This window comes from Pseudomonas fluorescens (assembly GCF_902497745.1).
GTDB lineage: Bacteria > Pseudomonadota > Gammaproteobacteria > Pseudomonadales > Pseudomonadaceae > Aquipseudomonas > Aquipseudomonas fluorescens_BM.
In genome coordinates this window covers 130,881-188,551 of sequence record NZ_CABVHJ010000008.1, presented here as the reverse complement: position 1 = coordinate 188,551, position 57,671 = coordinate 130,881, and the positions used below count along the sequence as shown (strand labels likewise).

Sequence of the window (57,671 nt, the reverse complement as noted above, 5' to 3'; positions counted from 1 at the left end):
CAGCACCCACGCGATCCGCCGGGTGATCAAACTGCAACAAGGCCTCGGCCCCATGGGCTTCAGCGCCGACGGCCGCTTCGGTGTAGTGCTCAACACCGTGGAAAACCGCGCCAGCATCATCGACGCCGCCACCAACAGCGCCATCCATGATCTGGACGTCAGCGCCGAACCCTACCAAGTGGTGTTTACCCAGGCCTACGCCTACATCCGTGGACTCGCTTCACCGAAAGTCACCATGATCAACCTGTCCTCCCTCGGCGAAGGTCGCCAGCCGATCAGCCAGGGTTTCGAAGCCGGCCCGCAAGCGCCGCGTCTGGCCGGTGATTTGCCGCTGGCCTCAAGCCTGGCGGTGTCGCGTGACGACAACGCGATGTTCGTGGTCAACCCGGTGGACAACACCACCTACTTCTACGCCGAAGGCATGAACGCGCCGATGTCTGGCTACCCCAACCGTGGCCAGATCGCCCGCGCCGCCATGGTCATCGACCGCAGCCTGCGCGAAGTCTCGCCGGGCCTCTACAGCGCGCGGGTGAAGTTGCCGGCGGCGGGGCGCTTCGATGTGGCATTCCTGCTTAACCAGCCGAACATCATTCACTGCTTTACCGCGCAGATTGATCCTGACGGCAAACCGCAAAAACACCTCGGCCAGCCGAAAGTCGAGTTCCTCCTCGACAAGACTGCTGTGGCGCTCAACGACCCCTACGTCGTGCGCTTCCGCATCGTGCAAGGCAAAGACAAAACACAGCGCAGCGGCGTCAAGGACGTGCAACTGCGCTACTACCTCGCGCCCACCTCGCACCCCCGCGAAGTGGCGGCGCTGGAAGTCGCCGACGGCGTGTACGAGGCGCCAATCACCCTCGACCGCAGCGGCGCCTGGTACCTGCATGTGCGCGCGGCCTCGCTGGGCGCCGGTTTCGATGACAAGACCTTTGCCAGTGTTCGGGTCACCCCCGGCCAGGCCCGTTGAAGAGGAGTTTCGACATGAACCGATTTGCATCCAGTGGCCTGCTGACCCTGTGCCTGTTGAGCTTTGGCATTCAACAAGTCCACGCTCATTCGGCCGACGAACACGCCGGACACAAAGCCCCGGCCAGCAGCACTCAAGAACACGCCCAGGTGAAATTCGCCAACGTGCCGCTGCTTGATCAAAACGGTAAAACCGTGCGCCTCGAACAAGACCTGGTGCAGGGCAAAATCGTCGTCATGAGCTTTATCTACACCAGTTGCACCACGGTGTGCCCGGTGGTTTCGTCGATCATGGGCAAGGTGCAGAAGCAGCTTGGCGCGCGGGTCGGCGAAGAAGTGCAGTTGGTCTCAATCAGCATCGACCCACAGCGCGACGACCCGAAACGCCTGCAGGATTATGCGCGCACCTTCCAGCGCGGGCCGGGCTGGAGCTGGTTGACCGGCTCGCCGCAGTCGATCAATGAAACCCTCAAGGGTCTCGGCAGCTTCAGCGGCGACCTGAAGAGTCATCAACCGCTGATCCTCGTCGGCGACGGCGACAGCCGCCACTGGATGCGCTACTACGGCTTCACTGATCCGGCGCTGCTGGCCAAGGAAGTGGAAAAACTCAGCGGCCTGCGCACCCACGCCAAACACACCGCCATCGCCATGGAGCAACAGCCATGAGACTGCTCGACTGGATCTCCCTGACCGTGTGCTTCTGGATTCTCGGTAACGTCGCGTTCGCTCACGAAGGCCACGTCTCTGAGCCGCCAGCCGCTGTGGCTGCCGCGCCGGCTAAAGGCACCCACGATGCGAAAACCTGGTTCACCGACACGCCGTTGCAGGATCAGAACGGCGAAACCCTGCGCTTCTACAGCGACGCACTGCAAAACCGCATAGTGCTGCTCAACGTGATTTTCACCAGCTGCAACGATGCCTGCCCACTGATCACCCAAAAGCTCAAAGAGGTGCGCGAACTGTTGGGTGACAAGGCGCCGGACATCACCTTTATTTCCCTTACCAGTGACCCGCTGCGCGACACGCCAGCGGTGCTCAAGGCTTACACCTTGAAGCAGGGTTCCGATGACCCTCATTGGCTTTTTCTTACCGGCGACAAGGCGCAGATGGATCTGGTACTGAGCCGCATCGGCCAGATCGTGCCGACGCCCGAACAGCACTCCACGCAGTTGATCGTGGGCGATGTCGCCAATAAACGCTGGAGCAAAATTCGTCCCGACGCCCCGGCCGCCGCCATTGCCCAGCGCTTGCAGTTGCTGACAATGCCCGTGGCTGGCCGTTGAGTCCGCGCCATGAACCTGCGCGGCGTAATCGTCCTGATCCTGCTCGCTGGCGTCAGCCTTGGCGCGAGCGCTGCGCCGCTGACTGCAGAGGAAGCGGCAGGCAAACGCCTGTACCGCCAAGGCCTGTCAGCCAGCGGCGAAGCGATCATGGCGCGGGTTGGCGCGGCGGATATGTTGCTGCCGGCAACCAGTCTGCCGTGCGCCAATTGCCACGGCACCGATGGCCTCGGGCGACCCGAAGGCGGAGTGCGTCCGCCGCCGCTGAACTGGTCGCGGCTGACCAGCACCTACGGCCAGCGACAGGTCAATGGGCGCAGCTATCCGGCCTACAGCGAAAGCACGCTGGCCACGGCCGTCGAGCAGGGTCGCGACCCCGGCCACAATCGTCTCGACCCGAGCATGCCGCGCTTTCTGCTGTCGATGAAGGATCAGCGCAACCTCACCGCCTATCTCAAACGCCTCGCCGATGAACGTGACCCCGGCCTCGATGCCGAGACCTTGCACCTGGGCACCTTGCTGCCCAGCCATGGGCCGCTAGCGGAGGAGGGCATGACCGTCGCCGCTGTGCTCAAGGGTAGCGTCGCGCGGATCAATCAGGCCGGTGGCATTCACGGCCGACAGTTGCGGTTGACGGTGATCGATCCCGGCCCGGATCGCGCCAGTGCCGCGCAAGCCTTGCAGCGCTTGATCGAACAGGAGCAGGTTTTCGCCCTGATCGCGCCGCTGGCGCCGGCCCTCGACAGTGAACTGGCGAGTCGACTGGAACAGTCTGGCGTACCGCTGATCGGCGCCTTGTCATTGCTCGGATCGATGCAGGCCAGCCCGCAGATTTTCGAACCGTTGCCCGGCCTGCGTGAGCAACTGATCTCCTTGGCCGACTACGCCACGGCAAGTTTGCGCGTGCTGCAAGGGCCGACACTGATCGCCTATCCCGATGACCCTGCACAAACGCTCGCCGCGCAAAACCTCGGCCGGTACTTGCAGGATCACGGCTGGCAGAACGTCCATCTGCAAGCCTACGACCCAGCAGCGGATGCACTGCCGCTGGGCTCGCGATCAGTGTTTTATCTGGGCAATGGCGGCGGTTTCAGTCGTCTGGCGACGCGCCTGCAAAGCGCCGGGCAAGTGCCTTATCTGTTCGCCGCCTCAAGCCAGGTGGCCGGTGATCTGCTGCAAGTCCCGGACGGCTTCACCCGACGGGTGTTTCTCGCCTATCCGTTCGTGCCCAGCGACTGGACCCAGACCGGGCGCATGGCTCTGACCTTGTTGCGCGAAGGTCAAGGTCTCGGCGCTCAGCACGCGGTGTTACAGGTCGGCGCCTACGCCTCGATGCTGCTGCTCAGCGAAGGCATGAAACAGGCCGGTCGTGACGCCAGCCGGGAAAAACTGGTTACAGCGCTGGAAGGTCTGCACGACTTCGACACCGGCCTGACCCCGCGCCTGAGTTTCGGCCCCGGTCGGCGCCTGGGCTTGAGCGGCGCGCATGTGGTCACCGTGGATTTGCCCGATCAGCGTTTCTATCTGGTCGCCCCATATAAACCGATTGTTGCCAGCCCCTGAACGGAGGGCCCGATCATGAAACTCACAACGCTGATCTTGCTGCTGACTTGCTGGCTCCCGCTGGCGTGGGCCAATAACGAGCCGGCCGTGGCGCGGGTCAATGGCGAGGAGATTTCCGGGTTTCGCTTCGAGCGTTTCTTCGCCGAATACCTGGAAGATCAGGGCCGTGCGGTCTCGAGTATTCGCAGCCCCAAGGCCTACAAGGAACTGCGGCAGGCGGCGTTGCAAGTGTTGATCGACAAAGAACTGCTGTGGCAGGAATCGCAGAAACGTGGCCGACAGATCGACGACCAGGTAGTGCGTCAGCAGATCGAGCAAACCCGCATGGCCATCGGCGGCGCGGATAAATTCGTCCGGCGCTTGCAGGACGCCGGTTTCGATGAGGCATCCTTCACCGAGTACACCCGCCGCGAGATGGCGGCGCAACAGATGTTCGCCGAACTGATCCGCGCCAATACCTTGCAACCGCGCCACCTGCTGATCCGTGTGCCCGCGCAAGCGGATGCAGTCACAGTGGCACAAGCGCGTCTACGCTTGTTGCAAATGCGCGCCTCGATTGTCAGCGGCGCGAGTTTTGCCAGCGATCCGGTGCGTTCACCGTTTGGCTGGCATGTGATTTATTTGCCGAACCACTTGGAGGCCGCCGATGTCCCAGATTTGCAGGGGCTGGATACAGTCAGGGCACAGCTCGCCCGACAGCAACAGACCCAGGCTCGTCGTCAGGTGCTCGCGCAATTACGGGTGCAGAACAGGATCGAACGAATTGACGACGACTGAAGGTTCCCCCCCAATAGTGGGGAATGGCTTCGATGCCCATTCAGGTGCTTCCCCGTTTCTGGGGAACGGGGTACCGGGACGAGCGGGCATTGTCATTAAATTCAAGGACATGAAGACGTAAAATTACCGGCACTCAGCCTGGCATGAAGTGTGCGTTACCCATGGTAAGGCGCACTCTCAGGGCGGGGTCATCGGACCTGCTGTTTCAAGGAGTCGACCTTGGTTAACAAAGTACTGGTTGTCGAAGACGAACAGCTGCTTGCACAGAACCTTCAGGATTATCTGTCGGCGCAGGGGCTGGACGTCCGGATTGCACATGACGGAGCGACGGCAATCGGCCTGGCCGAAACCTTTGCCCCCGACGTGCTGGTGTTCGATTACCGCTTGCCTGATATGGAAGGCTTTGAGGTGCTCGACGCGGTCCGCCAGAACAGGACGTGCCATTTTGTGCTGATAACGGGTCACCCGACCGCTGAAGTCTGTGAGCGGGCGCGGCAACTGGGGGTCAGCCACATCCTGTTCAAACCGTTTCCTTTGGCGGAACTGGCCCGAGCTGTCTGCGACCTTCTGGGCTTCAAGCGCGAAGCGAAACCCGGTGCAAACCCTTCCGAGGGTTTCGTCGAACGACGCCAGAGCAGGACCGAGAGCTTCCCGTTGCAGTTGTACGATGGCAGTTGGGTGTTGGCGGATCGGCGACGGCAGTCGCGACCCATGGCGCCGGACGACGATCAAATGCTCACCGGGGAGTAATGGCGCGAACAGACGTTCCGGCACTTGCCGCCAAGGTTTGCCGCGCCGACAGGGCTCTAAGCCCCGGTTGGAGAGCAAGCCATGGAACGTCTGTCCGTTGTCGTCGAACCGCTGCTGGCCGAATGCGCCCCCGAGCGCTTTTCCAGTGAATACTTTTCCAGCGAGCAGTTGTCCCAGGCCCGGGCGCGGGCCGCCACCTCTGGCGAACGCGTGCTTGAAGCCCTCGGCGTACTCTGTGAACTGGCGCCGATGCCGTTCATTCACACCCTCGGCGCCACCCTGCATTACCCGGTGCTCGACACCGACAGCCTGTTTGCCGCGACGCCGGTTTTCGACCGGGTCACCCTCGCTCAATGCCTGAAACGTGAATTCATCCTGCTGCGCCACAACGACGAAGTGATCGGCGTATTTGCCGACCCCTTCGACCCGTCGCGCTTGGCCTGGATCGACGATTGCCTGCACGGCGCGCCGCTGCATCTGGTGCACGCCGATGACCTCAAGGCCTATCTGGCCCGTCACGAAGAAAGCTTCCACGCGGTCGAATCGCTGAACGCCCAAGGCGACACCCACAACGAAATCGATACCCTGCAAAGCCTGTCGCTGACCAGCATCAGCGAAGACGCCAGCAGCGTGGTGAAACTGGTCAACTCGACCCTCTATGACGCGCTGAAAATGCACGCCAGCGACATCCACCTCGGCACCACCGGCCACGGTCTGGTGATCAAGTACCGCATTGACGGCGTGCTCAACAACATCAGCAAAGTCCAGGGCAATGAGTTCGCCGAGCAGGTGATCTCGCGGGTCAAGGTCATGGCTGAACTGGACATCGGCGAAAAACGCGTGCCGCAGGACGGTCGCTTCAAGATCGGTATCAGCGGCCGCCAGATCGATTTTCGCGTGTCGATCATGCCGAGCATCTTCGGCGAAGACGCGGTGCTGCGGGTGCTCGACAAACAGGATCTGGCCGACAAGGTCTGCGGCGTGCAATTGCAGGCGCTGGGTTTTGAAGACGAAACCCTGCGCCAGTTGCGCCGCCTCGCCGCCGAACCTTATGGAATGGTCCTTGTGACCGGCCCGACCGGCAGCGGCAAGACCACCACGCTGTACGCGATGATCACCGAGATCAACCATGGCGTGGACAAGATCATCACCATCGAAGACCCGGTCGAATATCAATTGCCGGGGGTACTGCAAATCCCGGTCAACGAGAAAAAAGGCCTGACCTTCGCCCGGGGGCTGCGCTCGATCTTGCGCCACGACCCGGACAAGATCATGGTCGGCGAAATCCGTGACCCGGACACCGCGCAGATCGCCGTGCAATCGGCACTCACCGGACACTTGGTGTTCACCACCATCCACGCCAACAACGTTTTCGACGTGATTGGCCGCTTCACGCAAATGGAAATCGACCCCTACAGCCTGGTCTCGGCGCTCAACGCGATTCTCGCCCAGCGGCTGATCCGGCTGGTGTGTGCCAGTTGCAGCGCGCCGGTCAATCCAAGCGATGAAGAGCTGCGCGCCTCAGGCCTCGATCCACAGAAAGTCGACCATTACCACTTCGTCCACGGCAAAGGCTGCGGCCATTGCCGGGGCAGCGGCTATCGCGGGCGCACGGCGATTGCCGAGCTGCTGCACCTCGATGACGAACTGCGCCAGATGATCGTCGAGCGCCAACCGATCAAACAAATCAAAGCCCTGGCCTGCGCCCGTGGTTTGCGCCTGCTGCGCGAATCGGCGCTGGAGCTGGTGGAACAAGGTCGCACCACGCTGGAGGAGATCAATCGTGTCACTTTTATCGCGTGAGCGTTTTGTCGCCGTGCTCGGCGCCAGCGGTGTTGGCCTCGGTCAACGGCGCGGCAGCGACACCCTGTGGCTGGGCAGCGTCGGGTACATCGACGAAGGCTTCCAGAGCTACGCGGTGGCGCTGGACACCCTCGATCGCCTGCTCGGTGAACACGCCCGCGCCGGTGCCGAATTGAGTGTGGTCATCTCCGGCCACTTCAGCCGCTTCTGCCTGGTGCCGTGGAGCGCGCAGATCAGCAGCCCTGAGGAACTGCGTGGCTTTGCCCAACTGTGTTTTGAAGACCTGTTTGGCGCGCCGACCCAGCCGTGGAGTCTGGTGCTGTCTGCTGAGCCGGCCGGTTACGACCGCATCGCCAGTGCCTTGCCGCAAGAGTTGCTTGAGCGCTTGCGGGTGCTGGTCAGCGGTCGCGGTTTGCGCCTGCGCTCGGTGCAGCCGTACCTGATGGCGGCGTTCAACCGCTTCGACAAAAGCCTCGATGCCGGCGACTTCCTGTTTGTCGTCGCCGAGCCGCAACGCAGCGTGTTGTTGCTCGCAAGGGAAGGGCGCTGGGCCGGTGTGCGCTCAGTGGGCGGCAGCGACAGCGATGCCGCGTTGAATGCCCTGATCGGTCGCGAACGCCAGCTGCAAGCCTCGACCAGCGAACGCGCGTTCAACGTTTATCTGCATGCGCCGGCGCGCCTCGATGCGCATCCGGACGTGGCGGGCGTGCAACTGCGCACCCTTGAAGACGACGCGATGAACGTGCGTGACGGCTTGTACGTCATGTCCCGGGCGGTGGCCTGACATGCGCGCGCTCAATCTCGACTTTCAGCCGCGTCCGCGTTCCGGCCCGTTGGGCTGGAGCCTGCTCGGCGGCGGTGTGCTGCTGGCGCTGCTGTGCTTCGGCGTGCAACAGCACCTCGACGCGCACACCGAACAGCAACAAGGCCACCTGCAAACCACCCAGCGTCAGCTCACCGGCGACAGCGCTGCCAAGTCCACTCTGAGCCCGGCGGAAACCCGCGAGCAAGCGGCAAATCTCGCCGAGATGCGCAAGGTCTCGCAGCAACTGCGCCGGCCTTGGGAACGCCTGTTCGCCATGCTCGAAGCGATGCCGCGCGATGACGTCGCGCTGCTGACCTTGACCTCGGATGCACGCAAAGGCCAGGTACGCATCAGCGCCGAAGCACGAGATCTGCAAGCGATGCTCGACTTCCACAAACGTCTGGAAGCCAGCGACGAGCTGTCCGACGTGTCGCTGCTGAGCCACGAAATCGTCGTCAAATCGCCGGAGCAACCGGTGCAATTCAACCTGTCGGCGACTTGGGAGATTGGCGATGCGAATCCCTAGACTGATCGTCCACGAATACCTGCAAGGCCTCGGCATTCCGGGCCTCGCCGGGCTGGCATTGCTGCTGGTCGCCGTGGCTTGGGCACTGGGTGGCTTGCTGCCGGGCTGGCAATCGTTGCAGCACATCAGCCTGCAGACTCGGGAAGCGAGCGCGTATCTGGCCAAGGTTGAAGACGGCAGCATCGCGCCGCCGGTGGTGCCACAGCGTCAGCTCGACGACTTCCGCAACAAACTGCCGGCGCAACCGCAAGCCACCGTCGCCATCGACCGCATCTACGCCCTCGCAGCGCAAGAACACATCACCCTGGCGCGCGGCGAATACGCCCTCGGCGTCGACCCGAAAACCCATCTGGCGCGTTATCAGATCCTCTTGCCAGTGCGCGGCAGCTACCCGCAACTGCGCCGCTTTCTGCATGCCTTGCTTGGTCAGTTGCCGGCGGTGGTGGTGGAAGACCTCGAGTTGCAACGCAAGAAGATTGGCGACACCGACCTCAATGGCCGGATCCGTATGACCCTTTACCTGTCGAGGTCGTGATGAATACCAAGCGCGTGACAGGTTGGTTGGCATTCTTCGGCGTAGCTACTGCGCTGGCGTGGTTGCCGGAATATTTCTCGCCAAGCGAAGACGCCGATTCCAACGAAGTCGCCGTCGCCACGCCGGGGAAAACCCGGGGCGCGCTGCCGGCCAGCACCGCCAAGGCCAAGGATGCGTCGATCAAGGACTTGAGCCCGGCCGGCGACTTGTTCGCGGCCAAATCCTGGAAGGCCGCGCCGACCCTGGCCACGGTCACCGAAATTGCCATCAATCCAGCAACAGTGGTGCAAGCCCCGAGCCTGCCACCGGTGCCTTTTCAGTTCGTCGGCAGGCTGCATGACCGCAGCGATCTGCAAGTGTTTTTGCAGAACGGCGAAAAGATCTACGTCGTGCGCAACGGGGATGTGATCGACGACACCTGGAAGATCACCGGCATTTCCGATCTGGAATTGAGCCTGGTCTACCTGCCTTTGCATTTGTCGCAGACCCTGTCTGTGGGGAGTACGCAATGAACCGTTCCCGTTTGCTGATGAGCCTGGGCCTGTGTGCCGGGCTGGCCGCGTGCAGTTCTGCACAAGTGGCCAACAAGGAAGCCACCGACCTGATTGAACAGGGTCAGTACGAGGCGGGGCTGGCCCGGGTCGAGGAAGGCCTGCGCGAAAACCCACGGGACACCGAGCTGCACTTGCTGCTCAACAGCGGTCGGGCCAAGGCCATCACCGCGTTGCTGACGACCGGCGACACTGACCGCTCGCGCCGCGACTTCGCTTCGGCGCGGGTGGCCTACAACCGCGTGCTGACCATCGAACCGAACAACCGCCGCGCTCAGGATGCCCTGAAGCAGATGGACTACCTGCGCAGCATGGACGAGAAACTGGAACTGGCCCGTGGCGACCTGCGTCGCGGCGACATCTACGGCGCTGATCGCCAGGTCAAACAGATCCTCGAACTCGACCCCAACAACGAAGGCGCGCTGGCGCTGCAAGGCAACATTCGTCTGGTGCAGAGCCGCAACGTGATTGCCTATCCGCAACTGCGCACCAAGCTCGATCGCCCGGTAACCCTGGAATTTCGCGACGCCAACCTCAAGACCATTTTTGAAGTGCTGTCGCAGGTCGCCGGGCTCAATTTCATCTTCGACAAAGACCTGCGCCCAGACATGAAAGCGACGATCTTCGTGCGTGACGTGCGCATTGAAGACGCCGTGACCCTGCTGCTGCAACAGAACCAGTTGCACCAGAAAGTGGTGAACGAAAACACCTTGCTGATCTACCCGGATTCGCCGCAGAAAGTGAAGGATTACCAGGAACTGGTGATGCGCACCTTCTACCTGACCAGCATCGACGCCAACACCGCGCTGAACATGGTCAAAACCATGCTCAAGACCCGTGACGTGTTCGTCGACGAACGCCTCAACACCCTGACCATGCGCGACACCGAAGACGCCGTGCGCATGGCCGAGAAACTCCTGCAGTCGCAAGACCAGTCCAACCCGGAAGTGGTGCTCGAAGTGGAAGTGATGGAAGTCGCCACCCAGCGCATTCTCGACCTTGGGCTGCAATGGCCGAACACCTTCGGCGTGGTAAACAGCGACGGTTCGGCGGTGACCCTGCTTGATCAACTGAAAGGCATCAATTCCAGCCGGATTTCGATCTCGCCGTCGCCGCAAGCCAAGATCAACGCGCAGGACAATGACATCAACACCCTCGCCAGCCCGGTGATTCGTGTGAGCAACCGTGAGCAGGCGCGCATCCACATCGGTCAGCGCGTGCCGATCATCAGCGCGACTTCGGTGCCGTCGACGCAAGGCCCGGTGATCACTGAGAGCGTCACTTACCTGGATGTCGGTCTGAAACTCGAAGTGCAACCGACCGTGCACCTGAACAACGAAGTGGCGATCAAGATCGCCTTGGAAGTGAGTAATGCGACGCCGCTGGAGCCGACCCGTCAGGGCACGATCCCGGTACAGGTCGACACCCGCAACGCGCAAACCTCGCTGCGCCTGCACGACGGCGAAACGCAGATCCTCGCCGGGCTGATGCGCAATGACCACGGCGCCACCGGCAACAAGATTCCGGGCCTTGGCGATATTCCAGGCCTTGGCCGGCTATTCGGCAGCAACAAAGACACCGTCGGCAAATCCGAACTGGTGCTGTCGATCACCCCGCGGATCGTGCGCAACCTGCCGTACCAGAGCCCGTCGGACATGGAATTCTCCACCGGCACTGAAACCAGCATGCACATTCAGGCCCCGGATCGTTCGCAGAGCTATGTGATGCCATCGCCTGCCGCGCAGCCGCGTGCCGTCGGTGAGTCGGCCGTGGCCACCACCCGTGTCACCGTCGAGAAGCCTTGATCATGAACGCCTCCCAACGCGGTTTCAGCCTGATCGAAGTCGTGGTGACGCTGGCCCTGATCGGCCTGTTGGCGAGCATGGCCGCGCCACTGACCGAGACCCTGGTGCGGCGTGGCAAAGAGCAGGAGTTGCGCAACGCGCTGTACCAGATTCGCGATGGCATCGACGCCTACAAGCGTGCCTTCGATGCCGGTTACATCGAGAAGTCGCTGAACAGCAGCGGCTACCCGCCGAACCTGCAAGTACTGGTCGAAGGCGTGCGCGATGTGCGCAGCGCCAAGGGCGCCAAGTTCTACTTTTTACGCCGCATCCCGCGCGATCCGCTGGTGCCGGCCAAACGTGATGACGAAGGGGGTTGGGGCGTACGCGCCTACAACAGTTCGGCTCAAAACCCGCGCGATGGCGAGGACGTGTTCGACGTCTATTCCCACGCCCGGGGCAAGGGCCTCAACGGCATCGCCTACCGCGAGTGGTGAACCTCATGCGCCGGGAAAAAGGTTTTACCTTGCTGGAGCTGATGGTGGTGATGGCGATCATCGCCACGCTGATGACCATCGCGCTGCCGCGCTACTTCAACAGCCTTGAAGCGTCGAAGGAAACCACCCTGCGCCAGAGCCTGTCGGCGATGCGCGAGGCGCTGGATCACTTCTACGGCGACACCGGGCGTTATCCGGATTCCATCGAGCAACTGATCGAACAACGTTACCTGCGCAACGCACCACTCGATCCGATCACCGAACGCAAAGACCAGTGGGTGCTGATCGCGCCACCGGACGGCGTCGCCGGCGGTGTGGCGGATATCAAAAGCGGTGCTACCGGGAGGGCGCGTGATGGCAGCCAGTATTCCGAGTGGTAACCGCGCGCAGCAGGGTGGCTTCACCTACCTCGGCGTGCTGTTCCTGATCGTAGTGATGGGCATGGGCCTGGCCAGTGCTGGCGAGTTGTGGTCGACCGCTTCGCGCCGCGACCGTGAACGCCAGTTGCTCTGGGTCGGCACCCAATACGCACAGGCGCTGCGCAGCTATTACCGCAGTTCGCCAGGGCTGGCGCAGTACCCGAAAGAACTGGCGGACCTGCTTGAAGATCAGCGTTTTCCCGAGGCCAAGCATCACCTGCGTCAGCTCTATCCGGACCCGATCGGTCAGGGTGAATGGGCATTGCAACGTGGTTTCGATGGACGCATCACCGGCCTCAACAGTCCTTCGACCGAGCTGCCGTTGAAGCAGGCCGACTTCCCGACGCAGTGGTCGGATTTCGAAGGCATGCAGCGTTATTCGGACTGGCAGTTCGTAGCCGAAAAAGCCTTCCTCGACGGCACCAATGGCCCGGCGAAAGGCCAGTCGAATCTGCCACAGGCGTTGCAGCCATGATTCGCCAATGGTGGTGCGCGCTGGTCTTCACCCTAGCGGCGCTCTGCGCCCAGGCCGGTGAAGAAGACGAAATGATGGGTTTCATCGTCGATGACACGATCTCGCACATCGGTCACGACTTTTACTACTCGTTCAGTGAACGCCTGCGCGACACCAGCCGGATGGATTTCAACCTGGTGGTGCGCGAGCGGCCCGACGCGCGCTGGGGCAGCCTGGTGACCGTGGAATATCAGCAACGCCTGGTTTATCGGCGCTTCCTGCCGCCGAACACCGTGGAACTGAAAGAGGAGGCCTACGCGGCCGCCGACTGGGTTCGACGCCAGGTTGTCCAGCGCAAGCTGGAGGCTCTGTTGCAGGACACCACCGACCTTGAGAAGGACGAACTATGAACAGCACAACGTTCTCACGGCGCAGCGGATTGTGGATCTCGGGGTTGTTGATCGGGCTCGCCAGCGCCGCTGCCGTCCAGGCCACTGAACTGGTCTACACGCCGGTCAACCCGTCGTTCGGCGGCAACCCGCTCAACGGCACCTGGTTGCTCAACAACGCGCAGGCGCAAAACGATCACGACGATCCGGACCTGAAAAGCCGTTCGAGCGTGGCCGGCACCTCGGCGCTGGAGCGCTTCACCAGTCAATTGCAATCGCGGCTGCTAGGGCAGTTGCTGGACAACATCTCCACTGGCAACACGGGGAGCCTGTCCACCGACTCTTTTATCGTCAACGTCATCGACGACTCTGGGGCACTGAGCATTGAAGTGACCGATCGAGCGACCGGTGAGGTTTCGGAAATTCAGGTGAACGGCCTCAACCCATGACGGGCTGACGGTTCCGGGGAGAACGGACATGAAAAAGATCATTGCGTTAGGGCTGCTGTTGGCGACATTACAAGGGTGCAGTCTGCGCGAGCCGATGTCGGCCGAGCAGGACACCGAAACTCCGACCCTGACTCCCAGGGCCTCGACTTATTACGACTTGCTGAAGATGCCCCGGCCCAAGGGGCGGTTGATGGCGGTGGTCTACGGCTTCCGTGATCAGACCGGGCAGTACAAGCCGACGCCGGCGAGTTCGTTTTCCACCAGCGTGACCCAGGGCGCGGCGTCGATGTTGATGGACGCGATGCAGGCCAGTGGCTGGTTTGTGGTGCTTGAGCGGGAAGGGCTGCAGAACCTGTTGACCGAGCGCAAGATCATTCGCGCGTCGCAGAAGAAGCCGAATACGCCGGTGAATATTCAGGGTGAGCTGCCACCGTTGCAGGCGGCGAACATGATGCTCGAGGGCGGGATCATCGCGTATGACACCAATGTGCGTAGCGGTGGGGAAGGGGCGCGGTATCTGGGGATTGATTTGCAGCGTGAGTATCGGGTGGATCAGGTGACTGTGAATTTGCGTGCGGTGGATGTGCGCAGTGGGCAGGTGTTGGCGAATGTGATGACCAGCAAGACGATTTATTCGGTGGCGCGTAGTGCGGGGATTTTCAAGTTTATCGAGTTCAAGAAGTTGCTTGAGGCTGAGGTTGGGTACACGACCAATGAACCGGCGCAGCTTTGTGTGTTGTCGGCGATTGAGGCGGCGGTGGGGCATATGGTGGCGCAGGGGATTGAGCGGCGGTTGTGGCAGGTGGCGGGGGACGCTTCTGTGCCTTCGCAGGATGATGTGTTGAATCGGTATTTGAGCCAGAACAAGGTGGATCCGGAGGCGGAGTGAACGTGGCGGCCTTCGGGCCGACCAGGTTCTTGCAGATGTACTCGGTTTCAACTGTGGGAGCGAGCCTGCTCGCGAAGGCTTTTTGTCAGGCGCTGGGGTTCTTTCTGACTGAGTACATATCCATTCCTGCGGCAACGGCCACCTAGGGTTTCGCCCTGACGGCGACTCACTTTTTTTACAAACGCCTAAAAAAAGTAAGCAAAAAAACGCTTGCTCCTACGTACGGCCCGCTCGCTAAAGCTCGGGGTTCCTTCGCTCCGTGATCGATCCGGGCGCAGCGCCTACGGTTTGCTTCGCTGCACCTCCTCTCGCTGTGTTTGGCTGCGCCAAACGGTCGCTGCGCTCCCACGCCCGGATCAATCCCTCCACTCAGCCTTCCGACCTCGCCCGTGGATCAAGATCAAGAGCAGGCGAGCTGACACTCGGCCTATTGAGTGGTGAGGAGCACAGCGTGGTCGGCTTTGGATTTGTGGTGGATTCGCCCCTCATCGGAACGCCGCCCGCCCAGCCCTCTCCCGAGGGAGAGGGAGCCGATTTTTGGGCCTTTCAAAATCTGAGTTCAACGCGGTATCGCACGTCGGCGTACCTCTACCAAACCATTCGGTCAGTCCCCTCTCCCTCTGGGAGAGGGCTAGGGTGAGGGGCTCTTGCTTCAACGCTTCAAAACCTGAGTTCGACGCGGTATTTCACGTCGGCATACATCTCCCAAACACCACGGTCAGTCCCCTCTCCCTACGGGCGGTCCGACGTTTCGGGAGGGCTAGGGTGAGGGGCTCTTGCTTCAACGCTTCAAAACCTGAATTCAGCTCGGTATTTCACGTCGGCGTATCTCACCCAAACACCTCGGTCAGTCCCCTCTCCCTCCGGGAGAGGGTTAGGGTGAGGGCTGCGATCTGAAGTGTGTTTAAAGAAGTGTCTGAATCGGCGGAACCTTCCCACAATGTTTTCAGGTTGTCCGTCGGACGTCCGGTCTCTAGCCTGTGTTCGTCGCTGCCAATTCAGCGACCGGGCATGGAAACCCGAAGACACGAGAGAGCAGATACGCCTTTCATAACGTATGCTTGCGCACTTTCATTGTGTGCACTCTGTTATGGCGGTTGTGCGCGGGAGACATTCGTGTCTGCCGGGTTGCTCTCTCCCGGATTTCCAGCCTGCGTACAGCTGCCACCCATTTTTCCTGGAAGTCGAATGGGCCAGCTGCAACTATCAATGAGAGAGAATCACCATGAAAAAACCAACACCCAATCCCCCAGAACCAGACACCAACACCACATCCCCCTACGCCTCAGTCGACAGCAAAAAACTCCACGAAGCCGCCGACCGTGCCCTCGATTTCTACCTCAACCCCACACCCCACATCATGTCCAGCGCCAACGAGCCGGAACCCATGTACCTCGCCAATCCCAGGTACAACACCGAATCCCTGCTCGCCAACGCCAGCGAAACCCTCGGCTCGGCCAGCGAAATGCTCATCAACTTCGCCGCCTCCCTGGAAACCTCTCAGCGCAAAACCGCACTGGGCATCGCTCAAGTAGTCATGCTGGGCGAACTGGCGGTGAATCAAGCCCTCGATCACGTCGAGTTGAAGGATGGTTAATTCCCCGAAGATCCAAAACGATAAGGAAGTGGAAAAGCGCCGTCCGACCTTGGAAGCGTTGGCGGATGTGGATGCTGATCGCGTCATCGATGATCAAACAGTGCGGGACTGGGCTGACTCTTTGATTCGCTCGGAATCAACATCAAAGAGTTCCCCATAGCTCAGGAAAAATAGAAAACAAAAAACGCGACCCTCGAAAAGGTCGCGTTTTTTTTCGTTAGCAAATAATTACGTTTGATCTGCGTTATGGATATTCCTGACGCGCATGCAAAACGCTCAGAATATTTATCCGACCCACCACTTGATAAATGATCAGGTAATTGGGGTGTACGACCATCTCGCGAGTACCGGGTGCTCGACCCATTCGATAGAGGTGTGGATGTTGAGCAAGGGTAACCGTAGCGCCTTCGATAGCTTGGGAAAGTCTGTCAGCCGCTACTAAGTTCCTGTCACTGATGTAATCAAGGATTTTAAGGAGTTCAGCCCGAGCTTCGGGCTGCCACTCAACCTGCATCGTATTTTTTACGCTTTGCTTCCATCAGGGCACGCATCTCGGCCATAACCTGATCATTTGGAATGCTCGGTCTTGTATCACTCATCGAAGCCTGCACTTTGGCGATTAACCAACGGTCATAGCTCGCGGCCTGCTCTTCGGGGTCAAGATCTGAAACAACTGGGCACAGTGGGTCGATTAAAGATGGGTCGATCATGGCACCTCCGGGTTTAATGCCTCGAAGTCTATTCGGTAAAGCATTTGCTGTCGTCGCTGGCTGGATGAATAGCACGTTGGTCAAGCTCCATGAGGATCAATTTGTCCCAAAGAATCCTAGACGCCCTGCTTCCGACGGCCAACCGCCAGAAGTGGTAGGAAAACACCACGAATTTGGTAAAAGCTTTCTTTTTTCTGTAGGACTCGGCTGGTCTGGCAAGCCTCGTGTGTGGTTACGTCGGCCCACAAAAAAACCGCGACCCCCTCACCAGAGAATCGCGGCCCATCAACACCCAACCCCTACTGCTGCAAAACCGTCGCTTGGTTAGCCGACCCGAACTGCTGAATATTCGCCGTCTGCGTGACCCCGCTCTGATCGACATTGGCAATGTTCCCCGTGCCCCCCTGGGTCACATACGCCACGTTCATCGTATCCGCCTGTTTCACGGTGATCATGTTGTCACTGCCATACAACTGCGCGGTATAAGCCTGGTTGCCCGACCCAGACTGATCAAACTCAGCGCTGTTGCCCGTGCCATTCGAGGAACCCTGAACCAGGTTGCCCGTCCCGCGCTGATCCGAGATCAGAATGTTGTCGCTACCATTCTGATCAAAATACAGCTCGTTATACGACTCCGCCTGACTGACCGTGGTCTTGTTGCCAGTTCCGGTCTGGTGCGTGGTCATCACCTGCCCGACACCATCCTGCGTGAAGCTGGCGATGTTGCCATTGCCCGCCTGAGTAACCGTCGCGCGCTGGCCGCTGCCGAACTGGCCGCCGGATTGCGGGCCTTTCCAGTTGCTGGCGTAGACCTTGTTGTCATTGCCCACCGAAGTGGCGTTGAGCACGTGGCTGTCGCCGTTCTGGTAGGTGAAGTGCACGTTGCCGTTGCCGACCTGATACAGCGCCAGTGTCGAGTTGACCGATTCGAACTGGTCGGCGTAGATCGCGTTGCTGTTGCCGACCTGGGTGACGGCGGCGGTGTTGTTTTCGCCGAAGCTTTGGTCGACCACGGTTTCGTTGCTGTCGCCGTACTGGTTGACGGTGGCTTGGCTGGCGAGTTGCGCGTCCTGCCAGATTTCGGTGCCGTTGAGGTTGCCGAACTGGTTGATGGTGATGTTGCCGCCGGTGCCGTTGCGTTGGTCGCCGTAGGCGTAGTTGCCTTCGCCGGCCTGGTTGATGCCGATCTGGCCGCCGTTGTGCAGCACTTGTTCGGCGGTGCCGTAGTTGGCTGTGCCGTATTGGGTAATCACCGAACTGTTGCCGCTGCCTTCATAGAGTTGTTCGATGTTGGCTTCGTTGCTGTCGCCGAACTGGAAGGTTTTGCCTTCGCTGCCGTTCTGCGAGTCCTGATAAATGAACGAGAAGTTGCCGGTGCCTTGCTGCTGTTGCAACGCGCTGTTCGGTGAGCCGAAGCCCAGCGACTGGCTGGCGTGGGCGGTGTTGAAGGCGCCGACTTGTTGCTGGGTGATGGTGGCGTTGTCTTCGTAAAGCTGTTCGGCGTAAGCGGCGTTGTAGTCGCCGACCGCGTCCTGGGTGATCACGCTGGTGGCGTGGTCTTGCACGGCGGCGGCGTCGTTGCCTTGGCCCAGTTGGGTCTGGGTGGTGGTGCTGAATGGGGCCTGGGTCTGCTTCACATCCGCGATGTTGGCGGTACCGACCTGGCTTTGGTTGGACAGGCTGTCGTCGGCCATCGCCTGGGCACTGATCATGACCAGGATGGCGGCGGTGAGGGGCGTCAGTTTGAACATGATGAACTCTCCGATGATTGGCAGTGCTTAGCGATATTGCTTGACCGAAACGCTCATGCCGTTGCCCGACTGGGTCACGGCGCTTTGCAGCCCCGCGCCGGCCTGCTCGATGCTGGCGTCGTTGTTGTTGCCGTTTTGCGAAATCTGCGCGCGGTTGTGGCTGCCGTTCTGGGTGATGGAGGCGGCGTTGCCGGAACCGTTCTGGTTGATCAGCGCCATCAGGTCGCTGCCCTGTTGCAGGATGTACGCCTCCTGATTGCTGCCCGACTGCACGATCTGCCCGAGCAGCGACTGACCGTTCTGTTGCAGCAGGGCGACGTTGGCCTGGCCGAGCTGGTCGATCAGGGCTTGCTGACCCACCGGTGGGGGCAGTTCGCCGAGGTCGCTGCTGGTCGGGGCCAGGTCGTCGTTGTCCATCAGGTCGTCGGCGCGCACGCCTGCATTGCTGCATAGCAGAAGCAGGCAAAGCAGGGCGGCGGTCGGCGTGTTCATGGCGAAAATCCTGTGTGGCGTTATCCGGTTGCGAAGCACGCCCCAGCCACCCGCAGGTTGCTGGGGCGCAGGCCTACAGCGTGGTCACCGAGACCGTGCGCACGGTGCCCTGGAACGAGCGGATCGTCGCGGTCGGGTTGGCCGATGGCACCACCAGCGTGTTGTTCAGCGTCAGCCGCCAGCGTCCGGTCAACGGCACCGTGGTGGTGCCAAGGGTGACCAGCCCGGAAGGGGTGGTGACCTGCACGGTGATGGTGTTGCCGGTGGTCACTGACGAGGTGCCGGTGAAGTCCCAGTTGAAGCGCCCGCCGGAGCGTGCCTGCACCGTTGACGCGGTGACGGCGAACGTTTCCGCTGCTGGCCGTGGCGACACTTGCACCGTGACCGTGGCCGGCGTCGACAGGGCACCGAAGGCGTCCCGGGCGATGTAGGTGAAGGTCGTGGTGAATGCCGTGGTCACGGTGGCCGGTGGGGTGTAGGTGATCACCGTGCCGTCAGTGCTGACCGTGCCGCGTCCGGCGGCGGGTTGGGTCAGACTGTTGACGGCCAGCGGCACGTTGCCTTCCGGATCGGTATCGTTGGCCAGCACGTTGATTGGAATCGCTACGCCCAGTGTGGCGACGCTGTCGGCGACGGCGGTCGGTGCCTGGTTCGCTGCGACGGTAATCGTCACGGTCGCCGGGTTGGCCGAGGCCAGGCCTTTGGCGTCCTGCGCTTTGTAGGTGAAGGTGGTGGTCAGTGGCGCGTTGACTACCGCTGGCGGGGTGTAGACCACTGAAGTGGTGCCGTTGAGGGCGACGGTGCCTTGGCCGGCGGCCGGTTGAGTCAACGCGGTGATGCCCAGCGGGTTGTTGCCATCAGGATCGCTGTCGTTGGTCAACAGACTGAGGGTGATCGGCACGCCGAAGCTGGTGCTGCCGCTGTCGGCGTTGGTGATTGGCGCTTGGTTTTCACCCGTGTCCGGCGCGCTGCCGACTACGACGACCGCTTCGGTGTCACCACCGCCAGCGGCAGATTTCACCGTCACGGTAGCGGGTGGCTGAGTCAGGTCGGCGACGGTGATGCGCTGCAGAGTGCCGGTTTTCGACAGACGCCCGTAGCCTTGGGCAACCATGTCGGGGATCGCCACTTCATCGCTCGAGGTAGCCTCGATCAGCAGGCTGTGGTTGGCCCAGTTGTAGCGCGCGGTCTGCACTTTCACCACGTCGGTGAGCTTGGCCGACACGGCCGTCGGACGCGTAGTGCCGGCGGGGTTGGTGGCGGTCACGACGACTACCGGAGGTACCGCGCCTGTGCCCAGTCGGTGGCCGAAGAACAGACCATTGTTGTCACCCAACAGACTGGTCTGGCACGGCGTTGGCGGTGGGCCGGGCAGCAGCGCCACGGTTTCACGGAAGCACAGGGTCGAGCTGTTACTGGCCTTGGCAAACACTTCGGCACGCACGCCGGCGGCGGTGCGGCGATAGGTGGCGCGGTCGATTTCCACCTGCGTCTGCTGACGGTTGTCGAGTACTTTGCCGGACAGGCTGAACACGTTCGACTGGATCGTCCCGGCCGGCCCGGTGATGCGCAGGAAGTTGGTGTTGAACGGGCTGCCGGTCACCGCTTCGTTGAGGTTCGGGTCGCCGACGAAAGTTTCCGTGGCGCCGGTGTCGGGGTTCACTTCGGTGTAAGGGCCGTTGACGCTGCGCAGGAACGGTCCGATGGCGCCATTGACGGCACCGGTGAAGTCGCCCGGCGCGCCAATGCCGATGTCGCGAGTGATATTGATCGCTCGCCGGCCAGGCGCGGTGACGTTGACCGTTTCCACGCCGTAGGGGTGAGTGATGGTATAGGTGCCGGCAACGGGAACGTTCACCCGGATGCGAATCCGCGCAAAGCTTTGCTGATCACCATCGGCCGGATTTTCCGAGGCGAATGCTGCTTCGATCCCGGCGACATAGGCGTCCACACCATAACCGGCAGCGTTGTCGGCGATTGTGGTTTCCGCTAAAAACCAGAAGGCTTCCGGCGGCCAGTTATCGGGAAAAATCATCGGCTGGGCGTCGTCGTAGATACCCGGCTCGGCCAAGAGAATGCACATGTAGGCCGGCGGCGTGGTCGCGGCAACGCGCGAACTGGCAGCACGCGACTGGCACAGTTCCATCGACAGCAGATTGTTGTCCTGATACCACATCGGGAATTTCCCGGTGGCGAAGGTGTAGGGGCCGGGGTCGACGGCGGCGAGTTGCGCATAGGCACTGCCGGTCAGCGAGAGAGCGAGCCCGAGCGCGTTGAGCGCAAAGCGTGGCCACTTGTTCATGATGCCTCCTGATGCGGATCTGGGCATGTGAGCGTTCATTGCACGATGACCACTTCTTCGGTATCGCTGCCGCCGTTGGACGACGTCACCCGAACCTTGGCCGGTGGGATCGGCGAGATCCCGGTGGCCAGGGTTTTCACCGCGCCGTCGCCGCCCAGCGCACCAATGGCGGCGCCGCTGCCGGAGGTGGCGGTGAGTACCGGCGGCGAGGTTTCGTCACTGGTCGAGGCGACCACGGTGAGTTGTCCGGAGTTCAGGCTGTATTGCGCGCTCTGGATCACCACCAGATCGGTGAGGATCATGGGCAGGGTGGTCGGCGTGCTGCTGGCGATGGCCAGGTGGTTGTCGGCGGTCACCTGCAAGGTGGTTGGCAAGGTCGGGTTTACCGAGGACTGCGCGTACCAGCTGCCGGTGCTGTTGGCTTCGGTCATGTTCAGCACCGGGGTGCTGCTGGTGACGGCCGCCGTACCCGGAGCTGGCGGGGCAAGGACGAACACGTCTTGCTGCGCCACCGGTGCGCTGTCGCCGGCCTTGCGTGAGTAAGTGCTGCGCTGGGTGATCATTGGCGTTGGCCGGACCACCGTCGACAACTTGCCGGAGACGGCGAACACGTTCGTCCGCAGATCGAGGCCGTTAGGGCCTTCTATGCGCACGTAGTTGGTGTTGAACGGGCTGCCGGTGACTGCCTCGTTGAGGTTCGGGTCGCCGACGAATTGTTCGGCGGCACCGGTCAGCGGGTTGGTCTCGGTGTACGGGCCGTTGACGCTGCGCAGGAACGGCCCGATGTCACCCTTGAGTGCGCCGTCATAGGTTTTCGGCGTGCCGATACCGATGTCGCGGGTCATGTTGATCGCGCGCCGCCCGGGGGTGTCGATGTTGAACACATCGACACCATACGGGTGGGTGATGACGTAGGTGCCGGCGGTCGGTACATCGACGCGAATACGGATTCGGGCGAAGCTGACTTGATCGCCTTCAACCGGTTCTTCAGCGGCGAATGCGGCTTCGATGGCGCTGACGTAGCCCAGATCAATCCCCCGTGCGGCGTCGACGAGGGCCGTTTCTCCGGTGAACCAGAACGCTTCATCGGGAAAGTTTGTCGGGAAGACAATCGGCTGAGCGTCATCGAACACGCCGGGGGTCGGCAGCAGCGAGCACATGTACGACGGCGCGCCGGGGGCGCTGGGTACTCGGGAGCTGAGCGCTTTGGACAGGCACAGATCCAGGGTGCGACCGTGGGAGTCCTGATACCAACTGGCGAAACCACCGTTGGCCGGTGTGTACGGACCCGGATCAACAGCAAACAAAGCGGCCTGGGCAATGCCCTGGGCCAAGGCGCTCACGACCAGGATGGTCGCGGTTTTGGACAGTAAAGGGTGCATGAGTTAATCCCTCTATCAAAGTACCTGCCCCTTGGGGATGGGTCAGTTGCACAGGGCCTGTACACCTTCCATGCCAAGGTGCGATGGATGGGCGTGAGAGGGCCGGGATAGAGGGGTTTGCAGGTGTGAAGTTGGGTTTTTTGGCCAGCGGGGAAAGGGCGTCATTCCCCAGGATTGGGGACGGTGGGGATGACATTGAACGTCTGTCAGATGAAGAACCTGTTGGAGCGAGCCTGCTCGCGAAAGCGGACTTTCTGTGACGAAAATGTCGACTGACCTGCCGCCTTCGCGAGCAAGCTCGCTCCCACAAGTTTCTTCGGTGAAAACAAAATATGTAGGTGACCGAGATCCCTGTAGGAGCTGCCGCAGGCTGCGATCTTTTGATCTTGATTTAATAAGACAGGATCAAAAGATCGCAGCCTCGTTTCACTCGACAGCTCCTACAGGGATTTGTGGTGGTTTGGGAGGTGTAGATCGGGTCGATATCCCCGCAACCGGGCAAACCCCCACCCGTGGGCTATAACCCTATAGGGATGTATCGGGAAGTCGCCGCCATGAACATGCAGTCGAAATCGCTTCCGGTCGAGGAGGGCAATCTGCGCTTGGGCTCGCGCAAGCAGTCGTTCAACCTGCTGCGCTGGTTTTCGCTGATCAGCATGGCGGTGATTGGTACCGTGGCCATCGCGCTTGGCGCGGTGTCGACGCGGTTCGTGATCGATGAAAGCGTGCAGCGCGATGCCTTGCTCACCGCGCAGTTCATACAGGCCATCGCCTCGGCCGAGGTGCGTCACGTTTCCATTCCCAATATCCGCACGATGGGCGAATTGCTCGACCCACGTCAGGACACGCACTTTCCCGACGTCAGTCCGCAAGCCCGGGCCGATGCTCGGGGCGAGTTTCTCGATCACATCGAACACCTGCCAGACGTGATTCTCGCCAACATCTACGCGCCGGACCGCCAGGTGATCTGGTCAACCAATCCCGCGCTCATTGGCACCAACATTCATGCCGATGAAGACCTCGATCGCGCCTTCAACGAAAAAATCCCGGTGTCCGCCAGTTATCACGACGTCGACAAGGCCCGTGAAGAACAGAAGTTCATCACGCCGCCGGACTACATCTTCATCGAGAACTATATTCCGCTGTTCGACGCCGAGGGCAAGAACGTCACGGCGATGGTCGAGATCTACAAGGAGCCCAAGGATCTGATCGCGCGCATGGAGCGCGGATTGGTTCTGATCTGGCTGGCCACCGCGCTCGGCGGCGGGCTGATTTATCTGGGCCTGTACTGGATCGTACGGCGCGCGGCGATTCTGCTCGCCGCCCAGCAAAAACAACTGATCGCCAACGAAACCTTTGTCGCCTTGGGCGAGATGTCTTCCGCCGTGGCGCACAGTTTGCGCAATCCGTTGGCGACCATTCGTTCCAGCGCTGAACTGGCGCTGGAGTTCGATGCCGGCCCGGCAGAAAAGAACATCAACGACATCATCGGTCAGGTCGACCGCATGTCGAAATGGGTGCGCGAGCTGCTGCAATCGCTGCGCCCGCTCAACGATGACCCGGAACCGGTGAATCTGGTGGCCGCGCTGCACGAAAGCCTCGTCGCCTTCGAACAGCAGATCGCCAGAGCTGGCGTGCAGGTGGTGTTTCATCCGCAGCACACACCGATGGTGCTCAGCCAGCCGGTGCAACTGACACAGATCCTCAACAGCCTGCTGGCCAATGCGCTGGAGGCGATGGACAAGGGCGGCACGCTGACCGTCAGCCTGGAACCGAGCGAAGACCGTGGCGTGTGCGTGGTGCTCAGCGACACCGGTAAAGGCATGAACGAAGAGCAACGGACCATGGCGTTCCGGCCGTTTTTCACCACCAAGTCTGGCGGTCTCGGGGTCGGTCTGGTGCTGGTCAAGCGCATCATGGAGCGCTTCGGTGGCGGCGTGACTCTCGACAGCCGCGAAGGCGAGGGCACCACCGTTCGTCTGGCGTTTCAGCTAGTGCCGTAAATCGGCAAAATTTCTCTGAACTTCCCCCATCAGTGGGTGTCAAGCCCCGGTCACCGGGGAGTGGGGAAACCCACAGCATCCTCAACTCCCTGTAACAACTGGAAATAATTTCTTGGCTCACTAGTTGCAAAACACCATCACCCCTTCCTTGATGAGGCGGCTGGTGATGGACAGAGCAACGCGTGACCCAAGCAACACTTTCCTGCTGACGCCTCTGAGCGTCTTTCTGATGTTGACCCTCGGCAGCATGGCCGGCGTCCGCGCCAGCCCCATCGATGACGAGCGACAGCCAGAAACCTCCGACCCGTCGGCGTACTACGACGAACCGGCCGACCGCGCCGGCGCGCTCAACGCGATCTTGACCATGCCTGAGGCCAACGAAGACTCATTCGATTTGCCGGACGGGGTCAAAGGCGACCGCGCCGAGACTCGCATCGAAAACGTCTTGCCACCGTCCGTGCAAACCAGTTTCAACTACCCCACCAACGGCAAGCCTAGCCCGCTCTATGGTGCGCAACCGTTCACTCAGCAGTTGACCCTGTTCGAAGAGTTCGGCCCGGAAAAGCTCGACCCGACCACCCCGGCCGCGCCGTTGCCGTTTCCGCCCGCCGCGATTGGCCCGGCACCGGCTCAGGACCCGAACAACATCGCCCGCAGCGCGCCACCCGGCACCGCCCTCGATGCGTTCCTGCGCCAACCGGGGCTGACGCCATTCCCCAGCCAGTTCGCCAATGTCGTCGACCGCAACCCGTGGCAGGCGCAGATCGAGGTGTACCTCAACCGGCACATCGGCTCGTCCGCCGAAGGTCGGCCACCCGGAAAAGGCTGGGCGCACCAGCGCTGGAACGAGTTCTACCCGCAAGTCGCTTACAAAACCGTACAGACCGGCGCGCGCCTCAATGGTGGCCTGCGTGACAGTGTGCAAATGCACCATTACGCAGTGGGCGAATTCGGCCCCGGCGGCTTGTATCACAACGTCGCTGGCGTGCCGCTGACCGATGGCACCGCCAAGGGGGTTGATCCGCGTTTCCACCCGGCAATGCCGGCGCAAAACCACAACTCGGTGTGGACCTTCGACGGTACGTTGCCGCCGAAACTGTTGATGGTGCGCTACGGCCAACCGGTGATGATGCGCCACTACAACGGCTTGCCGATCGACCCGTCGGCCAATCGAGGCTTCGGTCTCCACACCATCAGTACCCACGAGCACAACGGTCACGCGCCGGCGGAAAGCGATGGCTATGCCAACGCGTTCTTCTTTCCGGGGCAGTTCTACGACTATCGCTGGCCGATCCAGCTCGCCGGTTACGACAGCATCAACACCAAGGCTGAAGACCCGCGTGCGGCGTTCCCTTGCGCAGCGGGTGAAACCTTGTGGGTCAACGACCTGGCCCCCGCGAAGAAAACCTGCGACCACGGCACCATCAAAATCCGTGGCGACTGGCGCGAGACCATGAGCACCCACTGGTTCCACGATCACATGCTCGATTTCACCGCGCAGAACGTCTACAAGGGCAACGCGGCGATGATGAACTACTACAGCGCGCTGGATCGCGGCAACGAGTCGGTGGACGACGGCGTTAACCTGCGTCTGCCCAGCGGCAGTGCCTTGCCATGGGGCAACCGTGACTACGACGTCAACCTGGTGTTTGCCGACAAGGCGTGGGATCAGGAAGGGCAGTTGTGGTTCAACCCGTTCAACACCGACGGCTTCCTCGGTGACCAATTACTGGTCAACTGGCAGTGGAAACCGACCCTCGACGTGCGCGCACGCAGCTATCGCTTCCGCATTCTCAACGGCTCGGTGTCGCGCTACTTCAAACTGGCGCTGGTGCGGGAAATCAAAGGCACCAGCGGCGAGTTCCAGGGGCCGAAAAACTCCGGCGTGTCGTACAGTCGCGTGCCGTTTCACATGATTGCCAACGACGGCAACATCATGGAACACAGCGTACCGTTTGACGGCAGCATGGATCTCGATGCCGATGGCGACAAACAGAACCACAACGCGATCCTGCCGACTCAGGGCATCGCCGAGCGCTTCGACATCATCGTCAACTTTTCGAAAAACGGCATCAAGCCAGGCGATAAGCTGTTCTTCGTCAACCTGCAGGCTCACGACGACGGCAAGGGACCCAAAGACGTCATCCCGTTGGGCGACATCCTGTCGGAGAGATACCTGGCGGTGATCAAGCAGACCAGCAAAGGCCCGCAATGGGACAGAGGTGACCCGGCGGTAGGCAAGGTCTTGCAGCTTAACGTCAAGGCTTACACCGGTCAGGATCTGGCGATGAACCCGGCAGCCTACGAACCGGCCAAACCGGGCAAGGCTGAAGGGCTGGTGATGATCCCGCTGAAGATCCACCGCGACAACGCCGCCGACAAAGTGCTACTGACCAAGGCCCGTCACCGCACCTTCACCTTCGGCCGCTCTGACGGCACCGATGAGGCGCCGTGGACAGTCAAGACCGATGGCGGCTTCGGTTTCCACATGGACCCGCGTCGCCTGAACGCTTCGACTCAGCTGTCCAGCGGCCCGACCGATGCCGGTGTCACCGGGTTCGGCACCCTCGAAGTGTGGAACATCAAGGCCGGCGGCACGGGCTGGAGCCATCCGGTGCATGTGCACTTCGAGGAGGGGATCATCCTCAGTCGCGGCGGCAAGGCCCCGCCAGAGTGGGAAAAATGGGCACGCAAGGACGTCTATCGCATCGGCTCGGAAAAGGACGGTCTGGACAGCGTCGAAATGGCGATCAACTTCCGCGAGTTTGCCGGGACGTACATGGAGCACTGTCACAACACCCAGCATGAAGACAACTCGATGCTGCTGCGTTGGGACCTTGAGAAACCCGGGCAATTGCAACTGATGCCAACCCCACTGCCGAGCTGGGACGGTGTGCGCTACGTCAACTCCGCCGCGCTGCCAACTTTCCGCAACGGCGACGGTATGGGCCCACAAGTGGTGGTCAAGCCATGAACCGCCGCCACGGTGACAGCCAACCTGTGCATACCCCGCGCTCCCGGGCGCTGGGCATGCACCTGGTGCTGCTGCTGGTGGCCTGTGTGCTCGGCAGCCGCGTGCTGCTGGCGCACCAGGCCAGTGTCGGCGAGCCGTCAGCGGCGAGCGAATCCGCCACCCCGTGGGGTGGCGACTATTTCCCCAATACTTTGCTGACCGATCAGGACGGTCGGCAGGTGCATTTCTTCGATGACCTGATCAAGAACAAAGTGGTGGTGATCAACTTCATCTTCACGTCCTGCAGCGATTCCTGCCCACTGGAAACCGCACGCCTGCGCCAAGTGCAGAAACTGCTCGGCGAGCGGGTCGGGCAGGACATCTTTTTCTACTCGATCAGCATCGACCCGATCAGCGACACCCCCGAAGTGCTCAAGGCTTACGCGCAACGTTTCAAGGTCGGCCCCGGCTGGAAGTTTCTCACCGGCGAATTCGAAGACGTCACCGACCTGCGCAAGAAGCTCGGGCTGTTTATCGACGGCGTCGACAACGGCCGCAACAAGGATCACAACCTCAGCCTCATCGTCGGCAACCAGACCACCGGGCGCTGGATGAAGGCCTCGCCGTTCGAGAACCCGTGGATCCTCGCCGATCAACTGGCCAACACCTTGCAGAACTGGAAGCAGCCGAGCATCGAAGAAAGCTACGCCAATGCCCCGGACATTCGCCCGCCGAGCAATGGCGAAGAACTGTTCCGCACCCGCTGCGCCTCGTGTCACAGCCTCGGCCCAATGGATGGGCAGGGCATTGGCATGCGCAGCATTGGCCCGGACTTGATTGGCGTAACCCGCCACCGCGATCCCAAGTGGCTGAATCGCTGGATCCGCGAACCGGATCGCCTGCTCGCGGAAAAAGACCCGATTGCCCTGCAACTCTACGAACAATTCGAGCGAATCCCGATGCCCAATCTGCGCCTCGACGAGCAATCCGCGCAGTCGATCATCGACTTTCTCAGCGATGAAACCGAGCGTCAGCAACCGTCCGCCAATGTAATGGCCGACGGTGCATTGACGCCAGTAAAACCGGGCGATCCAGCCGCGACGGTGAGTCAGATGCGGTAGCGGCGAAATAGCATCATTGAACCGTGTGTCGCGGTCAGAGCCACCTACACTGATGGCTGTAAGCAGCGCGATATAAAACTCCAGGGCCATTCCCATGCAGCGACTGGAAGCACAAAAAACCTCTGCACCGAACCCATCGGTCGCATGCAAGGGCTGGCGCGAGCAGTTCAATCTGCTGCGCTGGTTCTCGCTCGCGAGTTTTTTCTTCATCGCCGCCGTGGCGTTGGGGCTGGGTTATATCTCCACACGCTTCGTGGTCACCGAAAGTGTCGAGCGCGATGCGCTGCTGACCGCGCAATTCGTTGAGGCCATTGGCGCGGCGGAAATGCGTCACGCCAAAATCAATCCGAACCGGACGATGGGCGAAATGCTCGACCCGCGCCAGGACAACCACTATCCCGATGTTGACCCGGCGTTACAGGCTTCGGCACGCACCGAGTTTCTCGATCACGTCGAACACTTGCCGGACATTTTGCTCGCGACCGTTTATGCGCTGGATCGCACGGTGATCTGGTCAACCAACGCTGAGCTTATCGGCGTGCACATCAAGGATGACGACGAACTCGACGAATCATTCGAGATGAAAGTGCCGGTGTCTTCCAGCTATCACAAGATCGACGATGAGAAACCCGAGCAGCAAATGTTGCGCGAACCGAAATACCTGTTCATCGAGAACTACATCCCAATGTTCAACGCTGACAAAAGCAAAGTCGTCGCCATGGTTGAGGTCTACAAGGAGCCGGCGGATCTGGTCGATCGCATCGACCGTGGGTTCGCCTCGATCTGGGCGGCGACTTGCTTCGGCGGTGCGGCGATCTTTCTAGCCTTGTTCTGGATCGTCCGCCGTGCGGCGAAACTGCTGCAGAGCCAGCAGCAACAGTTGATCAGCAACGAAACCTTCGTCGCCCTCGGCGAGATGTCCTCGGCGGTGGCGCACAGCCTGCGCAATCCGCTGGCGACCATTCGTTCCAGCGCCGAACTCGCCCAGGAAATCGCCAGCCCCGGTGCGCAGCGCAACATCGGCGACATCATCAGCCAGGTCGATCGCATGTCGCGCTGGGTGCGCGAATTGCTCGTGTCGCTGCGGCCGATGAATGACGACGGCGAGGCGGTGGATCTGGTCATGGCGGTCGAAGACACCGTTGGCGCCTTCGAAGCATTGATCAAACGCTGCAACGTCGAAGTGCGATTCAGTCCGCAAAACTGCGCGCCGGTCGTCAGTCAAAAGGTGTTGCTCACGCAAATACTCAATAGCCTGTTTGCCAACGCTCTGGAAGCCATGCCCAAGGGTGGTGTGCTCAGCGTCGAATTCGAATCGCCGCAGCCCGACAGCGTGCGTCTGACCGTGAGCGACACCGGTAAGGGCATGAGCGCGCAGCAGCAACTGTTGGTGTTCAAACCGTTTTTTACCACCAAGCAGGGCGGCCTCGGGGTTGGCCTGGCGTTGGTCAAAAGAATCATGGAGCGTTTTCAGGGCTCGGTCGTCTTGACCAGCAAAGAGCAGGAGGGAACCCGCGTCAGTCTCAACTTCAAAGTGGCATCGGGAGGGGAATATGGAACACAGCATTCTGCTGGTCGAGGATGACGAACTGTTGGCCGAAAATATTCAGACCTACCTGGAGCGCAAAGACTTCGAGGTGACCGTCTGCCATTCGGCCGAGGACGCGTTAGGGCAACTGGAAACCTTCATGCCCGACATCGTGCTGACCGACAACTCGCTGCCGGGCATGAGTGGTCACGACCTGATCCAGAAGCTGCGCATCAGCGCGCCGGATCTGAAAGTGATCATGATGACCGGTTACGGCAACGTTGAAGATGCCGTGGTGGCGATGAAGGAGGGCGCCTTTCACTACGTCACCAAACCGGTCGCGCTGACGGAGCTCAAACTGCTGCTCGACAAGGCCCTGGCCACCGAAAGGATGGAGCGCACGCTGTCGTTCTATCAGGAACGCGAAGCGCAGAAATCCGGGGTGCAGGCGCTGATTGGCGATTCGGCGCCGATGCAGTATCTAAAGAACACCATCGGCCAGTTGCTCGATGCCGAGCGGCGCATGGCCAACACCGATCTGCCCCCGGTGCTTGTGGAAGGCGAGACCGGCACTGGCAAGGAACTGGTGGCCCGCGCGTTGCACTTCGACGGCCCGCGCAGCAAAGGCCCGTTTATTGAATTCAACTGTGCGTCGATCCCGTCGAATCTGGTCGAGTCGGAGCTGTTCGGCCATGAGAAAGGCGCGTTCACTGACGCCAAGGATCGCCGGGTCGGGCTGGTGGAAGCGGCGGATGGCGGCACGCTGTTTCTCGATGAGATCGGCGAGATGGATCTGCTGTTGCAGGCGAAGATTCTGAAGTTGCTGGAGGATCGCACCATTCGCCGGGTTGGCTCGGTGAAGGAGCGCAAGGTCAATCTGCGGGTGATCAGCGCGACCAACTGCAACCTGGAGCAAATGGTTCAGCAGGGGAAATTCCGTCGTGATCTGTTTTTCCGCTTGCGGATCATTTCGATCAAAGTGCCGCGCCTGTATGCACGGGGTGACGATATTTTGTTGTTGGCCCGGCACTTCCTCGCCAGCCACGGCAAGCGCTATGGCAAACCGAATCTGCATTTCAGCCAGCAGGCTGAGGAGTTGCTGCTCAGTTACACCTGGCCGGGCAATGTGCGCGAGCTGCGCAACATGCTTGAGCAAACGGTGTTGCTGGCGCCGAGCGACACGATTGCCGCGCATCAGTTGAACGTGTGCATGAGCCTTTGTGATGAGTTGCCGCCGCAGCATCAGCATCAACACTACGAACCGGCGTCGCCCTACGAACCGCGTCCAGCGAGCAATATGGAGTCGATGAATCTGCCGGAAGTCGAACGCGACATGGTGCGCAAGATGCTCGACAAGACCGACTGGAACGTCACCAAGTCCGCGCGCCTGCTGGGCCTGAGCCGCGACATGCTGCGTTACCGCATCGAAAAACTCGGCCTCGCCCGGCCGGATAAACGGCAGTGGTAACCCAGACACAGCGCATCACCCCTGTGGGAGCGAGCCTGCTCGCGAAGAGGCCATGTCAGCCGACATCGATGTTGACTGGTCCACCGCTTTCGCGAGCAAGCTCGCTCCCACAGGGTTATCCGGTGTCTGCAGAATGTTTGAGCAACCCGGATCAATGCTGCTGCCGACTCAAACACTCCAGCACACAACCCGGATCCAGCACCTCGTCATTCACATAAATCCCGCGCTCGGCATCGTACGTGCGGATAAACACCCGCACCGTCGCATCCGCCACGATCGGCAACTGCGAATCTGAGAATTCATGGTCACCCGGAAGCACCACAAAATCCTGCGGCGCCGTATCGTCGTAAGGCTTGGGCGGCGTGGAACTCAGTGAATACGGGGCAGGGTGGGCGAAGGGCTGGTTGGGCCCGTAATAATTGAAATTGCTGTCCAGCGCTTGCGCCTGAGTGGCAGCGAGCAGACAGCCGGTCAACAACAGCCGATCGAGCATATGCATGGTGGCACCTGCGAGTGCGGTTTTCCCCAAGGCTATTAACTATAGCTGCCCACGCCCCCAACGCTCGATCCACATCGGATACCAAGGAATTGGCTTACAAGTTTGCAACAACCGCAATTGCCGGGCTGATCTAGACTCGGATCCGCTCAATCACGAGCATCGTCCGGAGTGCGCCATGGAAGTGCCCAACAATAAAATCGCCATCGAGAGCAATCGACAGGCGTGGAACGATTCCGCCCGCCATCATCAGGATTCGCCTGATTGGCAGAACTTGCTCGGCGAAGTTGCGCAGGCGGATTTCTCTTGTCTTGATGAGACGTTGAGCGGGTTGCTGGAGGTTGACGGCAAAGAGGTGATTCAACTGGGCTGCAACAACGGCCGTGAGAGTCTCTCACTGTTTGCGCTGGGTGCCAGAAGCGTGGTCGGTGTCGATCAGTCGGCGGCGTTTCTCGAACAGGCGCGTGAGCTGAACAAGCGTTCACCGCACAACGCCGAGTTCATCGAAAGCGATATCCATCATTTGCCAGCGTCGTTGCAGAACCGCTTCGATGTGGCGCTGATCACCATCGGTGTCCTCAACTGGATGCCGGACATCGGCGAATTCTTCCGTCATGTCGCCTCAACGCTGAAACCGGGTGGGAAACTGGTGATTTACGAAACCCATCCGTTTCTGGAAATGGTCGACCCGGATGCGGAAGATCCTTATCGCCTCGCCAGTTCCTACTTCCGCGCCGAGCCGTTTGTGCAGGAAGAGCCGATTGTCTATGTCGGCAAGGTTGAGCAGCAGGCAGCGAAGTCGTATTGGTTTGTGCATACGCTGGGGGCGATTTTCAGCGGTGCCATCGGGGCAGGGATGAACATTGCGCACTTCAGGGAGTATGCGCATTCGAATCGGGAAGAGGTTTATGACCGGTATCTGAATCGAGAGGCGCAGATGCCGATGTGTTTTACCCTGGTTGCCACCAAGACCTGAAGTTTTCCATTGTGACAAATGGCCTCTTCGCGAGCAGGCTCGCTCCCACATTGAATGTGTGCATGACGCAGATCCAATGTGGGAGCGAGCCTGCTCGCGAAGGCGGCCTCGCCACCGCTACAAATCCTGAGATTGAATCAAGCCTGCGCCGCCACCGTCACTGCCGGTCTTTCCGGCTTGCGCAGCGCCTCCAGCCTTGAATCGCTGTAGTTCGATTCGCGGAAGAAACGCCAGTGCCCGAACAGGTCGTAAACATGGGTGATATGCCCTTGTTCCTGATAGCCCAGGCGAATATGCATCTTCAGCGCCTGGACATTGGCGTTGTCGCAGATATCCACGACTTTTTTGAAGCCTCGGGCAGACATGACTTGCCATAGTGCGGTCTGTGCATCGACGGTCAAGCTACTGCCGAAATACTGCCGGGTAATTTCGGCACCGAACTGAAAGTATTCACCGGGCTTGACCGGGAACGTGCAGCGGTAGAAGTGGCGGTCGTAATAGTCGCGAGTGCTGGCCCAGACAAACCCGACGGTGTGATCGTCCTGGTCCAGGTACATGTGCCCCGTATGCCCTTCAGCGGCCAGCTCGGCCATGGTCTGCACGCGGTCACCAAAGTACTTGCCAAATGCCTTGGCGTTGTCCTCGGTGATGTCGACTCTGCGCAAACCTTCGCAGGGGCGCAGTTTGTTCGGGGCAATCGGCGTGACCAGGTCGCGCTCCATCCACAGCAGTTCACGGTGAGCGAAGACGTAACGTTTCCACAGCGCGCCAAGGGTGCGGCGCAGGCCTTTTTGTTTGATGCGCAGAAGCAGATTTTCGATGACGCTCATGATGCCCTCCGAGGCGCTAGCCCAGGTGTGTTGGATGGTGTTGCCGGTTGAGTTTCGGATGTGTTCGCCGCCGTCGAGTTGCCGGCACGCTGTGCGCGCCATTTTTGCAGGGCCGGTTTGACGCGGTGCCAAAGGCGTAGCCCCAGGCCCAGTAGCAAACCGCTCGGGCGCCACGAGTAGAAACTCCAGCGCCAGTGTTCCAGTTGCCCGGTCATGCGTTCGTGCAGTTGATGGCTGGAGTTTTCCAGGCTGACCCGCGACGCATCGATCCAGCGCCAGTGCTCATCCAGCCCCCAACGAATCCATTCCTCCAGCAACACCCGGCCGCTACCGAGGTCGGCGTACTGCGGCAAAAACGCCAGGTTGTAATCGTAGAGGCGGCCCTGTTCGAGCAGGCCGAGGCGGTAGCTGATGCAGCGGCCGTTCAGCTCCAGCGTCACGACCCGCACCAGGCCTTGAGTGGCGAGGGCGGTGAAAGCGCTTTGCATCCACTGACGACTGCGTTCGGTGGCGAAAATCCCGACGCCCTCGTCACCTTTCCAACTGACCGACTCGACTTCCTGCAGCGCTTCCAAAATCGCAGGCATCGACAGCGCATCCGGGGTGATTCGCCGCACTTGCGCACCGCATGCGGCAATCCGTTTGCGCGCCCGACGCAACTTGTAGCGCGGGTCACCGGAGATCTCCTGATGATCGGCGTCGCTGATCAGATGCACCGGTACTCGGCAACTCAGGCGTCGTTCAGCCGTGGAACTGCGCGCCATCCATTCGGTGAGCGCACTTTCTTCACCGGCAGGTTCCGACAGTTCATTGAGTTGCAGCAGCGCGTGGGGCAGATGCTTGCGGATCAGCACCAGCGCCTTGTGCATGTCTTCGCTGCCGAGCAACGACAGTAGGGCCAGGCGATCGGCCATTGGATAACCCAAGTGATGCAAAACGCGAAACGGTACGCCAGCGAAGCGTTCGCGGCTGGCCACCAGTGGCAGGCACAGCAGCAATTGCTCGGCTTCCCAGCCGAGCAGAATGTGCAGGCGCTGATCCTCGTCCAGGGCCTGCTCTGCCGCGCACAACCAGCCGAGGTTGTTGAACGGCGTGTGGTCGGCCACGCGCAGGCGCAGTGCCTCGAAGGCTGTTGCCGGGAAGTCGGCAGCGCATAGAGAGGTGCGCCATTCGAATCGCATCACCATGGGTTCAGGCCGCCGTTGCTTTGACAGGTGGACGGGAAGTTTTACCCAGCGCCGCCAGACGCGAGCCGCTGTAGCGGGTTTCGCGATAGAAGCGCCAGCGGCCGAACAGCGTGTAGATATTCATGATCCGCTGTTGTTCGGTATAGCCCATGCGCAGGTGCAGCTTGAGCGCCGGGACGTTGCTCGAGTCACAGACATCGACCACTGTGTGGCAGCCTTGGGCGGCCATGGCTTTCCACAGGCGCAGTTGCAGATCTACCGACAATTCGGTGCCCCAGTAGGCACGGGTCAGTTCGCCGCCGAACTCGAAAAATTCGCCGGGTTTGACCGGGAACCGGCAAAGGTAGTAATGCCGATCGAAATAGTCGCGCGGTGTGCCCCAGATAAACGCCACGGCATCGCCTTTGTCGTCGACATGCATATGCCCGGTGTGACCGTCACTGGCCAGCTCGGCCATGACGCCGACGCGGTTTCCGAAGTAGCGGGCAAAGGCGCTGGCGTTGTTTGCGGTGATCTTCAGCATGCGCAGTGGCGGGTAGGGTTTGAGGCTGTGCGGCGGCACGGGGCTGACCAGATCGCGCTCCATCCACAGCAGTTCCTGATGGTCAAAAATGTACATTCTGCGGATCTTCGCCAAGGTCGCTCGCAGGCCTTTACGACGGATATGTCCGCTGAGTCTTCGCAATACATCCATGGTCTCTTCTCCTGTTGAAGGTCCCACGCACAGCAAGACGCTCGCGGGACAGAACATCGAAGGGCGGTTCATGAAGCGCTCCAGTTCAGGGAAAACACGGTTTGCCCCGGTAATTCGAAACGAATGCGCCCGTTTTCGCAGGCAAACGGTATGTCGCGGCTGCGATTGTCAGCGCCGAAGAAACGCAAGGCGCTTTGATTCAGCGGGCACCGGGCACCGCTCAGATCAACCCGTTGCATGCGCGTGCCTTTGTTCACCCCGAGCAGTGCGCGCTGCGTGTCGCCGGCCATCGCCAGGACATCCACCTCAAAAGCGTCGTTATCCAGTTGCAGCACTTGCGGCAGCCAATGCCGGGCAATGAATTGCTGGGCAAGGCCCACCGGTTTCAGCTCGAAGCGACCATCGTCATGTATGCGCACCATGCCCTTGCCGTAGGGCGGTTCGTCGGCGGCCTGAAACCAGTTGAGCATGCTCAGCAGGCCGTCCTGAGAGGCGTTGATGACCACCGAGGCCCACCACAGCGCGGTGTAATGGGTTTCCTGATCGTAGGGGCTCAGGGCTGAGCCACTGGACAGATTGGTCTGATCCAGCAGCAACGCTTTGCGTGGCTGACCTTTAGCGTCCAGCCCCACCAGGTCCGCTGCACGGCGCACGCTGTCGCGGTAGACCCGGGTCGCGAGCAAGTCGCGGATCATCCATTCATGCCAGGCCAATGCATCGACCTGATCGGCGGATTCACTGAGTAGACGCCGCGCCCAATCGATGCCGCGCTTGTCCGCTGCGTTTTCGGTGAACGGCCCGTTGACCAGCCGCGAGCTGGCCGGCATTGCGATGCGCACGCCTGCCTTGGCGTTGGCTGGGTCGCTGCGCACCTGCCGCGCCATGCTGTTGAAGATCGCCCGGTATTGTTCGTAGCTTGAATAGTTGAGATTAGGTTCGTCGGCGAAACCGATGTAGTGCGTGCCTTTGCCATTCAGGGCACGGGTGCCGGCGAGCCAGGCGTCGAGGCCGCTGTTGCTTTGTGCATCAGCGCGCAGATCGGCCTGACGCCCGGTGCCGGCGAGCAGGGTGATGTCCTGGCGAATGCCGAAGCGATTTTGATAAAGCTGACGGAACGCGTCTTCGAAATGTGGATTCTTCGAGGTGACGTCAACAAAGCTGTAGTAGCTCGCAGCGGTGGGTTTCAAGGCATCCAGTACGGCGTGACTGGCCGGCGGCGGTACGAGGTAAGGCAGTGCGATTCCCAGATCCGGCGTGCGTCCGAGGACTTTGTCGTGCAGGGTCAGACGCGTCTGCCCCGGTTCTGACTGCAAGGGTTTGAGCTGCTGCGGACTCTGCGCAAACAGATTCGCCGTGCCATCGAGCCAGAATGCTGCTTTGCCCCTACCTTGCAGAAGCAGGCGCCAGACCTGCGGTTGTTCGCTGACGGGCAGCGCGACTTGATCGAACTGCCAATAGGCACGATAGGGTTTCAGTGCCAATGACAGTTGCTGTCCATCGCCAACCCGCTGTGCCTGCAAACCGCTGACGCCGCCATGGAACTTGCCGGCCAGCACCGCGTGTTCGCCGGGTGCGACTCTGAAATACAGCTCAGTGGCGTTACGTACTTCCGCGCTGAAATGCACCTTGGCCGGAGCAAACAGCGCCACGGTTTTTTCGTCATGTTCGATCCGGTAACCGCGGAAACTGTAGCCGGGAATCTCCAGTTGGTAACTCGCAGCGCCAGGTGCCAGCGGCCAGCTCTGGCTGCCACTGGTTTCATTTGCCTTGATCAACCGTTCGCCCTGCAACTTGCCCTGACCGTCGAGCAGGTAAAGATGTTCTTCGTTAGCCTCTGCCTGCCACGCGGGCACCCAACTGACGGTCACGGTGTCCGCGCGATCGGCCTGCAGATACAAACTGCCGTCGCGGATATCGCCCCAGCGCATCGACGCTCCGTAGGCGTCCAGCGTCAGGCCGAGTCCGAACAGCAGGGCCAGGCGTTTCATGCTGTCTTCCGACGTTGCAACATCAACCACATCGGGGCGATGTCGCTGGGCAGGATGATCAAGGTTTGCCAGAACGGCACGTTGCTCAAGCGGCAATAAAGCACCAGCATCGCCACCGTCACCGCCAGATAGGCGATTGATGAGGCCGCCGCTGCACCGACAATGCCGAAGGCAGGAATCAACAGCAGATTCAGCGCCAGGTTGAACAGAGCGCCGATGCCCATCAGCAACGACACCGTGCCCGGGCGATCCTTGCCAATCAGATCCAGGCGCAGAATGCTCGCATAGCACAGGCCCAGCAGGCCGGGCAGCAACGCGAGCAGCGCCGGATACGCCGGTTGATACGCCGCGCCGAACAGCGTGACGATTAACCATTCGCCGATCACTGCCATGGTCAGGCAGGCGCCGAGCATCACCGTGGCGGTCAGGCGCAGCGCCAGCGGTGTGACCTTGTCCATGCCTTTGTCCTGTTGCAGCAGTCGCTTCATCAGCGGTGTGGTGACCGCCTCCGGAACGATCAGCAACAATTCGGCGGCGGCGCTGGCCATGGCGTAGTGGCCGAGCGCGGTACTGCCCAGCAGGGCGCCGATAAACAAGTAGTCGGAGCGCAGAATGATCTGTTGAAACAGCAGGTCCGGATGGCTGCGTGCACTGAATCGCAGCAGCTCGTTCTGGCTCGCACGGTCCCATTGCAGTTGCAGCGGTTGTGCGCGTTTGAGCCACATCCAGCCGACCAGCACCACCAGGCTGATGCCGGCCAGCCAACTGATCAGCGCGGCTTCGAGTGCTGCCTCTTTCCACATCCAGAACAGCGCAACAAACAACAGCAGCGGCGCCAGGGATTCGATCAGACGCAGAACATTGAAGGCAACCACGCCACCCGATGCGTTGTGCAAGGTCAGCAGCCCGCTCTTGAGCACGGTCAGCGGCACCGCCAGCAGCAACAGCCACGCCAGCAGACCCAGTTGCATCGTCACATCGAGTTCGCTACCAAATTCTCGCGCCAGCGCAACCACCAGCAAGGTCAGCAGCCCGGCCAGAAGACAGCCGAACACCAACACCTGAGCGAGCAACAAGCCCATCGGCCGCTGATTGGCCGCTTGATAACCGACTGCCGAATTCAAGCCGCCGCTGGTCGCCGCGCTGATCAGATCAGGCAGGGTGCTGAGCAGGGCGAACAAACCGCGTTCACTCGGGCCGAGAATCCGCGCCAACAACACATTTCGCAGCAGGCGCAAGGCAATCATTGCCAGTTTGGTGCCCATGCTCAGGGCCAGATGCTTGAGGTAGCTGCCGCGACTCATGGCCGTGCCCCGCGATAAATGCGCCACGACAACAACGCCGGATTGCACGCGATGCGCTGACTGACGCCGAAGCGCGGCAGGTTCAGCGGGTCGCCTTCGCCGCGATAAATGCCGGTGCCGGTGCCGAGGGCGAACGGATAATCGTGATTGGCGATCTGCTCGCGCACGCGTTCATCGTTGTCGCCGTTGGGGTAGCAATACACTGGCAGTGGGCGGTTGCAGCCGTTGTACAAGGCATCGCGGCTGCGGCTGATTTCTTCGTTCAGGCGCTGATCATCCAGGCCGGTGAGGATGGCGTGGCTGGCACCGTGCGGGCCAAAGCGCACCAGACCGGAAGCCTCCAGCGCGCGCACTTGATGCCAGTCCAGCGCTTGCGGCTGTGATTCGGCTGGGCACTCATCGGTGAGTTTTTCCAGTTCCTGCGGGTCAAGCGTCTTCAACCCTTGAAGGAAATGCAGCAGCGCCAGGCTGCGGCGGTCGACATCGATGTCATCGAGCAGTACCGGCAATGGGTGATGCATGAACTGCAGGCACTCGATCAAGTGCATCCGCGCTTTTTCACCGTGGCTGCCCCACAGGGTTTCGCCAAGGCTTTCCCACCAGAAACGCTGACGGCTGCCGATGAAATCGGTGGAGAGGAAAATGCTCGCCGGCACTTGATGTTTCTGCAGCAGCGGGAAGGCGTTGACGGCGTTGTCGCGCCAGCCGTCATCAAAGGTCAGCGCCACCCGTGGGCGCTCGCTGCGCAGCGAATTGGGCTGGAGGATTTCCATCAGCGGCACGCAATCGAAATGCCGACGCAGCCACAGCAGTAAATGCTCGAAGGCCTTGGGCCCGACGCACAGTTCATTGCGGTGCGGGAGGTTGGCGGCACGGTCGTTGGCCAGTACCCGGTGCAGCATCAGAATGACCCCGGCGCCGTGCAACTGGTTGCGCCCAACGGACGAGTTGAGATAGAGCCAGCCGCTGGTGCGTTTCAGCAGTTGTTTGATCGCCATGGCATGAGTCCTCTCAACGATTCTGGTCAGGATTCCACTGTGCGTAGCGTTGCCCGCGCAGGAATTGCCACAGACCGACGCTCATGCCGGCCAGCGTCACCAGCAGGAACGCAGCGAGGCGGAACGGTTTCGGTAAACGGTGTTGCGAATCCAGCAGGCCGGCGATGGCAACCGCGTAGCCGATCAATTGCGCAACCAGGCTCAGGCGATAGAAACCGTGCTCGTTCCACAGCCAGAAATTGCTCAGCAGCAGCGGCAGCAAGAGAATCGGCGCGAGGCGGCGGATCAGTTTGTGGCTGATCAAGGCGATGGAATAGAGGCCGTACTTGAACGGATTCAGCAGGGCACTGCGTTGCGCCAGACTCTGCAGGCCGCCGACGGTGACCCGCTGGCGGCGGCGCCATTGCTTGCCCGCTTCGTCGACGCCCTGGTCGATCACCTGCGCCTGGGGGACGTAAACGATGCGTTTGTGCGCGACCGGCGCGCAGGTACTGATGAAGAAATCGTCGTTGACCTCGGCCGGTACGTTCTGGAACAGTTCGCGGCGCAAGGCGAGCAGGGCGCCGTCGGCGGAGACCATGCAGCCGGTGCGATTCTCGACCCGGCGCAACCAGCCTTCGTAATGCCGATAGAGGCTGTCGCCAATACTCAGGCCGCCACCGGTGACCGGGATCACCATATGCCCGGCGCAGGCACCGACCTGCGGATCGCTCAATGGCGCGAGCAAATGGCCGAGGGTGTCGCGCGACCATTGGTTGTCGGCGTCGGTGAACACCAGAATGTCGCCGCTGCTCACGGCGACGCCGGCATTCAGTGTGGCGGCTTTGCCCTGACGCGGCAGGTCGAGGACGGTGATGCGCGGATCAATCACTTTGCGCGCGCAGGCCACGGTGTCATCCGTCGAGCCGTCACTGGCGAGAATGATCTGCAGCGTCGCCGGTTGGTAATCCTGGGCCAGCAGCGTGCGCAACTTGTGCTCGATGTGTCGCGCCTCGTTGTGCGCGGCGATGACGATGCTGACGTTCAGCGGCGGTGTCGGCGCGTGCCGCCAGGCCGGGAACAGCGGCGCCAGCAAGGTCAGCAGCAGCGGATAGCCGATGTAGGCATACGCCGGCAGCACAAGGCACAGGCAAAAAATGAATTCAGCCACGGGCGGGCCTCCTGGCGTTCCAATGACACAGACTGAGAACAAGTGCCGCGCTGGGCAGGTGCAGGCGTAACCAGTGCAGACCCCACAGCTGCAAGGTGAGGCGAGCATTGTGGTGCTTGATACTCTGCCGCACGCTGAGCGCCAGACTCGGCAGCAGGGTCAGCACCAGCAGGATCACCGCGAGCTGCGCGAGGCCGGCGAGCAAGGCAACGATCAGTAGAAAATCCGTCATCCAGACCAGCAACGACAGCAGCGGAAAACGCAGCAGGCGCAGGCTCATGCCATGGGTGCGCAGCAACTGCAGGTGGCTGCCTTGGCGCCACAGCTCCTTGCCCATCCATTCGCGCCAGTTCATTTCGTAGCCCCAATGCAGGGCGATGCTGTTACTGGTCGACAGCAGCCGTGCGCCCTGTGTGCTCAGACGCAAGGTGTATTCCTTGTCTTCGCCGGTGCGCAGGGTTTCGTTGAATCCGCCGACGAGGTCAAACCAGCGTTTGCGCATCAACAGGTTGGCGCTGGGCAGCCAGTCCACGGTGCGACTGGCGTGCGCTGATGGACGCAACATGCGCCGTTGCCAGGCGGTCGCGTACCACGGCGCGGCGGCGGGGGTGTGCAGATCCAAGCCAAAAATGTCGCCCTGATTCTGCGCTTCGAGAGCGAACAATTCGCTCAGCCAGTCTTCGGGCATTTCGATATCGGCATCAATGAACGCCAGCCATTCACCGCTGGCAACCGTTGCGCCCCGATTGCGCAGGGCGCCGATCAGCAGGCCGGGCAGCACCAGCACCTGTGCGCCGAATGCGCGAGCGATCTGTGGCCCGTCATCAGTGGAACCGTTGTCGACGACGATCAGTTCACAGTCGATGTCGGCGGCGTTCGCGGCTTTGCGAGCGGCCAGGAGGGTGCGGCCGATGTGCCGTGCCTCGTTGTACATCGGAATGACGATGCTGATCCGGCTCATGCCTTGGCCTCCGTCAGCGGCGCTTGCTCGGCTTTCAGGCGCAGCACCCAAGTCAGTGCAAGCATGATCCACAGGTACTTCAGGTTCGGCGCGCTGAGAAACATCAGAAACAACGTCAACGATAGAAAACTCATTCCCAGATGGGTGATCAGGTCAGCGTGCTGCCACTCGCGCCGTTGCAGCCATTCGCGTCGTGCGCGGATCAGGTTGTAGAAACCCTGCACGAGCATGCCGACAAACAGCAGGCCGGCGGGAATCCCCAGTTCGCTGAAGATCTCCAGATAAGTGTTATGCGCCCGGCGATACAGGTCGCCGATCTTGCGGTTGGCCGAGAATGCCTTGGCGTAACCGGTGGTTGCGTAGTGCAACGGGAAGGTCCCGGGGCCGGAGCCGAGCAGCGGATGCTCGCGGATGATCTGGCTGCCGACGACAATGTACGAGGCGCGACGGCCGAGGGATTCATCCTGAGCCTTGGCCCCGGCGCTCAAGATACTCAGCGACTGGATGCGCGCGAGATATCCGGCAGGCATCGCATAAATCGCCAATGGCAGCACGATGGCGGCGCCGAGCATGGCGAATCCTAAATGCCGGGGACGAATGCGGTTGAGGTGCTGGCGGTAATGCCAGACCCCGATCGCCAGACTCAAGGCCAGTACCACCAGGCCTGAGCGCGACTCCGTTTTGGTCATGCCGCCGAGCAGCAAAAGACAACAGCCCGCCCAGAACAGACGGTGCAGCAAATTCGGGCTGCGAATCACCAGCAGCAGGCCCAGCGGCACGGCGAAGGCGATCAGCAGCGCAAAAGCATTCGGGTCTTCGAGCAGGCCGGCGGCGCGGCCCTTGTCCTGGAATCGGCTGGAAAACATCGCCATCGCGCAGGTGGCGCTGACGCTGAGCGTGACCAGCCGAGCGAACAGATCGAGGTTCAGCTCGCGGCCGACCAACAAGGTGATCACGAAAAGAATCAGGCCCACGCTCAGTTCACGCAGATGACTCTGTGACATGCCCATGTTGTCGGTGGCGAGCAGGCTCAGCAGGTACAGCGCCATGAAACCGATCAGGTAGCGCCACAGATTGCTGCGCAGGCGCTGCGATGGAATCTGATGCAATGCCAGTTGCAACGCCAGGATCAGTGCCAGCGAAGCACCGATCAATTTGCTCCCGGATAACGCGCTGTCCTTGAAGAATCCTTCAAACGGCACCAGCGCGGCAATGCCCAGCAGGCCCCACGACGGTTTGCGGTAGAGCACCGTGAAACCCAGCAGCCCCAGCACTGCCCCCGGCGCCAGATACGGATAAGGACTGACCAGCAAAGCCATGCAGACCAGTGCCAGCAAGCTGACGATCGAGAGCGGGAAAATCATGCGCGTGCCTCCCGTGCCGTGTGGATGTACAGCTGCGACCAGCGTTCAGCCAAAGCCTTGAGGTCGTAGCGTTCCTGTTGTGTGCGTCTGGCGTTGTCGCGTAGTTGTGCGGCCAGCTTCGGTTCGGCCAGCAACGTGTCGAGCTGACGGGCGAGGGCGGCGGTATCGGTTGGTGCGGCGAGCAGGCCGTTGTAGCGGTCCTGCAAGACATCGGGAATGCCACCGACCGCGAACGCCACCACCGGCACCCCGGCCTGCATCGCTTCGAGCAGAATCATTGGCGTGCCCTCGGTGCGCGAGCTGATCACCAGTGCATCGAGTTGCTGCCACCAGCCTTGCATCGCCGTCTGATAGCCCGGCAAGCGAATCCGCTGTGGTAAACCGGCAGCGTCGATACGCGCCTGCAAGGCTTCACGTTCCGGACCGTCACCGAGCATCACGGCGTCCAGTTGCGGATGCTGGTGACACAACGCAATCAGCGCATCGAGAAACAGATCCGGGCCTTTCTCGCTGCTCAACCGACCGACGTAACCGACCAGCCAGCGTTGTCGTTCCAGCGCCGGCGGCAGCGCTGGCGCCGCTGGCAAACCGTTGGGAATCACCTGCAACTTCTCCGCACTGACGCCGGCCTGACGGTGCAGCGCAGCGATGCTTTGCGCTACGCAGACCACTCGCTTCACCGAGGCCGTGCGGCACAGTTGCAGGCTTAGCCAGGTGTAGAACTTCTGCTTGCGACTGCGCGGGGTGAAACCGTGCTGAGTGACCACCAGCGGCAGGTTCGACAAAGTGGCGCCGACCCAACCGAACAGTAGCCCTTTGAAGTTGTGCGTGTTGAGCAACGGCTTGTCACTACGGCGCTGATGCAAGTGCCGCAGTAGTCCGCCGAGCCCGGTACAGCCGCGGGCGTCCACCCCGGCCTGGCGAAAACGCTCGATCAGCTCTGGTGGCCCGTCGAGGAACAGCACTTGATGCTGCCCCGGCGTCGCCAGGCAATGATCCAGCAACATCCGCTCGGCTCCGTAGAAGCCGCCACTGCTGAGCAAATGAATGATCGGCAGGGCGACGCACGGGGTGGACGCCGCGTTCACTTGCGCACCCAGTGAACCAGGCTCGGCACGGTCCAGTTCTTGTGCGGATTACCCGGCTGCGACGTTTCTTCGTTGAGCACCAACAGCACCGGCAGGCCCAGTTCATGACTGATTTGCGCAGGATGCTTGAAGCGGTGATCGAAGAACTCACGTACATAGACGAAGGCAATGGCCAGCAGCAGACCGGTGAGCAGGCCGAACGGAATGATCAGCATCGGCTTGGGAAACGCCGCCTCGGTCGGTTCATACGGCGGACTCAAGACACGGGCGTTGGACAAGTCGTTATCCAGCGCGCGCGTCGTGCTGCTTTCGGCAAAGCGCTGCGCATAGGTTGAAAACGCTGCGTGCAATGCGCCGATCTCGGTATCCATCTGGCGCAGCTTGCTTTGGGTCTGCTGCAATTGATGGATGCGATTCTTGAACTCGGTAATGCGCGCGGTTTTCTGCTCGATCACCTGGCTGACCACCGACAGGTCGATCGTGCGCTCCTGGATACGGTTGTTGACCACTTTGAGGAACTGCTGGCGTGTGCGGGCAATCTGCTCGCGGGCCAGCAACATCGGTTCGCTGCTGGGCTGAAATATCGCCAGGTCGTTCATATAGCGGCTGACCTGAGTGGTCAGCGCCTCGCCCATCTGCCGGATCTCGCGATCCTCGAACGCGATGTTGTCCACCGTCGTCGTGAAGGTGAACGGAAAGGTGTAGTCATTGAGTTTGTTGGTGTTGGCGGTGGCCAGGCTGGTTTTCAGATAATCGAGCCAGCGCTGGCTCTGCAGCAAGCGATCGCGATACAGGTTGAGTGCCTGCTCTTCGGTGTTGATCGCGTTGAGGCGAAAGGTGATTTCCTCTTTCGGATCGGACGAACCGACGCTTTCCAGCAGGCTCAGCCGCTCGCCTTCCAGACCGTCGAGGCGGACCTGATACTGAAGCTTCTTGGTCTCGTAGAACGAGTGCGGCAGCTCGATCGATTGCAACGCCTGACGATCGACCAGATAGTTTCGCAGCAGCGTGGCAACGAACGTCGTGCCTTGGGCGGGATCAGGGAAGCTGTAGACGATCGAGATGACATTGGAACCCGGCAGAGTTTCAATCTTCAGATTGTCGATGGCCTCCTGGGTCAAGCCATCCAGTGCCGTGTCGCGCACCGGATCGGTTTCCATGCCCAGTGCATCACGCAGCGGATTGATCACGTATTCGCGCAGCGGCGTGCTGACGTAACGCTTGAACGGTTCGGCCAGCTTGCTGAGCATCCCCGGCGGCGGGTTGTACTGACCCTGGTCGCGCAGTTCGCTGATGGTCTGACGGATCAGCGCCGGCGAACGGAGGATGTTGCTTTCGGTTTCCATATCCGCCAGCGATGGCGGAATGAAGGTGGCGTTGTCCTGGGTCAGCGAGGTGGTCGCATCGCCCTGGGAGAGTTTTTTCGACTGCACGATCACCTGCGCGGTGATATCGAAGCTCTGTTTGAGCAACAGCGGCAGCAACAGCGCGATCACTGCAAAGATCAGGAAGATGCGCTTCACCAGTTGCTTGTTGGCGAAGAAAATCCTGAAGAACTCGTGCAGGTAATTTTCTTTCGGAGTCATGTCGTTCACCTGAGAGTCAGTTGTTACTGCCTTTGTTGTCGACGCGGTAGCCGAAGCTGAAACCCACGCCCTGGAACAGCACTACGTCGGCCAGTTGGCGGGCGAGTTCGCCGGCGCTGGCCAGTTTGGTTTTTGGCACGTAAAGCATGTCGTCCGGTTGCAGGTAGGCGATCTGTGGCGCATCGCCCGACAGCGCTTTCTCGACGTCGTAGTTCATGGCCTGCACCTGATTGCCGTTGCGCCGCATGATCACTACCGAATCGAGACGCGCCTTGACGTTGGTACCGCGCGCCAGGGTCAGCGCCTCGAGCACCGACACCGGCCGGCGGATCGGGTACGAGCCCGGTTGAGCGACTTCGCCGAGCACGTAGATCTCGTTGCCGGCGGTGGATTTCAGCAGCACATCCACAGTCATCCGTCCCGGCAATTGCGCGTATTTGCTGTTGAGGAAGGTTTCCAGTTGATTGACCGTCATGCCTTGCAGCGGCACGGCGCCGATTTCCGGAAAACTCGCATAGCCATCGGTGCCGACGGTGATTTCGCGGCTCATGCCGGTGGCCGGGTGGTTCAGCGCACTTTTCAGGTTTTGCTCGTTGCTCAGCGGGCTCAGAATCTGCACCGAAAGCTGATTGCGGTTGGGCTGGAACAGCTGTTTGCGTTGATAGGCGCGCTGGATTTCCTGCCGCGCCTCGTCGCTGGTCAGTCCGGCGATTTTCACCGAGGTGTTGGCGCCCGGCAGTTCGATGGTGCCGTCAGGCAGCACCAGTTGCGTGCCGTTGAGCTGACTGGCGGCGGTGAAGTTCAGGCCGATCTGGTCACCCGACTGCACGCGGTAAGCGTCCGAGCCGCTGGTACTGATGTGGAAAATCACATCCAGCACGTCTTTCGGGCGCAGGGTCTGCTCGACCCTCGGCATGTCGGTGGCTTGCGCATTGGCCGGTGTGGCGGTGAGGATATTCACCGGCATGTTGCGGGTGTCGGAGTTGCTGGAGCAGCCTGCAAGCGGCAGCAACAGCAGGACAAGCATTTTGGCGTTCATGGCGTCATCCTTTGCGTTCGCTTACAGGTTTTTGTAAAGCCATTTGGGCATGTAGTACTTGCGCCGGTTGAACACGCTACCGACCACTTTTGCCCCGGCCTGAGTCAGGCGTTGCACGGCGGCTTGCGCGACTTCCCAGCGAGTATCTTCGGCGCGTACGACAAGCACCACGCCATCGACTTGCGTGCTGATGACCAGCGTGTCGGCGTCGGAGTACACCGCGTCGCCATCGATCACCACAAAGCGGTACTGGCTGCCCAATTGATCAAGCAAAGGGCTCAGACGCTCGGCGGTCAGGTGCTCCAGGGTGCGGATCGGCCGGCCGTTGGGCAGCACGTGGAACGGCAGGCTTGAGACCTGCACCACGCAGTCCTGCAACAGCGGCGGGTTGTCCGGGTTGAACAGCAAATCGCGCAGGCCGCGCTCCTTGCTCAGGTTCAGTTGCTGGGTGAGGTTGCTCGCCGACTGGCTGGCATCGACCAGCAATACCTGGCCGCTGCTCATTTGTGCCAGTTGGCTCGCCAGCGCCATCGCGCTAGTGGTGGTGCCTGAGCCGGGGTTGGCGGCGGTCAGGAACAGGATCCGCAGATCGAGATCCAGCACGGTCGAGGTCAGGTTCGATTCGCTGGGGTTGGCGATGTTCAGGCTTTTGTTGGTTGAACCGTCCATTAGCTTGCTCCGTGGCCGCTGAATACTTTGAAGGGGGTTTTCAACAGAATCTTCAGATCAAGCAGAAGGCTCTGCTCGGCGATGTAGCTGAGGTCCAACTCAACGCGCTGGTCGAAGTCGATATTGCTGCGTCCGGAGATCTGCCACAGGCCGGTCATGCCGGGGTAGATCGCCAGACGCGCGAGGTGATTGTCCTTGTAGCGGTAGGCGTTGAACGAGGTCGGACGCGGGCCGACCAGGCGCATGTCGCCGGTCACTACATTGATCAGGTTGGGCAGTTCATCAAGGCTGGTGCGCCGCAGGAAACCACCGATGCGGGTGATGCGCGGGTCGTGATCGATCTTGAAGTCGATGGCGTCGGCACCGTGCTTGTTGAGGTGACGCAGGGACTCTTTCAAGTCTTCGGCGTTGGCGACCATGGTGCGGAATTTGAACATGCCGAATTTGCGGCCGCGGTAGCCAGTGCGTTTCTGCACGAACATCACTGGACCTGGGCTGCTGAACTTGATGACCAGCGCCAGCCCCAGCAACAGCGGGGAAATCAGCACCAGGATCAGCAGCGCCCCAAGGCAGGCGACCACGCGATTGGTGCGTGACAGTTGCCATGGGCGACCGCCGTCGCGGCCGGTGAACCAGCCGCGACCCTGGCGATGAATCGCCGCGTCGAGACGCATTCGGTGCTCGGGATCCACGCGCTTGTCGCGGCGCATTTCTAGGATCGGTACACCTTTCTCATGTCCAGTCATGGAGTCCTCCACATGAATTCAGCCGCGAACGGCGCGTGGGCGATAGGCAGTGGGGTAGTAGTCGCGGAACCAGGCGATAAAGCGCCCGAGTCCCTCATCCAGCGCTATCCGGGGCTGAAATCCGGTGGCCTGGGCCAGATCGCTGGCCTCGGCGCAAGTGTTGAGCACGTCGCCCGGTTGCAGCGGCAGCAACTCGACAATGGCTTTCTGGCCAAGGTGTTTTTCCATCAGCGCCAGATAGGTTTTCAGCTCGACCGGGTGCTGCCCGCCGATGTTGAACAAGCGCCACGGCGCCATGCTGCTGGCCGGGTCGGGCTGCTCGCGATCCCACTGCGGATTGACCTGCGGTGGCTGCTCGATGAGGCGGGCGATGCTCTCGATGATGTCGTCGATGTAGGTGAAATCGCGCTGGTGCTCGCCGTAGTTGAACAGCTTCAGCGGCGTGCCTTCGCTGATCGCCCGGGCGAACTGGATCGGCGACATGTCTGGCCGGCCCCAAGGCCCGTACACGGTGAAAAAGCGCAGGCCGGTGCAGGGAATGCCGAACAGATGGCTGTAGCTGTGCGCCATCAGTTCATTGGCTTTCTTGGTCGCGGCGTACAGCGACAGCGGATGATTGACGCCGTCCTTCACCGAGTACGGGGTGTGCTGGTTGGCGCCATATACCGAACTCGACGAGGCGTAGATCAGATGCTCGACCGGGTGATGCCGGCAGCTCTCGAGAATGTTGAGGAAACCGTTGAGGTTGCTGTCCAGATAGGCCCGAGGGTTGTCCAGCGAGTAACGCACCCCGGCCTGCGCGGCGAGGTGGATCACCACTTGCGGACGTTCGCGGACAAACAGTGCTTCGATGGCCGAGGCATCGGCCAGGTCAACCGTAGCGAGCTGGAAATCGCCGACCTGCTTGCACACCCACTGCACGCGGTCGTGCTTGAGTTGCGGGTCGTAGTAGGCGTTGAAATTGTCCAGACCGACCACCGCGTGGCCGTCGCGCAGCAGCCGCAACACGCAATGGGCACCAATGAAACCGGCCGCACCGGTGACCAGCACCTTCATGGCCGCAGTCCTTCAGGGGCAATGTGGCGCAGACCGATGCCGCTGTAATGCAGGCCGGCGGCTGCCACTTGTTCCGGGTTGTACAGATTGCGGCCGTCGATGATCACCTTTGAGCGCAGCTTTTCGGCGAGCAACTCGAAATCGACCACGCGGAAGTTTTTCCACTCGGTGCAGATCACCAGTGCATCAGCGTCTTCGAGGGTGTCGTCACGGGTGGCGCACAGGTGCAGGTCGTTGCGATAACCGTAAATGCGTCGGCATTCGGACATGGCTTCCGGGTCGTAAGCCTGCACGCTGGCACCCTCGGCCCACAGCGCATCCATCAGATAACGGCTTGGTGCTTCGCGCATGTCATCGGTGTTCGGTTTGAACGCCAGGCCCCAGATCGCGATGGACTTGCCGGCCAGCCCTTGCGGGAACAGTGCTTTGAGTTTGCTGAAGAGGATGTGCCGCTGCAGGTCGTTGACGTCGGTGACGCTGCGCAGCAGTTTCAGCGGCATGCCGTTGTGTTCGGCGGTGTGCAGCAGGGCGCGCAGGTCCTTGGGAAAGCACGAGCCACCGAAGCCGCAGCCCGGATAGATGAAGTGGTAACCGATGCGCGGATCAGAACCGATGCCTTTGCGTACGGCTTCAATGTCGGCGCCAAGCAGTTCGGTGAGGTTGGCCAATTCATTCATGAAGCTGATGCGGGTAGCGAGCATCGCGTTGGCTGCGTACTTGGTCAGCTCGGCGCTGCGGTTGTCCATGAACATCAGTTTTTCGTGGTTGCGGCAGAACGGTGCGTACAACTCGCTCATCTGCTCGCGGGCGGCGTCGTCGCCGGTGCCGACGATGATCCGGTCCGGGCGCATGCAGTCGGCGAGGGCGCTGCCTTCCTTGAGGAATTCCGGGTTGGAGACCACGCGTACTGTCAGGCTGGTCTTGTCGCGGCGTTGCAGTTCGCTGTTGGCGGTGGCGAGCACTTGATCCGCCGTGCCGACCGGCACCGTGGATTTGATGATCAATGTGCGATCGGCTTCCATGTGCGAGGCGATTTGGCGGGCAACGTTAAGCACGTGACTGAGGTCGGCAGAGCCATCCTCATCGGCTGGGGTGCCGACGGCGATGAAGATCAGCTCGGCATGCTCGACCGCGTCGCTGGCCTGGGTGCTGAACAGCAGACGGCCGGCCTTGATGTTTTCCTCAAGTGTGCTGGACAAACCGGGCTCGCTAATGGGCGGCACTGCTTGTTGCAGTTGTTTAATCTTGTTTGGGTCAATATCCACGCATAAAACGCGATGACCGACATCTGCAAGTGCGGCGGCTTGTATAAGTCCGACATAGCCAGTGCCAAATACGCTCACGTCCATCTGCGCACCTCAGTAACACCAAAAGTTAACTACGGAATGAGATTGTTAAAGGGGTATAGCGCAGCGTTTGAAAAGCGTGTCAGCAAAATGACATGTTGCATCTGTATAACACTTAAGCAATTTTTGGCGATTGGCCATCAAGTCATTGCTGCGATTGAATTTGTTGCTTTTGTGCAGATTTGTTCAGATTTTAAATAAGCGATAAACGGTCGTAAGCCGCTAATTTAAAGGCTTGTAGCGTCTTGGCTGTGTCAGATTTGAGTCACCGTTTTTTTGACGCTTTCTACAAAAAACAGTCAATTCTTGCGCTTTGATGGTCGGGTGCTAGTGTCAGGTTCTGACTGACAAACCTTTGACTCCTGCCGTTTTGCCCGATCGGTATCGCCATGTTCAGATATGCCAAAGAATTGTTCTTAATTGTTTATTTGTTGATTTATTCCGAATATTACATTGATCGGTTAAATGCTATCGGCCTCGGTTTTGCTGTACTTCTTTTTGGCGCGATGTTTTTGGCGCTTACTTTTGCGTTATATCTAATGGCGTATATTAGGCAGACTCTCATTCGCCACGTGTTCGCATTGGCAATGTTCGTCTCGGCAGTGTTTTTCGATGTCTATACCCGGGTCACGGCGGATTACCTGACCTACAGCGGTTTCGTCTCATTGGTTTACTCCGGCGGTTTCATCCAGGAAGCGGCGTACCAGTACCGCGACGCGATCCTGCGTGGCGTGCTCAGCGGTTTGCTGTTGCTGTTCGGCATCGGTTTGAAGCCCCGCCATGGGCTGGCAATTCCGAACGTGTTGCGGGTGGCGGCGCCGTTGTGCGGTGTGTTGCTGCTCAGTGCCGTGCTGTTCTTGCGAGCGGGTGAGGGCGCGCGGGGCTTGCCGATCATGTACACGCCGCTGGCCTATCTGAACCTGTTTGCCTATGAAGCTCTGCACAACACCGTCGGCCCTCGTGAGCCGGTGACGCTGGCGCGTAACTCGCAAGCCGTCGGCCATGACATCGTGCTGATCATCGATGAAAGCATCTCCGGCAATTATCTGGACATCAACGCGCCGTTCGGCGTGCACAGCAACCTCAAACAAGCGCGTCCCGGCGTCGATATCTTCAATTACGGCTACGCGGCGTCCATCGCCAATTGCAGCGCCGACACCAACGTAACCCTGCGCTACGGCGGCACCCGCGCCGATTACATGCGCATCAACACAACGTTGCCATCGATCTGGCAGTACGCCAAAAAGGCCGGGCTGCGCACCGTCTACATCGACGCCCAGCGCACCGCCGGCAATCTGCAGAATCTAATGACCGATACCGAAAAGAAGGACATCGACCAGTTCGTGCAATTCGACCAGACCAGCGTGCGCGATCGCGATATGGCGGCAGCGGCGAAGCTGATCGAATTGCTCAACGATGACCAGCCGCAGCTGGTGGTGATCAACAAGGTCGGCGCGCACTTCCCGGTGCATGACAAATACCCGGATGCGTTCATGGCCTACCGCCCGACTTTGCCGCGCGGGCAATTCACCGAGGTGGCGGATACCGGCGAGCGCAACGGCTTCAATGGCCAGCCGGATGATTGGGTGCTGTACCGCAACGCCTACAAGAACACCGTGTTGTGGAACGTCGGCGAGTTTTTCGCGCGGGTATTCGCGAAGGGCAATCTGAACAATGCGTTGCTGATCTATACGTCTGATCATGGCCAGGATTTGCATGAGCGCGGTAATCCGGGGTTGAACACACATTGCGGTGGCGATCCGGTGGAAGAGGAGGGCCTGGTACCGTTGGTGGTGATTTCCGGCAGCGAGCTGAAGACGCTGGACTGGTCGGCGCAACTGGCGGCGAACAAGGATCGTTCCAGTCACTACAACATCTTCCCGACGCTGTTGCAGTTGATGGGCTATGACCTGGCGGGAATCGAGGCTGTATATGGCAAGCCACTGAGTGTCGCGACGGCGGACGAGTTCACCTTCAACTACCGCTTCAATGCACGGTTGGGGGCCAAGCCTGAGTGGAAACACATTGATCTGGGCAGTATTGTCACGCCGTCGCAGGCGCCGGCGAGTGTGGCGGCGGGACAGTGAGTTTTGGTTTTTCCGGGTTGACGCTTTCGCGAGCAGGCTCGCTCCCACTTTGAAATGCGATCAACCTGTGGGAGCGAGCTTGCTCGCGAAGGGGCCATTTGCTTCAACGCAAGATTCAGGTCTGTCATCGCCATCCGCTATCCTTGCCCCACACTGACCGATCAGGTGGCGGCATGCTTCGTGTTGAAAACGTCTTCAAAAGCTATCTCACCCCGCAAGGCCCATTGCCGGTGCTGCAAGGCATCGACCTGACGCTCGAATCCGGCGGGAGCCTGGCGCTGATGGGCGAATCCGGCAGTGGCAAAAGCACGTTGCTGCACCTGGTGGCCGGCCTCGACAAAGTCGACAGCGGCAGCATCCGCAGCGGCGAGCATCGATTGGAAACGATGAACGAAGCGCAACTGGCCAACTGGCGGCGAACGGAAATCGGTCTGGTGTTCCAGCAGTTCAACCTGATCGGCAGTTTGCGCGTCGAAGACAATCTGGCCTTTCAGGCGCGCCTCGCCGGGCGTCATGAGCCGCGTTGGCAGGCGCACCTGGTGCAACGCCTGGGCCTGGGCGATTTGCTCAAGCGCTATCCCGAGCAACTTTCCGGTGGTCAGCAACAGCGAGTCGCATTGGGCCGGGCGCTGGCGTCGCAGCCGAAATTACTGCTGGCCGATGAGCCCACCGGCAGCCTCGATGAGGCAACCAGTGATGAAGTGCTGCGCTTGTTGCTGGAGTTGCTCGATGACACGCCCACTACATTGTTGATGGTCACTCACAGCCAGCGGGTTGCGGCGCGATTGGCGCAGCGAGTGGTGTTATCCAACGGACGGCTGACGTGATCGTCTTTGCGCAAACGCTACGTGCGCTGCTCAGTCATTGGCGGCGCCATCCGGTGCAGTTTTTCAGCGTGCTGACCGGGTTGTGGCTGGCGACCAGTCTGCTCACCGGCGTCGAAGCGTTGAACAGTCAGGCACGCGACAGCTACGCACGGGCCAGCCAGTTGATCGGCGGCGAACCGCAGGCCAGTCTCAGCACGCCGAACGGGGCGACTTTTGCGCAGCAATGGTTCGTTGATCTGCGTCGACAGGGCTGGCCGGTGTCGCCGCTGTTGCAGGGCCGGTTGCTGCTTGAGGGCCATGAAGATCAGCGCTTGCAACTGATGGGCATCGAGCCGGTGTCATTGCCGGCGGATTCCGCAGTGGCCGGGCAGGCGCTGCCGATCGAACGGGTTGTCGAGTTTTTCACGCCGCCGGGCAGCACGTGGATTTCACCGGAAACTCTGCAAGCGCTGGATCTGCGTGAAGGCGACACGCCGCAAACGGCTAATGGTCTGCGATTGCCGCCGTTACTCGCGCAAAAGGACATGGCGCCCGGCCTGTTGCTGGTGGACATCGGCGTTGCGCAAACCTTGCTCGATCAGCCTGGCCAACTCTCGCGGCTATTGCTGCCCAAGGATTTCCACGCCGAGTTGCCCGCCGTGTTCAAGGGTCAGTTGCAGCTCAAAAGCAGTGGCGAGGAAAACAATCTGGCGCGGCTGACCGAAAGCTTTCACCTGAATCTCGATGCGCTGGGATTTCTCTCGTTCGTGGTCGGTTTGTTCATTGTCCACGCCGCCATCGGGCTGGCGCTTGAGCAACGGCGCGGTCTGCTGCGTACGCTGCGCGCCTGCGGGGTCAGCGCGCAAATGTTGATTTTCTGCTTGATCGTTGAGCTGGGTGTGCTGGCACTGATCGGCGGACTATTCGGCGTGATCAGCGGCTATTGGTTGGCCAGTGTCTTGCTGCCGGATGTCGCCGCCAGCCTGCGCGGATTGTACGGCGCCGAAGTGGCAGGGCAGTTGCGCCTCAGCCCCTGGTGGTGGTTCAGCGGCATTGGCTTGAGCCTGCTCGGCGCTTTGTTGGCCGGGGCCAATAGTCTGCTGCGCGCCGCCCGTTTGCCGTTGCTGGCGGTGGCCGATCCGCAAGCCTGGCATCAGCAATATGCGCGCTGGTTGCGCCGTCAGGGCTGGCTGGCAGCCTCGTTGGGTTTGATTGCGTTGGCGGCATTGATCTGGGGCGACAGTCTGGCCAGTGGTTTTGTCCTGATGGCCGGATTGCTGATCGGCGCCGCATTGGCGCTGCCGGTGTTGCTCAGCGCGCTGTTGAATCAGTTGCTCGGTCGCAGTCGCTCGGTGCTGGGTCAGTGGTTTCTCGCCGACTGCCGTCAGCAATTGCCGGCACTGAGCCTGGCGCTGATGGCGTTGCTCTTGGCGCTCGCAGCCAATATTGGTGCGGGCAGCATGACCGCCGGTTTTCGCCAGACCTTCAACGACTGGCTAGAACAACGCCTGAGTGCCGAGTTGTATATCAACCCGAGCAATCCGGCACAGTCGCGGGAAATGTACAGCTGGCTCAAGCAGCAGCCGAACGTCGCGGCGATTCTGCCCAACTGGCAGGTCGCGGTGACGTTGCAAGGCTGGCCGGCGGAGGTGTTCGGCATCATCGATCACGCGCATTATCGCCAGCACTGGCCGTTGCTGGATGTCAGTGGCAGCGACCCGTGGGCGCATCTGGCCACCGACGATGCGGTGATGCTCAGTGAACAACTGGCGCGTCGACTGAAGTTGCGGGCGGGAGACCGACTGACGATTCCTGCGCCGAATGGTGCGTGGTCGCCGCGCATCGTCGGCATCTACGCCGACTACGGCAATCCCAAGGGGCACTTGCTGGTCAACATCAACCACCTGCTGCGCGGCTGGCCGCAACTGACGCCGAACCGTTTCAACCTGCGCATCGAACTGCAGAACATTCCGGAATTTTTAGCTGCATTGCAGGCGCGCTTTCAACTGGATGACAGCCGCATCGTCGATCAGGCGCGGCTCAAGGGCTGGTCTGTGCAGGTTTTCGAACGCACCTTTGCGGCGACGGCGGCTTTGAACAGTTTGACGCTGGCGGTGGCGGGTGTGGCGCTGTTCATCAGCCTGCTGACCCAGAGTCAAAGTCGCCTCGGCCAACTCGCACCGCTGTGGGCGTTGGGCGTAACGCGGCGGCAATTGATGCTGCTCAATCTCGGGCAGACCTGGCTGCTGGCGGTGCTGACGCTGGTGTTGGCGTTGCCGCTGGGGATCGCGCTGGCATGGTGTCTGGACGCGGTGATCAACGTGCAAGCGTTTGGCTGGCGGTTGCCGTTGCGGGTGTTTCCGTGGCAATTGCTGCAGTTGATGGGGTTGGCGTTGCTGGCGACGTTGCTGGCGTCGGCATGGCCGCTGTACTCGCTGTACCGCACGCAACCGGCGGACCTGCTGAGGACGTTTGCCCATGAAGATTAATCTGGTTGTGCTCATGGTTTTGTTGCTGCTCGGCGGTTGCGATCAATCGGCGCCGGAGCAAAAGGGCTTCGCCGGGATGGGCGATCAGGCGTTGGCATTTACGCCGGTGGTGCCGGGGCGGGGTTTCAGTTTTCCGGCGGATCACGGTGCGCATGACGGTTTTCGCATTGAGTGGTGGTACGTCACCGCCAATCTCAAGGATCAGCAGGGCAATGAATTCGGCGTGCAGTGGACCTTGTTTCGCAGTGCTTTGAAACCCGTGGCGGAGCAGGCGGGGTGGGGCAATCAGACGATCTGGCTGGGGCATGCGGCGGTGACGTCCAGCACGGTGCATCACGCTGCCGAACGTTATGCGCGAGGCGGGGTGGGGCAGGCGGGTGTGCAACTCGCACCGTTCGAGGCGTGGATTGATGATTGGCGGTTTGCCAGTCAGGCGCAGGATCCTCTGAGCGATATACAACTCAGCGCTCGCGATAAGGATTTCGCCTATCAACTGCACCTCACGTCCAGTCGTCCGTTGGTGTTGCAGGGTGACAAGGGTTTCAGCCAGAAATCCGAAGAAGGTCAGGCGTCGTATTACTACAGTCAGCCGTTTTTTCAGGCCAGCGGAACGTTGCAGATTGACGGCCACAGCTACACTGTCAGCGGCCCCGCGTGGCTCGATCGCGAATGGAGCAGCCAGCCGCTGACCGCCAATCAAACCGGTTGGGACTGGTTCTCCCTGCACCTGGACAGCGGCGAACACGTGATGCTGTACCGCATGCGCCAGAAGGACGGCGCGCCGTATCTCACCGGCACCTGGATCGCCGCCGACGGCCAGACGCAAACCCTGCGCCGTTCGCAGATCCAGCTCACCCCGCAAGACACCGCCACAGTCGCCGGCCGGGCGATGCTGGTGAAATGGTCGATCAGCATCCCCGACAAACACCTCGACATCACCCTCGATGCGCTCAACCCCAACGCCTGGATGAACCTGCGCATCCCATACTGGGAAGGTCCGGTGCGCATTCGCGGGAGCCATCCCGGCCAGGGCTATCTGGAAATGACCGGGTACTGAAAAATATCCA

General features: G+C 60.8%; 52 protein-coding genes (1 of these 52 only partly in view). 29 read left to right on the top strand and 23 right to left on the bottom strand.

The window, feature by feature from the left end:
- The 19 genes from F8N44_RS14975 to F8N44_RS14885 form a co-directional block, all read left to right on the top strand.
- Positions 1-967, top strand: partial view of a YncE family protein gene (locus F8N44_RS14975; RefSeq protein ID WP_150650829.1) — the 3' portion only. The gene continues 950 nt to the left of window position 1, outside the view; 967 of the gene's 1,917 nt are visible here — the last part of the coding sequence; its start codon lies off the left edge, out of view; its stop codon occupies positions 965-967.
- A gap of 14 nt (positions 968-981) precedes the next feature.
- Positions 982-1,632 carry an SCO family protein gene (locus F8N44_RS14970; RefSeq protein WP_150650828.1) on the top strand — a complete coding sequence of 217 codons (651 nt, stop codon included), beginning with the start codon at positions 982-984 and terminating at the stop codon, positions 1,630-1,632.
- Entirely contained in the window at positions 1,629-2,249 is a 621-nt protein-coding gene (locus F8N44_RS14965; RefSeq protein ID WP_150650827.1) for an SCO family protein, read from the top strand. The genes F8N44_RS14970 and F8N44_RS14965 overlap by 4 nt, the downstream gene beginning before the upstream one ends.
- A 9-nt stretch (positions 2,250-2,258) precedes the next feature.
- Positions 2,259-3,809 carry an ABC transporter substrate-binding protein gene (locus F8N44_RS14960; protein WP_150650826.1) on the top strand — a complete coding sequence of 517 codons (1,551 nt, stop codon included), beginning with the start codon at positions 2,259-2,261 and terminating at the stop codon, positions 3,807-3,809.
- Between the two features lie 15 nt (positions 3,810-3,824).
- Positions 3,825-4,586, top strand: coding sequence for a SurA N-terminal domain-containing protein (locus F8N44_RS14955; protein WP_150650825.1), 762 nt, complete (start codon positions 3,825-3,827; stop codon positions 4,584-4,586).
- A 219-nt stretch (positions 4,587-4,805) separates the two neighbouring features.
- Positions 4,806-5,336, top strand: coding sequence for a response regulator (locus F8N44_RS14950; RefSeq protein ID WP_064392623.1), 531 nt, complete (start codon positions 4,806-4,808; stop codon positions 5,334-5,336).
- Between the two features lie 81 nt (positions 5,337-5,417).
- Positions 5,418-7,139 carry a GspE/PulE family protein gene (locus F8N44_RS14945; protein ID WP_150650824.1) on the top strand — a complete coding sequence of 574 codons (1,722 nt, stop codon included), beginning with the start codon at positions 5,418-5,420 and terminating at the stop codon, positions 7,137-7,139.
- Positions 7,120-7,923, top strand: a complete 804-nt coding sequence (locus F8N44_RS14940; RefSeq protein WP_150650823.1) for a hypothetical protein — start codon at positions 7,120-7,122, stop codon at positions 7,921-7,923. Before F8N44_RS14945 ends, F8N44_RS14940 begins: the two co-directional genes overlap by 20 nt.
- Position 7,924: 1 nt before the next feature.
- On the top strand, positions 7,925-8,470 hold the full coding sequence (locus F8N44_RS14935) for a PilN domain-containing protein (RefSeq protein WP_150650822.1): 546 nt from the start codon (positions 7,925-7,927) through the stop codon (positions 8,468-8,470).
- The gene (locus F8N44_RS14930) at positions 8,457-9,005 is read left to right on the top strand and encodes a GspMb/PilO family protein (protein ID WP_150650821.1); all 549 of its coding nucleotides are present in this window, start codon (positions 8,457-8,459) and stop codon (positions 9,003-9,005) included. Before F8N44_RS14935 ends, F8N44_RS14930 begins: the two co-directional genes overlap by 14 nt.
- Positions 9,005-9,517, top strand: coding sequence for a hypothetical protein (locus tag F8N44_RS14925; RefSeq protein ID WP_150650820.1), 513 nt, complete (start codon positions 9,005-9,007; stop codon positions 9,515-9,517). Before F8N44_RS14930 ends, F8N44_RS14925 begins: the two co-directional genes overlap by 1 nt.
- Positions 9,514-11,361: a secretin N-terminal domain-containing protein gene (locus F8N44_RS14920; RefSeq protein WP_150650819.1), complete on the top strand. Its 1,848-nt coding sequence runs from the start codon at positions 9,514-9,516 to the stop codon at positions 11,359-11,361. The genes F8N44_RS14925 and F8N44_RS14920 overlap by 4 nt, the downstream gene beginning before the upstream one ends.
- A 2-nt stretch (positions 11,362-11,363) precedes the next feature.
- Positions 11,364-11,837 (top strand): type II secretion system protein, encoded by a 474-nt coding sequence (locus F8N44_RS14915; RefSeq protein WP_038364886.1) that lies wholly within the window; start codon positions 11,364-11,366, stop codon positions 11,835-11,837.
- A gap of 5 nt (positions 11,838-11,842) precedes the next feature.
- Positions 11,843-12,217 carry a type II secretion system protein gene (locus tag F8N44_RS14910; protein WP_007919395.1) on the top strand — a complete coding sequence of 125 codons (375 nt, stop codon included), beginning with the start codon at positions 11,843-11,845 and terminating at the stop codon, positions 12,215-12,217.
- Positions 12,192-12,731, top strand: a complete 540-nt coding sequence (locus F8N44_RS14905) for a type II secretion system protein (protein WP_150650818.1) — start codon at positions 12,192-12,194, stop codon at positions 12,729-12,731. The genes F8N44_RS14910 and F8N44_RS14905 overlap by 26 nt, the downstream gene beginning before the upstream one ends.
- Positions 12,728-13,120, top strand: a complete 393-nt coding sequence (gene csgE / locus F8N44_RS14900) for a curli production assembly/transport protein CsgE (protein WP_150650817.1) — start codon at positions 12,728-12,730, stop codon at positions 13,118-13,120. The genes F8N44_RS14905 and csgE overlap by 4 nt, the downstream gene beginning before the upstream one ends.
- The gene (locus F8N44_RS14895) at positions 13,117-13,548 is read left to right on the top strand and encodes a curli assembly protein CsgF (RefSeq protein WP_064120104.1); all 432 of its coding nucleotides are present in this window, start codon (positions 13,117-13,119) and stop codon (positions 13,546-13,548) included. The genes csgE and F8N44_RS14895 overlap by 4 nt, the downstream gene beginning before the upstream one ends.
- A 28-nt stretch (positions 13,549-13,576) precedes the next feature.
- On the top strand, positions 13,577-14,437 hold the full coding sequence (locus F8N44_RS14890) for a CsgG/HfaB family protein (protein ID WP_095124770.1): 861 nt from the start codon (positions 13,577-13,579) through the stop codon (positions 14,435-14,437).
- 1,225 nt (positions 14,438-15,662) lie between these two features.
- Complete coding sequence (locus F8N44_RS14885) at positions 15,663-16,034, top strand: DUF6124 family protein (RefSeq protein ID WP_150650816.1); 372 nt, start codon at positions 15,663-15,665, stop codon at positions 16,032-16,034.
- Positions 16,035-16,278: 244 nt separating this feature from the next.
- Here F8N44_RS14885 and F8N44_RS14875 read toward each other — a convergent pair whose 3' ends face one another.
- The 6 genes from F8N44_RS14875 to F8N44_RS14850 all read right to left on the bottom strand — a co-directional run bounded on the left by F8N44_RS14875 (position 16,279) and on the right by F8N44_RS14850 (position 22,671).
- Entirely contained in the window at positions 16,279-16,548 is a 270-nt protein-coding gene (locus F8N44_RS14875; protein WP_150650815.1) for a type II toxin-antitoxin system RelE/ParE family toxin, read from the bottom strand.
- Entirely contained in the window at positions 16,538-16,744 is a 207-nt protein-coding gene (locus tag F8N44_RS14870; protein ID WP_083368637.1) for an antitoxin, read from the bottom strand. The genes F8N44_RS14875 and F8N44_RS14870 overlap by 11 nt, the downstream gene beginning before the upstream one ends.
- 299 nt (positions 16,745-17,043) lie before the next feature.
- Positions 17,044-18,495, bottom strand: coding sequence for a curlin (locus F8N44_RS14865; protein WP_150650814.1), 1,452 nt, complete (start codon positions 18,493-18,495; stop codon positions 17,044-17,046).
- Positions 18,496-18,522: 27 nt separating this feature from the next.
- Positions 18,523-18,987 carry a curlin gene (locus F8N44_RS14860; protein WP_127926664.1) on the bottom strand — a complete coding sequence of 155 codons (465 nt, stop codon included), beginning with the start codon at positions 18,985-18,987 and terminating at the stop codon, positions 18,523-18,525.
- A 73-nt stretch (positions 18,988-19,060) separates the two neighbouring features.
- On the bottom strand, positions 19,061-21,289 hold the full coding sequence (locus tag F8N44_RS14855; RefSeq protein ID WP_150650813.1) for an Ig-like domain-containing protein: 2,229 nt from the start codon (positions 21,287-21,289) through the stop codon (positions 19,061-19,063).
- A 35-nt stretch (positions 21,290-21,324) separates the two neighbouring features.
- Positions 21,325-22,671 (bottom strand): hypothetical protein, encoded by a 1,347-nt coding sequence (locus tag F8N44_RS14850; RefSeq protein ID WP_150650812.1) that lies wholly within the window; start codon positions 22,669-22,671, stop codon positions 21,325-21,327.
- A gap of 554 nt (positions 22,672-23,225) precedes the next feature.
- Here F8N44_RS14850 and F8N44_RS14845 point away from each other — a divergent pair.
- The 5 genes from F8N44_RS14845 (at position 23,226) to F8N44_RS14825 (ending at position 31,744) form a co-directional block, all read left to right on the top strand.
- On the top strand, positions 23,226-24,674 hold the full coding sequence (locus F8N44_RS14845) for a sensor histidine kinase (protein ID WP_150650811.1): 1,449 nt from the start codon (positions 23,226-23,228) through the stop codon (positions 24,672-24,674).
- Between the two features lie 166 nt (positions 24,675-24,840).
- The gene (locus tag F8N44_RS14840; RefSeq protein ID WP_150650810.1) at positions 24,841-27,648 is read left to right on the top strand and encodes a multicopper oxidase domain-containing protein; all 2,808 of its coding nucleotides are present in this window, start codon (positions 24,841-24,843) and stop codon (positions 27,646-27,648) included.
- A complete protein-coding gene (locus F8N44_RS14835) occupies positions 27,645-28,748 on the top strand; it encodes an SCO family protein (protein WP_150650809.1) in 1,104 nt (367 codons plus the stop codon). The genes F8N44_RS14840 and F8N44_RS14835 overlap by 4 nt, the downstream gene beginning before the upstream one ends.
- 94 nt (positions 28,749-28,842) lie before the next feature.
- Entirely contained in the window at positions 28,843-30,333 is a 1,491-nt protein-coding gene (locus tag F8N44_RS14830; RefSeq protein ID WP_150650808.1) for a sensor histidine kinase, read from the top strand.
- On the top strand, positions 30,302-31,744 hold the full coding sequence (locus F8N44_RS14825) for a sigma-54-dependent transcriptional regulator (RefSeq protein ID WP_150650807.1): 1,443 nt from the start codon (positions 30,302-30,304) through the stop codon (positions 31,742-31,744). Before F8N44_RS14830 ends, F8N44_RS14825 begins: the two co-directional genes overlap by 32 nt.
- Before the next feature lie 151 nt (positions 31,745-31,895).
- Here F8N44_RS14825 and F8N44_RS14820 read toward each other — a convergent pair whose 3' ends face one another.
- Positions 31,896-32,243 carry a hypothetical protein gene (locus F8N44_RS14820; protein ID WP_150650806.1) on the bottom strand — a complete coding sequence of 116 codons (348 nt, stop codon included), beginning with the start codon at positions 32,241-32,243 and terminating at the stop codon, positions 31,896-31,898.
- 175 nt (positions 32,244-32,418) lie between these two features.
- Here F8N44_RS14820 and F8N44_RS14815 point away from each other — a divergent pair, with 175 nt between their 5' ends.
- On the top strand, positions 32,419-33,216 hold the full coding sequence (locus tag F8N44_RS14815) for a class I SAM-dependent methyltransferase (RefSeq protein ID WP_150650805.1): 798 nt from the start codon (positions 32,419-32,421) through the stop codon (positions 33,214-33,216).
- A 137-nt stretch (positions 33,217-33,353) separates the two neighbouring features.
- On the opposite strand, the gene F8N44_RS14810 is transcribed toward F8N44_RS14815, so the two are convergent.
- The 16 genes from F8N44_RS14810 to F8N44_RS14735 all read right to left on the bottom strand — a co-directional run bounded on the left by F8N44_RS14810 (position 33,354) and on the right by F8N44_RS14735 (position 51,225).
- Positions 33,354-34,046, bottom strand: coding sequence for an N-acetyltransferase (locus tag F8N44_RS14810; RefSeq protein WP_150650804.1), 693 nt, complete (start codon positions 34,044-34,046; stop codon positions 33,354-33,356).
- The gene (locus F8N44_RS14805) at positions 34,043-35,233 is read right to left on the bottom strand and encodes a GNAT family N-acetyltransferase (protein ID WP_150650803.1); all 1,191 of its coding nucleotides are present in this window, start codon (positions 35,231-35,233) and stop codon (positions 34,043-34,045) included. Before F8N44_RS14805 ends, F8N44_RS14810 begins: the two co-directional genes overlap by 4 nt.
- Positions 35,234-35,237: 4 nt before the next feature.
- Positions 35,238-35,927 carry a GNAT family N-acetyltransferase gene (locus F8N44_RS14800; RefSeq protein ID WP_150650802.1) on the bottom strand — a complete coding sequence of 230 codons (690 nt, stop codon included), beginning with the start codon at positions 35,925-35,927 and terminating at the stop codon, positions 35,238-35,240.
- Positions 35,928-35,995: 68 nt separating this feature from the next.
- The gene (locus F8N44_RS14795; protein WP_150650801.1) at positions 35,996-37,915 is read right to left on the bottom strand and encodes a hypothetical protein; all 1,920 of its coding nucleotides are present in this window, start codon (positions 37,913-37,915) and stop codon (positions 35,996-35,998) included.
- Complete coding sequence (locus F8N44_RS14790; protein ID WP_150650800.1) at positions 37,912-39,219, bottom strand: oligosaccharide flippase family protein; 1,308 nt, start codon at positions 39,217-39,219, stop codon at positions 37,912-37,914. Before F8N44_RS14790 ends, F8N44_RS14795 begins: the two co-directional genes overlap by 4 nt.
- On the bottom strand, positions 39,216-40,217 hold the full coding sequence (locus tag F8N44_RS14785; protein WP_038369605.1) for a polysaccharide deacetylase family protein: 1,002 nt from the start codon (positions 40,215-40,217) through the stop codon (positions 39,216-39,218). Before F8N44_RS14785 ends, F8N44_RS14790 begins: the two co-directional genes overlap by 4 nt.
- 13 nt (positions 40,218-40,230) lie before the next feature.
- Positions 40,231-41,367 (bottom strand): glycosyltransferase, encoded by a 1,137-nt coding sequence (locus F8N44_RS14780; RefSeq protein WP_150650799.1) that lies wholly within the window; start codon positions 41,365-41,367, stop codon positions 40,231-40,233.
- On the bottom strand, positions 41,360-42,328 hold the full coding sequence (locus tag F8N44_RS14775) for a glycosyltransferase (RefSeq protein WP_150650798.1): 969 nt from the start codon (positions 42,326-42,328) through the stop codon (positions 41,360-41,362). Before F8N44_RS14775 ends, F8N44_RS14780 begins: the two co-directional genes overlap by 8 nt.
- Positions 42,325-43,692, bottom strand: coding sequence for an O-antigen ligase family protein (locus tag F8N44_RS14770; RefSeq protein ID WP_150650797.1), 1,368 nt, complete (start codon positions 43,690-43,692; stop codon positions 42,325-42,327). Before F8N44_RS14770 ends, F8N44_RS14775 begins: the two co-directional genes overlap by 4 nt.
- Entirely contained in the window at positions 43,689-44,780 is a 1,092-nt protein-coding gene (locus tag F8N44_RS14765) for a glycosyltransferase family 4 protein (protein WP_150650796.1), read from the bottom strand. The genes F8N44_RS14770 and F8N44_RS14765 overlap by 4 nt, the downstream gene beginning before the upstream one ends.
- Positions 44,777-46,366, bottom strand: a complete 1,590-nt coding sequence (locus tag F8N44_RS14760; protein WP_150650795.1) for a GumC family protein — start codon at positions 46,364-46,366, stop codon at positions 44,777-44,779. The genes F8N44_RS14765 and F8N44_RS14760 overlap by 4 nt, the downstream gene beginning before the upstream one ends.
- A gap of 16 nt (positions 46,367-46,382) precedes the next feature.
- Positions 46,383-47,405 carry a polysaccharide biosynthesis/export family protein gene (locus F8N44_RS14755; RefSeq protein WP_150650794.1) on the bottom strand — a complete coding sequence of 341 codons (1,023 nt, stop codon included), beginning with the start codon at positions 47,403-47,405 and terminating at the stop codon, positions 46,383-46,385.
- Between the two features lie 21 nt (positions 47,406-47,426).
- A complete protein-coding gene (locus F8N44_RS14750) occupies positions 47,427-48,074 on the bottom strand; it encodes a CpsD/CapB family tyrosine-protein kinase (RefSeq protein WP_150650793.1) in 648 nt (215 codons plus the stop codon).
- A complete protein-coding gene (locus F8N44_RS14745) occupies positions 48,074-48,820 on the bottom strand; it encodes a sugar transferase (RefSeq protein WP_150650792.1) in 747 nt (248 codons plus the stop codon). The genes F8N44_RS14750 and F8N44_RS14745 overlap by 1 nt, the downstream gene beginning before the upstream one ends.
- 18 nt (positions 48,821-48,838) lie before the next feature.
- The gene (locus F8N44_RS14740; RefSeq protein ID WP_150650791.1) at positions 48,839-49,876 is read right to left on the bottom strand and encodes an NAD-dependent epimerase; all 1,038 of its coding nucleotides are present in this window, start codon (positions 49,874-49,876) and stop codon (positions 48,839-48,841) included.
- Positions 49,873-51,225 (bottom strand): UDP-glucose dehydrogenase family protein, encoded by a 1,353-nt coding sequence (locus F8N44_RS14735; protein WP_150650790.1) that lies wholly within the window; start codon positions 51,223-51,225, stop codon positions 49,873-49,875. Before F8N44_RS14735 ends, F8N44_RS14740 begins: the two co-directional genes overlap by 4 nt.
- Before the next feature lie 386 nt (positions 51,226-51,611).
- Between F8N44_RS14735 and F8N44_RS14730 the strand changes: the two genes are divergently transcribed.
- From F8N44_RS14730 to F8N44_RS14715, 4 genes are all read left to right on the top strand, one after another.
- Positions 51,612-53,309, top strand: coding sequence for a sulfatase-like hydrolase/transferase (locus tag F8N44_RS14730; RefSeq protein WP_150650789.1), 1,698 nt, complete (start codon positions 51,612-51,614; stop codon positions 53,307-53,309).
- A gap of 173 nt (positions 53,310-53,482) precedes the next feature.
- A complete protein-coding gene (locus tag F8N44_RS14725; protein ID WP_150650788.1) occupies positions 53,483-54,136 on the top strand; it encodes an ABC transporter ATP-binding protein in 654 nt (217 codons plus the stop codon).
- On the top strand, positions 54,133-56,604 hold the full coding sequence (locus tag F8N44_RS14720; protein WP_150650787.1) for an FtsX-like permease family protein: 2,472 nt from the start codon (positions 54,133-54,135) through the stop codon (positions 56,602-56,604). The genes F8N44_RS14725 and F8N44_RS14720 overlap by 4 nt, the downstream gene beginning before the upstream one ends.
- Complete coding sequence (locus tag F8N44_RS14715) at positions 56,594-57,661, top strand: lipocalin-like domain-containing protein (protein ID WP_150650786.1); 1,068 nt, start codon at positions 56,594-56,596, stop codon at positions 57,659-57,661. Before F8N44_RS14720 ends, F8N44_RS14715 begins: the two co-directional genes overlap by 11 nt.
- Positions 57,662-57,671 lie beyond the last annotated feature (10 nt).

Bases quoted from the DNA above. Each gene is read 5' to 3' on its own strand.
- F8N44_RS14790 (WP_150650800.1), bottom strand. From the start codon at position 39,219: ATGAGTCGCGGCAGCTACCTCAAGCATCTGGCCCTGAGCATGGGCACC.
- F8N44_RS14795 (WP_150650801.1), bottom strand. From the start codon at position 37,915: ATGAAACGCCTGGCCCTGCTGTTCGGACTCGGCCTGACGCTGGACGCC.
- F8N44_RS14820 (WP_150650806.1), bottom strand. From the start codon at position 32,243: ATGCATATGCTCGATCGGCTGTTGTTGACCGGCTGTCTGCTCGCTGCC.
- F8N44_RS14755 (WP_150650794.1), bottom strand. From the start codon at position 47,405: ATGAACGCCAAAATGCTTGTCCTGCTGTTGCTGCCGCTTGCAGGCTGC.
- F8N44_RS14850 (WP_150650812.1), bottom strand. From the start codon at position 22,671: ATGCACCCTTTACTGTCCAAAACCGCGACCATCCTGGTCGTGAGCGCC.
- F8N44_RS14840 (WP_150650810.1), top strand. From the start codon at position 24,841: ATGGACAGAGCAACGCGTGACCCAAGCAACACTTTCCTGCTGACGCCT.
- F8N44_RS14830 (WP_150650808.1), top strand. From the start codon at position 28,843: ATGCAGCGACTGGAAGCACAAAAAACCTCTGCACCGAACCCATCGGTC.
- F8N44_RS14715 (WP_150650786.1), top strand. From the start codon at position 56,594: ATGAAGATTAATCTGGTTGTGCTCATGGTTTTGTTGCTGCTCGGCGGT.
- F8N44_RS14845 (WP_150650811.1), top strand. From the start codon at position 23,226: ATGAACATGCAGTCGAAATCGCTTCCGGTCGAGGAGGGCAATCTGCGC.
- F8N44_RS14740 (WP_150650791.1), bottom strand. From the start codon at position 49,876: ATGAAGGTGCTGGTCACCGGTGCGGCCGGTTTCATTGGTGCCCATTGC.
- F8N44_RS14735 (WP_150650790.1), bottom strand. From the start codon at position 51,225: ATGGACGTGAGCGTATTTGGCACTGGCTATGTCGGACTTATACAAGCC.
- F8N44_RS14800 (WP_150650802.1), bottom strand. From the start codon at position 35,927: ATGGATGTATTGCGAAGACTCAGCGGACATATCCGTCGTAAAGGCCTG.
- F8N44_RS14870 (WP_083368637.1), bottom strand. From the start codon at position 16,744: ATGATCGACCCATCTTTAATCGACCCACTGTGCCCAGTTGTTTCAGAT.
- F8N44_RS14760 (WP_150650795.1), bottom strand. From the start codon at position 46,366: ATGACTCCGAAAGAAAATTACCTGCACGAGTTCTTCAGGATTTTCTTC.
- F8N44_RS14895 (WP_064120104.1), top strand. From the start codon at position 13,117: ATGAACAGCACAACGTTCTCACGGCGCAGCGGATTGTGGATCTCGGGG.
- F8N44_RS14750 (WP_150650793.1), bottom strand. From the start codon at position 48,074: ATGGACGGTTCAACCAACAAAAGCCTGAACATCGCCAACCCCAGCGAA.
- F8N44_RS14945 (WP_150650824.1), top strand. From the start codon at position 5,418: ATGGAACGTCTGTCCGTTGTCGTCGAACCGCTGCTGGCCGAATGCGCC.
- F8N44_RS14825 (WP_150650807.1), top strand. From the start codon at position 30,302: ATGGAACACAGCATTCTGCTGGTCGAGGATGACGAACTGTTGGCCGAA.
- F8N44_RS14920 (WP_150650819.1), top strand. From the start codon at position 9,514: ATGAACCGTTCCCGTTTGCTGATGAGCCTGGGCCTGTGTGCCGGGCTG.
- F8N44_RS14960 (WP_150650826.1), top strand. From the start codon at position 2,259: ATGAACCTGCGCGGCGTAATCGTCCTGATCCTGCTCGCTGGCGTCAGC.
- F8N44_RS14890 (WP_095124770.1), top strand. From the start codon at position 13,577: ATGAAAAAGATCATTGCGTTAGGGCTGCTGTTGGCGACATTACAAGGG.
- F8N44_RS14965 (WP_150650827.1), top strand. From the start codon at position 1,629: ATGAGACTGCTCGACTGGATCTCCCTGACCGTGTGCTTCTGGATTCTC.
- F8N44_RS14860 (WP_127926664.1), bottom strand. From the start codon at position 18,987: ATGAACACGCCGACCGCCGCCCTGCTTTGCCTGCTTCTGCTATGCAGC.
- F8N44_RS14785 (WP_038369605.1), bottom strand. From the start codon at position 40,217: ATGGCGATCAAACAACTGCTGAAACGCACCAGCGGCTGGCTCTATCTC.
- F8N44_RS14905 (WP_150650818.1), top strand. From the start codon at position 12,192: ATGGCAGCCAGTATTCCGAGTGGTAACCGCGCGCAGCAGGGTGGCTTC.
- F8N44_RS14745 (WP_150650792.1), bottom strand. From the start codon at position 48,820: ATGACTGGACATGAGAAAGGTGTACCGATCCTAGAAATGCGCCGCGAC.
- csgE (WP_150650817.1), top strand. From the start codon at position 12,728: ATGATTCGCCAATGGTGGTGCGCGCTGGTCTTCACCCTAGCGGCGCTC.
- F8N44_RS14935 (WP_150650822.1), top strand. From the start codon at position 7,925: ATGCGCGCGCTCAATCTCGACTTTCAGCCGCGTCCGCGTTCCGGCCCG.
- F8N44_RS14865 (WP_150650814.1), bottom strand. From the start codon at position 18,495: ATGTTCAAACTGACGCCCCTCACCGCCGCCATCCTGGTCATGATCAGT.
- F8N44_RS14970 (WP_150650828.1), top strand. From the start codon at position 982: ATGAACCGATTTGCATCCAGTGGCCTGCTGACCCTGTGCCTGTTGAGC.
- F8N44_RS14910 (WP_007919395.1), top strand. From the start codon at position 11,843: ATGCGCCGGGAAAAAGGTTTTACCTTGCTGGAGCTGATGGTGGTGATG.
- F8N44_RS14885 (WP_150650816.1), top strand. From the start codon at position 15,663: ATGAAAAAACCAACACCCAATCCCCCAGAACCAGACACCAACACCACA.
- F8N44_RS14775 (WP_150650798.1), bottom strand. From the start codon at position 42,328: ATGAGCCGGATCAGCATCGTCATTCCGATGTACAACGAGGCACGGCAC.
- F8N44_RS14875 (WP_150650815.1), bottom strand. From the start codon at position 16,548: ATGCAGGTTGAGTGGCAGCCCGAAGCTCGGGCTGAACTCCTTAAAATC.
- F8N44_RS14805 (WP_150650803.1), bottom strand. From the start codon at position 35,233: ATGGTGATGCGATTCGAATGGCGCACCTCTCTATGCGCTGCCGACTTC.
- F8N44_RS14930 (WP_150650821.1), top strand. From the start codon at position 8,457: ATGCGAATCCCTAGACTGATCGTCCACGAATACCTGCAAGGCCTCGGC.
- F8N44_RS14855 (WP_150650813.1), bottom strand. From the start codon at position 21,289: ATGAACAAGTGGCCACGCTTTGCGCTCAACGCGCTCGGGCTCGCTCTC.
- F8N44_RS14835 (WP_150650809.1), top strand. From the start codon at position 27,645: ATGAACCGCCGCCACGGTGACAGCCAACCTGTGCATACCCCGCGCTCC.
- F8N44_RS14725 (WP_150650788.1), top strand. From the start codon at position 53,483: ATGCTTCGTGTTGAAAACGTCTTCAAAAGCTATCTCACCCCGCAAGGC.
- F8N44_RS14810 (WP_150650804.1), bottom strand. From the start codon at position 34,046: ATGAGCGTCATCGAAAATCTGCTTCTGCGCATCAAACAAAAAGGCCTG.
- F8N44_RS14915 (WP_038364886.1), top strand. From the start codon at position 11,364: ATGAACGCCTCCCAACGCGGTTTCAGCCTGATCGAAGTCGTGGTGACG.
- F8N44_RS14770 (WP_150650797.1), bottom strand. From the start codon at position 43,692: ATGATTTTCCCGCTCTCGATCGTCAGCTTGCTGGCACTGGTCTGCATG.
- F8N44_RS14925 (WP_150650820.1), top strand. From the start codon at position 9,005: ATGAATACCAAGCGCGTGACAGGTTGGTTGGCATTCTTCGGCGTAGCT.
- F8N44_RS14955 (WP_150650825.1), top strand. From the start codon at position 3,825: ATGAAACTCACAACGCTGATCTTGCTGCTGACTTGCTGGCTCCCGCTG.
- F8N44_RS14730 (WP_150650789.1), top strand. From the start codon at position 51,612: ATGTTCAGATATGCCAAAGAATTGTTCTTAATTGTTTATTTGTTGATT.
- F8N44_RS14815 (WP_150650805.1), top strand. From the start codon at position 32,419: ATGGAAGTGCCCAACAATAAAATCGCCATCGAGAGCAATCGACAGGCG.